The organism is Lysinibacillus sp. PWR01 (genome assembly GCF_043359455.1).
Classification (GTDB): Bacteria; Bacillota; Bacilli; order Bacillales_A; family Planococcaceae; genus Lysinibacillus; species Lysinibacillus fusiformis_F.
The window spans coordinates 1-56,116 of record NZ_JBHERJ010000009.1 but is presented as its reverse complement, the minus strand read 5'-3'; the positions used below and the strand labels follow the sequence as shown (position 1 = coordinate 56,116).

The 56,116-nt window shown below is 39.2% G+C and carries 52 protein-coding genes and 1 pseudogene; 9 read left to right on the top strand and 44 right to left on the bottom strand.

Features of this window, described 5'->3' with window-relative positions; genetic code table 11:
- Positions 1-190: pseudogene (locus ACEVFT_RS01240) on the top strand (hypothetical protein); the annotation flags it as partial.
- A 17-nt stretch (positions 191-207) separates the two neighbouring features.
- Here the strand turns inward: ACEVFT_RS01240 and ACEVFT_RS01235 are convergent.
- The 17 genes from ACEVFT_RS01235 to ACEVFT_RS01155 all read right to left on the bottom strand — a co-directional run bounded on the left by ACEVFT_RS01235 (position 208) and on the right by ACEVFT_RS01155 (position 22,861).
- Positions 208-1,380, bottom strand: a complete 1,173-nt coding sequence (locus ACEVFT_RS01235) for an iron-containing alcohol dehydrogenase (protein ID WP_393947699.1) — start codon at positions 1,378-1,380, stop codon at positions 208-210.
- Positions 1,381-1,397: 17 nt separating this feature from the next.
- The gene (ahlS, locus tag ACEVFT_RS01230; protein ID WP_048392394.1) at positions 1,398-2,243 is read right to left on the bottom strand and encodes an AhlS family quorum-quenching N-acyl homoserine lactonase; all 846 of its coding nucleotides are present in this window, start codon (positions 2,241-2,243) and stop codon (positions 1,398-1,400) included.
- 27 nt (positions 2,244-2,270) lie between these two features.
- Positions 2,271-3,692, bottom strand: coding sequence for an aldehyde dehydrogenase family protein (locus ACEVFT_RS01225; protein ID WP_115673340.1), 1,422 nt, complete (start codon positions 3,690-3,692; stop codon positions 2,271-2,273).
- A gap of 100 nt (positions 3,693-3,792) precedes the next feature.
- Positions 3,793-4,794: a LacI family DNA-binding transcriptional regulator gene (locus ACEVFT_RS01220; RefSeq protein WP_231595618.1), complete on the bottom strand. Its 1,002-nt coding sequence runs from the start codon at positions 4,792-4,794 to the stop codon at positions 3,793-3,795.
- Positions 4,795-4,866: 72 nt separating this feature from the next.
- Entirely contained in the window at positions 4,867-6,087 is a 1,221-nt protein-coding gene (locus ACEVFT_RS01215) for an RtcB family protein (RefSeq protein ID WP_054550473.1), read from the bottom strand.
- A gap of 104 nt (positions 6,088-6,191) precedes the next feature.
- Positions 6,192-8,042 carry a dynamin family protein gene (locus ACEVFT_RS01210; protein ID WP_048392390.1) on the bottom strand — a complete coding sequence of 617 codons (1,851 nt, stop codon included), beginning with the start codon at positions 8,040-8,042 and terminating at the stop codon, positions 6,192-6,194.
- A gap of 256 nt (positions 8,043-8,298) precedes the next feature.
- On the bottom strand, positions 8,299-9,183 hold the full coding sequence (gene rbsK, locus ACEVFT_RS01205; RefSeq protein WP_066037795.1) for a ribokinase: 885 nt from the start codon (positions 9,181-9,183) through the stop codon (positions 8,299-8,301).
- 408 nt (positions 9,184-9,591) lie between these two features.
- Positions 9,592-10,182, bottom strand: a complete 591-nt coding sequence (leuD, locus tag ACEVFT_RS01200) for a 3-isopropylmalate dehydratase small subunit (protein WP_048392388.1) — start codon at positions 10,180-10,182, stop codon at positions 9,592-9,594.
- A 33-nt stretch (positions 10,183-10,215) separates the two neighbouring features.
- Positions 10,216-11,625 (bottom strand): 3-isopropylmalate dehydratase large subunit, encoded by a 1,410-nt coding sequence (leuC, locus tag ACEVFT_RS01195; RefSeq protein ID WP_048392387.1) that lies wholly within the window; start codon positions 11,623-11,625, stop codon positions 10,216-10,218.
- A gap of 17 nt (positions 11,626-11,642) precedes the next feature.
- Complete coding sequence (gene leuB / locus ACEVFT_RS01190; protein WP_004231422.1) at positions 11,643-12,743, bottom strand: 3-isopropylmalate dehydrogenase; 1,101 nt, start codon at positions 12,741-12,743, stop codon at positions 11,643-11,645.
- Between the two features lie 184 nt (positions 12,744-12,927).
- Positions 12,928-14,463 (bottom strand): 2-isopropylmalate synthase, encoded by a 1,536-nt coding sequence (locus ACEVFT_RS01185; RefSeq protein WP_048392386.1) that lies wholly within the window; start codon positions 14,461-14,463, stop codon positions 12,928-12,930.
- Entirely contained in the window at positions 14,450-15,484 is a 1,035-nt protein-coding gene (ilvC, locus tag ACEVFT_RS01180; RefSeq protein ID WP_016991908.1) for a ketol-acid reductoisomerase, read from the bottom strand. The genes ACEVFT_RS01185 and ilvC overlap by 14 nt, the downstream gene beginning before the upstream one ends.
- 86 nt (positions 15,485-15,570) lie before the next feature.
- Entirely contained in the window at positions 15,571-16,086 is a 516-nt protein-coding gene (gene ilvN / locus ACEVFT_RS01175; protein WP_016991907.1) for an acetolactate synthase small subunit, read from the bottom strand.
- The gene (gene ilvB, locus ACEVFT_RS01170; protein ID WP_054550476.1) at positions 16,083-17,849 is read right to left on the bottom strand and encodes a biosynthetic-type acetolactate synthase large subunit; all 1,767 of its coding nucleotides are present in this window, start codon (positions 17,847-17,849) and stop codon (positions 16,083-16,085) included. The genes ilvN and ilvB overlap by 4 nt, the downstream gene beginning before the upstream one ends.
- Before the next feature lie 485 nt (positions 17,850-18,334).
- A complete protein-coding gene (gene ilvD / locus ACEVFT_RS01165; protein WP_004231412.1) occupies positions 18,335-20,005 on the bottom strand; it encodes a dihydroxy-acid dehydratase in 1,671 nt (556 codons plus the stop codon).
- Positions 20,006-20,375: 370 nt separating this feature from the next.
- A complete protein-coding gene (locus tag ACEVFT_RS01160; protein WP_393947694.1) occupies positions 20,376-21,698 on the bottom strand; it encodes a D-arabinono-1,4-lactone oxidase in 1,323 nt (440 codons plus the stop codon).
- Positions 21,686-22,861 carry an amino acid deaminase/aldolase gene (locus ACEVFT_RS01155; RefSeq protein WP_393947692.1) on the bottom strand — a complete coding sequence of 392 codons (1,176 nt, stop codon included), beginning with the start codon at positions 22,859-22,861 and terminating at the stop codon, positions 21,686-21,688. Before ACEVFT_RS01155 ends, ACEVFT_RS01160 begins: the two co-directional genes overlap by 13 nt.
- An 809-nt stretch (positions 22,862-23,670) precedes the next feature.
- Here ACEVFT_RS01155 and ACEVFT_RS01150 point away from each other — a divergent pair.
- Positions 23,671-23,928: a GlsB/YeaQ/YmgE family stress response membrane protein gene (locus ACEVFT_RS01150; RefSeq protein ID WP_004231402.1), complete on the top strand. Its 258-nt coding sequence runs from the start codon at positions 23,671-23,673 to the stop codon at positions 23,926-23,928.
- Between the two features lie 35 nt (positions 23,929-23,963).
- Here ACEVFT_RS01150 and ACEVFT_RS01145 read toward each other — a convergent pair whose 3' ends face one another.
- Positions 23,964-24,662, bottom strand: coding sequence for a lytic transglycosylase domain-containing protein (locus ACEVFT_RS01145; protein WP_016995260.1), 699 nt, complete (start codon positions 24,660-24,662; stop codon positions 23,964-23,966).
- Between the two features lie 204 nt (positions 24,663-24,866).
- Between ACEVFT_RS01145 and mscL the strand changes: the two genes are divergently transcribed.
- The 3 genes from mscL (at position 24,867) to ACEVFT_RS01130 (ending at position 28,606) form a co-directional block, all read left to right on the top strand.
- Complete coding sequence (gene mscL, locus ACEVFT_RS01140; RefSeq protein ID WP_009370295.1) at positions 24,867-25,256, top strand: large conductance mechanosensitive channel protein MscL; 390 nt, start codon at positions 24,867-24,869, stop codon at positions 25,254-25,256.
- Between the two features lie 1,070 nt (positions 25,257-26,326).
- Positions 26,327-27,442 carry a methionine biosynthesis PLP-dependent protein gene (locus tag ACEVFT_RS01135; RefSeq protein ID WP_026023403.1) on the top strand — a complete coding sequence of 372 codons (1,116 nt, stop codon included), beginning with the start codon at positions 26,327-26,329 and terminating at the stop codon, positions 27,440-27,442.
- 3 nt (positions 27,443-27,445) lie between these two features.
- Complete coding sequence (locus tag ACEVFT_RS01130) at positions 27,446-28,606, top strand: aminotransferase class I/II-fold pyridoxal phosphate-dependent enzyme (RefSeq protein ID WP_259419652.1); 1,161 nt, start codon at positions 27,446-27,448, stop codon at positions 28,604-28,606.
- 52 nt (positions 28,607-28,658) lie between these two features.
- Here the strand turns inward: ACEVFT_RS01130 and ACEVFT_RS01125 are convergent, their stop codons facing one another.
- Positions 28,659-29,087: an NUDIX hydrolase gene (locus ACEVFT_RS01125; RefSeq protein WP_393947689.1), complete on the bottom strand. Its 429-nt coding sequence runs from the start codon at positions 29,085-29,087 to the stop codon at positions 28,659-28,661.
- 264 nt (positions 29,088-29,351) lie between these two features.
- On the opposite strand from ACEVFT_RS01125, the gene ACEVFT_RS01120 reads away from it, so the two are divergent.
- Positions 29,352-29,591 carry a GNAT family N-acetyltransferase gene (locus ACEVFT_RS01120; protein ID WP_393947688.1) on the top strand — a complete coding sequence of 80 codons (240 nt, stop codon included), beginning with the start codon at positions 29,352-29,354 and terminating at the stop codon, positions 29,589-29,591.
- Between the two features lie 30 nt (positions 29,592-29,621).
- Here ACEVFT_RS01120 and ACEVFT_RS01115 read toward each other — a convergent pair whose 3' ends face one another.
- From ACEVFT_RS01115 to ACEVFT_RS01035, 17 genes are all read right to left on the bottom strand, one after another.
- A complete protein-coding gene (locus tag ACEVFT_RS01115) occupies positions 29,622-29,960 on the bottom strand; it encodes a cupin domain-containing protein (RefSeq protein WP_393947686.1) in 339 nt (112 codons plus the stop codon).
- Positions 29,961-29,980: 20 nt separating this feature from the next.
- A complete protein-coding gene (locus tag ACEVFT_RS01110) occupies positions 29,981-30,517 on the bottom strand; it encodes a hypothetical protein (RefSeq protein ID WP_393947685.1) in 537 nt (178 codons plus the stop codon).
- Between the two features lie 126 nt (positions 30,518-30,643).
- Positions 30,644-30,796 carry a YpzG family protein gene (locus tag ACEVFT_RS01105; RefSeq protein WP_004231380.1) on the bottom strand — a complete coding sequence of 51 codons (153 nt, stop codon included), beginning with the start codon at positions 30,794-30,796 and terminating at the stop codon, positions 30,644-30,646.
- 103 nt (positions 30,797-30,899) lie between these two features.
- Positions 30,900-32,075 carry an amidohydrolase gene (locus ACEVFT_RS01100; protein WP_205444125.1) on the bottom strand — a complete coding sequence of 392 codons (1,176 nt, stop codon included), beginning with the start codon at positions 32,073-32,075 and terminating at the stop codon, positions 30,900-30,902.
- A gap of 18 nt (positions 32,076-32,093) precedes the next feature.
- Positions 32,094-33,281, bottom strand: a complete 1,188-nt coding sequence (locus ACEVFT_RS01095) for a hypothetical protein (protein WP_393947682.1) — start codon at positions 33,279-33,281, stop codon at positions 32,094-32,096.
- Between the two features lie 198 nt (positions 33,282-33,479).
- Complete coding sequence (locus ACEVFT_RS01090; RefSeq protein WP_393947680.1) at positions 33,480-35,489, bottom strand: AraC family transcriptional regulator; 2,010 nt, start codon at positions 35,487-35,489, stop codon at positions 33,480-33,482.
- 145 nt (positions 35,490-35,634) lie between these two features.
- Positions 35,635-35,949: a DUF3784 domain-containing protein gene (locus ACEVFT_RS01085; protein ID WP_393947678.1), complete on the bottom strand. Its 315-nt coding sequence runs from the start codon at positions 35,947-35,949 to the stop codon at positions 35,635-35,637.
- An 11-nt stretch (positions 35,950-35,960) separates the two neighbouring features.
- On the bottom strand, positions 35,961-37,244 hold the full coding sequence (locus tag ACEVFT_RS01080; RefSeq protein WP_393947677.1) for an alpha/beta hydrolase: 1,284 nt from the start codon (positions 37,242-37,244) through the stop codon (positions 35,961-35,963).
- A 13-nt stretch (positions 37,245-37,257) separates the two neighbouring features.
- Positions 37,258-38,337 (bottom strand): DUF1648 domain-containing protein, encoded by a 1,080-nt coding sequence (locus tag ACEVFT_RS01075; protein WP_393947675.1) that lies wholly within the window; start codon positions 38,335-38,337, stop codon positions 37,258-37,260.
- A gap of 7 nt (positions 38,338-38,344) precedes the next feature.
- Complete coding sequence (locus ACEVFT_RS01070; RefSeq protein ID WP_205444134.1) at positions 38,345-38,722, bottom strand: GntR family transcriptional regulator; 378 nt, start codon at positions 38,720-38,722, stop codon at positions 38,345-38,347.
- Positions 38,723-40,104: 1,382 nt separating this feature from the next.
- Positions 40,105-40,482 (bottom strand): carboxymuconolactone decarboxylase family protein, encoded by a 378-nt coding sequence (locus ACEVFT_RS01065; protein ID WP_393947673.1) that lies wholly within the window; start codon positions 40,480-40,482, stop codon positions 40,105-40,107.
- 203 nt (positions 40,483-40,685) lie between these two features.
- A complete protein-coding gene (gene argH / locus ACEVFT_RS01060; RefSeq protein WP_393947672.1) occupies positions 40,686-42,065 on the bottom strand; it encodes an argininosuccinate lyase in 1,380 nt (459 codons plus the stop codon).
- Between the two features lie 81 nt (positions 42,066-42,146).
- Entirely contained in the window at positions 42,147-43,340 is a 1,194-nt protein-coding gene (locus tag ACEVFT_RS01055) for an argininosuccinate synthase (RefSeq protein ID WP_004231366.1), read from the bottom strand.
- A 289-nt stretch (positions 43,341-43,629) separates the two neighbouring features.
- Positions 43,630-44,436 (bottom strand): CPBP family intramembrane glutamic endopeptidase, encoded by an 807-nt coding sequence (locus tag ACEVFT_RS01050; RefSeq protein ID WP_393947671.1) that lies wholly within the window; start codon positions 44,434-44,436, stop codon positions 43,630-43,632.
- Positions 44,437-44,510: 74 nt separating this feature from the next.
- Complete coding sequence (locus tag ACEVFT_RS01045) at positions 44,511-45,305, bottom strand: MerR family transcriptional regulator (protein ID WP_393947669.1); 795 nt, start codon at positions 45,303-45,305, stop codon at positions 44,511-44,513.
- Between the two features lie 109 nt (positions 45,306-45,414).
- On the bottom strand, positions 45,415-46,170 hold the full coding sequence (locus ACEVFT_RS01040; protein ID WP_205444139.1) for an SDR family NAD(P)-dependent oxidoreductase: 756 nt from the start codon (positions 46,168-46,170) through the stop codon (positions 45,415-45,417).
- Between the two features lie 8 nt (positions 46,171-46,178).
- On the bottom strand, positions 46,179-47,168 hold the full coding sequence (locus ACEVFT_RS01035) for an MBL fold metallo-hydrolase (RefSeq protein WP_393947667.1): 990 nt from the start codon (positions 47,166-47,168) through the stop codon (positions 46,179-46,181).
- A 347-nt stretch (positions 47,169-47,515) separates the two neighbouring features.
- Here ACEVFT_RS01035 and proC point away from each other — a divergent pair, with 347 nt between their 5' ends.
- Together proC and namA are read left to right on the top strand one after the other, a co-directional pair.
- The gene (proC, locus tag ACEVFT_RS01030; protein ID WP_205444141.1) at positions 47,516-48,319 is read left to right on the top strand and encodes a pyrroline-5-carboxylate reductase; all 804 of its coding nucleotides are present in this window, start codon (positions 47,516-47,518) and stop codon (positions 48,317-48,319) included.
- A gap of 48 nt (positions 48,320-48,367) precedes the next feature.
- Positions 48,368-49,378, top strand: coding sequence for an NADPH dehydrogenase NamA (namA, locus tag ACEVFT_RS01025; RefSeq protein WP_393947665.1), 1,011 nt, complete (start codon positions 48,368-48,370; stop codon positions 49,376-49,378).
- 48 nt (positions 49,379-49,426) lie between these two features.
- Here the strand turns inward: namA and ACEVFT_RS01020 are convergent, their stop codons facing one another.
- Together ACEVFT_RS01020 and ACEVFT_RS01015 are read right to left on the bottom strand one after the other, a co-directional pair.
- On the bottom strand, positions 49,427-49,705 hold the full coding sequence (locus ACEVFT_RS01020; RefSeq protein WP_393947664.1) for a DUF1450 domain-containing protein: 279 nt from the start codon (positions 49,703-49,705) through the stop codon (positions 49,427-49,429).
- 380 nt (positions 49,706-50,085) lie between these two features.
- Complete coding sequence (locus tag ACEVFT_RS01015) at positions 50,086-50,301, bottom strand: DUF3955 domain-containing protein (RefSeq protein WP_205444145.1); 216 nt, start codon at positions 50,299-50,301, stop codon at positions 50,086-50,088.
- Positions 50,302-50,525: 224 nt separating this feature from the next.
- Here ACEVFT_RS01015 and ACEVFT_RS01010 point away from each other — a divergent pair, with 224 nt between their 5' ends.
- Positions 50,526-50,969, top strand: a complete 444-nt coding sequence (locus ACEVFT_RS01010; protein WP_393947662.1) for a hypothetical protein — start codon at positions 50,526-50,528, stop codon at positions 50,967-50,969.
- A gap of 101 nt (positions 50,970-51,070) precedes the next feature.
- On the opposite strand, the gene ACEVFT_RS01005 is transcribed toward ACEVFT_RS01010, so the two are convergent.
- The 6 genes from ACEVFT_RS01005 to cdaS all read right to left on the bottom strand — a co-directional run bounded on the left by ACEVFT_RS01005 (position 51,071) and on the right by cdaS (position 56,004).
- Positions 51,071-51,745, bottom strand: coding sequence for a serine/threonine protein kinase (locus tag ACEVFT_RS01005; RefSeq protein ID WP_393947661.1), 675 nt, complete (start codon positions 51,743-51,745; stop codon positions 51,071-51,073).
- A gap of 443 nt (positions 51,746-52,188) precedes the next feature.
- Positions 52,189-52,755 carry an NADPH-dependent FMN reductase gene (locus ACEVFT_RS01000; protein WP_393947659.1) on the bottom strand — a complete coding sequence of 189 codons (567 nt, stop codon included), beginning with the start codon at positions 52,753-52,755 and terminating at the stop codon, positions 52,189-52,191.
- Between the two features lie 13 nt (positions 52,756-52,768).
- On the bottom strand, positions 52,769-53,824 hold the full coding sequence (locus ACEVFT_RS00995) for an LLM class flavin-dependent oxidoreductase (RefSeq protein WP_393947702.1): 1,056 nt from the start codon (positions 53,822-53,824) through the stop codon (positions 52,769-52,771).
- Positions 53,825-53,840: 16 nt separating this feature from the next.
- Positions 53,841-54,782 (bottom strand): ring-cleaving dioxygenase, encoded by a 942-nt coding sequence (locus ACEVFT_RS00990; protein WP_342443751.1) that lies wholly within the window; start codon positions 54,780-54,782, stop codon positions 53,841-53,843.
- A gap of 58 nt (positions 54,783-54,840) precedes the next feature.
- Positions 54,841-55,284: a MarR family winged helix-turn-helix transcriptional regulator gene (locus ACEVFT_RS00985; protein WP_205444153.1), complete on the bottom strand. Its 444-nt coding sequence runs from the start codon at positions 55,282-55,284 to the stop codon at positions 54,841-54,843.
- Positions 55,285-55,383: 99 nt separating this feature from the next.
- Complete coding sequence (cdaS, locus tag ACEVFT_RS00980) at positions 55,384-56,004, bottom strand: sporulation-specific diadenylate cyclase CdaS (RefSeq protein WP_205444155.1); 621 nt, start codon at positions 56,002-56,004, stop codon at positions 55,384-55,386.
- Between the last annotated feature and the right edge of the window lie 112 nt (positions 56,005-56,116).

Below are 56,116 nucleotides of genomic sequence, written 5' to 3'. Positions count from 1 at the left end.
CGTCACAGAGGAGACCCTGGAGCGAACGCTAGTGAGTGAAGCGGCTCCTCGGACGCCCCCTGGAAAGGACGCTGGCGGAACGGAAATCAACCCCTCACCTTGCAAAGTTGCTTTTTCTGCCGTTGACATCATCTTGTTTCAACAACATGAAAAAAATCTGCCATTAAGGCAGATTTTTTTTAGTTATTGAATCTTTTGAAAACCTCATTACGGTTCTCGTACCACACCAGCAAAGGCAGCTTGATAAATTTGATAGATATCTTCACGCTCTAATGGCATCGGACTTCGCGCTAAAATACGCGTTTGTTTTGTAGCATCCTCTGTTAGCTGTTCAAGTGCTGATGCAGGGATATTGAATCCTTGTAATGTTGAGGGAATTTTCACATCTTGAACGAGTTGTTGTAAGGCGTCAACACATTTATAGGAAGCCTCTTCTTGCGATAAATAGGAAGATGATATCCCCATGGCATCTAAAATATCTTTCATTCGTTTTTCACAGCTTTGACGAATATACCCCATGACATATGGTAATAGTACTGCATTGGAATCACCATGAGCTATATGGAACTGACCTCCCAGGGGATAGGCTAAAGCATGGACGCCTGCTACACCGGCATTGAAAAAGGCTAATCCTGCTAAATAGCTGCCATAACTCATATCTGTGCGCGCTTGCTTGTCTTGTCCATTATGGACAGCTGTTCGGATTGACTGGCTAATTAATCGGATAGCTTGTAGTGCAAGTGCATCCGTTACTGCATTCGCATTTACTGATACGTAGGCTTCTATCGCATGAGTTAACGCGTCTACCCCAGTCGCCGCTGTCACCTTCGATGGTAAGGAAATCGTTAAGGCAGGATCTACAATCGCTACATCCGCTAATAAATAATCATGTGTCACAACATCCTTGGTTGTATCCAGTGATAGCACAGAAATATTTGTTACCTCCGAGCCTGTCCCAGAAGTGGTAGGAATTAAGATTTTAGGTAACCCTTTATTATCTAATGTTTTCGTTCCTGTTAGGTTTAAATAATCTGCAACTTTTCCATCATGTTTTGCTAATACGGCGGCAAGCTTTGCTAAATCCAGTGCACTGCCCCCACCTACACCAATCACCAAATCAAATGGATGCTTTCTCGTAAAATCAACCAGTTTTTCGCCAATTGGAAGCGGAGGCTCTGGTGCAATATCCGTATAAATGGTTGTTGTATAGCCTTTCTCAATCAAAGGCTTTTCAACATTGTCCGTTAGACCTATTTCTTTTAATAATGGATCTGTCACGATCAAAATATTGTGAGCGTTAAACTTCTTTACCTCTAGCAGAAGCTGACTCAAACAGCCCCAGCCAGTATAGCTAGCAGGCGTAAAGGTTAATTTATGCATGGCTTCTCTACTCCTATCTATTCATAATAGCCTTCCGTTGATTTTCTAAATGATTTAAATTGAATAGGATCATGGCCAAACCATACCTGTGAATTTGTTTCATTTGCTAGTCTTCGAATCCGTTCCACTGTTGAATTATAGCCTACAGAATCGTAGATAATGCCTGGTGGCTTGACAGGAGGCCCAAAGCTTTCTGCCGTATAAATGGCATCTGAGGCTAAAATAATACCACCTGTGTCAGGCATTTGAATATGCAAACCTAGCATTCCCCAAGCATGACCACTACCAAAATTTAATACTTGTATCCCTTCAGCTAGTTTTACATGATCCTCGCCACGTTTGATTAAGCGCCATTGTAGATTGTTTTTAATCCACATATCAATGTCACCCCAAACATAGGCACCGTCTTTCACGTTTCTAGCATATGTTTGTAATGTGCCATTAAACTCATCTTCCTGTACAATAATTGTGGCATTTGTAAAGAGTTCTAAGCACCCTGCATGGTCGAGATGCAAATGGGAAGCAACAACATATTTGATATCCTCTGGACGAACATTTAATTCTTCTAGACGATGATGTAAATAGCATTCTTCTGGCATATTAATAGGAAATGCTTTTTGCGTAAATTCACCCCATCGCCCTTCTGGACCCATCGAGTTTGGATTGCATGCAGTATCAAATAGAATTTTGCCTTCTGGATGATCAATCAATACTGTATAAACAGGGAATTCAACAAATTCATTTGGCTGGTTTGGATGATCGATGGTTGCGGGATTGTGCATCGCAATCATATAATTTTTATCCATTCGCATCGTACCATTGTCCATCACATACAATTTTGGATGTTGTTTAATCATTTTCATTTTCCCATCTCCATTCGTGATTATTAGTTATTGGTTATTCCAAATTACTAGCTTCATTTCCGTCATTTCTTCTAACGCATATTTAATGCCTTCACGGCCTGTGCCGCTTTCCTTTACACCACCATATGGCATGTGATCTACTCGATAAGTAGGTACATCATTAATGATGACTCCACCAACGTGCAATGCTTTTGTAGCCTGAAAAGCTGTCTGAATAGAAGGAGTGAAGATGCCTGCCTGTAGGCCATAGTGAGAATTATTGATAGCCGCTATCCCTTCATCAATGGTGGATACCGTATTAACGATAACAACAGGTGCAAAAATTTCTTCACAGGATACACGACTCTGTGGCTGAACATTATATAAAACAGTAGGCAATAAAATATGATTGTCAATGTGACCACCTGTAATTACTTGTGCCCCTTCAGCTACTGCCTCTTTAATCCATTGATAAGCACGCTGTTGTTCAGCTTGTGAAATCATCATAGCAAGATCTGTTTGATTATCCATTGGATCACCAATTGTAAGCTGCTCTATTTTTTCCTTCAGCCGAATTAAAAATTCCTCCACCATACTTTCCATGACATAGATACGTTGTAAAGAAATACAGACTTGACCTTGGTTGGAAAAGGCCCCCATCACAATGCGATCCATAATACGCTCTAGCTGTACCCCTTCATCGATAATTACGCCTGCATTGGAACCTAATTCTAAGGTTACTTTCTTCAAGCCTGCACGATTGCGTAGAGAAATCCCTACCGCTGGACTTCCTGTAAACGTTATCATCTTAACATTTGGATGTGCTAAAAATGCATCGCCTACTAATTTACCTTGTCCAGTTACAAGATTAAAGGCACCTGCTGGTAAATTTGTTTGCGCCAATAATTTTGCCAAAAAATGGGCGGATAGCGCTGTTTGTGTGGCAGGTTTCAATACAATCGTATTGCCTGCAGCTAATGCTGGCCCAACTTTGTGTGCTACTAGATTTTGCGGAAAGTTAAATGGTGTAATCGCTGCCACAACACCGATTGGCTCTCTTAATGTATAAGCAAAGCGCCCCTCTCCATTTTTTGATGCATCCATTGGAACCATTTCACCAGTAAGTCGCTTTGCTTCTTCTGCCGCAAATTTATAGGTTTCAACTGTGCGATCAATTTCAGCGTAAGCATACTTTAACGGTTTGGCTGATTCCATTGCAATGATACTTGCTGCTTCATCTCTATTTTCTGCAAAAAGGGTGGATAACTGCTCTAAAATCTCTGCTCGTTGAAAAGCAGTTAATGCAGCCATTTGAGGAGCTGCAGCATGCGCACTTTCAATGGCCTCCTGTACATCTTTTTCAGTGGCCATCGCAAAGTGTGCCAATACCTCTTGTGAATAGGGAGATTGGATCTCCATCCATTCAGCAGTCATCTTCCATTCTCCATTAATCCATAAGCCCTTTTTCAATCGTAATTCACTCCTTTCTTTTTATGGTTACGTATTCATTTCAGAAAATAAAGAAATGAATACGTAACCATTTTGGTGTAAAAAATAAACTGATGGTCTATCAGTTTATTTTACACGTTGTATTTCTTGGGAAAATCTTAACAGACTCTGTTTGTCTAATGCAAGTACTTTTTTTCTCCATTACCTCAAATAATTTTTCGATAGCAATAAAACCTAAGTTCTCTTCTGATGTTAAACCTACAGTTGTTAAGGCAATAGAGTGATGTTTACTAAGCTCTACATTATCAATACCAATGATATTAAAATCTCTCGGAACCTGAAAACCTCTCTCTAAACAAAGATTCAATATTTCAATGGCAATGGCATCCGTAGCAGCACAAATAGCTGTTGGTCTTTTTTCGAGTTGTAAAAGCTCTGCAAACGCACGTTCAATATCCATTTTATTGGTGTTCGTTAAAAAAGTAGGCACTAATTTTGCATCTAGCCCATAATCCTGTAAAGCTTGTTCAAATCCCAGATAGCGTCCATAGAAGGTACTCATTTGATGTGGACCCCCTATCCAACATAAAGAGTCATGCCCTAATGATAGGACATGCTTGGTCGCAAGGTAACCTGCTTGAACATTATCAATTTCTACAAAATGTCTATTCTCTTTATGCTTACGGTTAAACATAATAAATGGAATAGCTAGTTTTTCTAGTTTATAAAATAAATCATCTTGATACAACATAGAAGACAATATAATTGCGTCTGCTTTCGTTTCTAAAACGGCATTGTAGATTGAATTAAGATTATCCTCTGTGCCAAAATAGACATTAACTTTATAGCCACGTGCATTAACATAATTCACGATGGCTGTAGTTGTATCAACAAAAAAAGGGTTGTGTAAGGGCCCCGAAATCAATGTAATAATACCTGTTTTTTTCTGAACAAGCGATCTTGCTATATCATTTGGCACATAGTTTAGTTCCTCTATCGCCTGCATTACTTTTTCAATTGTTTTTGGCTTTACAAGCTCTGGTGTATTCAATACTCTAGATACAGTTGTTTGTGAGACACCAGCATGCTTCGCCACATCTTTTGAAGATACCAAAAAAACCACCCATTTCATCATTGTGAAGCTATATTATATCATCTATAGAATAATGATTATAGTGATGATTCCTTCTCTACCTTAACGCTTTCGCTCATATGGCTTTGCAGCTTCACTCGCTTTAAAGTTATAAACAGGTTTAATAACTTTGACAATATCTACAGTTTCCCTAATCGCAGAAGTAATTTCTGTCATCGGCTTATAGGCCATTGGTGCCTCATCCAATGTTTCTTCATTGACTGATGTTGTCCAAATCCCCTGCATCGTATCTTTAAAATCGGCCATATTCAAAGCTTTTTTCGCTGCGCGTCGTGAAAACATGCGTCCTGCTCCATGGGGGGCTGAATAATTCCATTCCGCATTGCCTTTCCCTATACAAATCAGAGATCCATCCCGCATATTCATTGGAATAACTAGCTTTTCATCTTTATTTGCACGAACAGCCCCTTTGCGAAGCGTCATCGTTTCTGTATCGATATAGTTATGAATCGTATCAAACGTATCTGTAAAATGCCAATCCATCTGTTTAGCAATGGTTTCTGCAATGGTCCAACGATTCATCCGTGCAAATTGCTGTGCAATCTTCATATCATGGATATAATCATGGAAAGCTTCCCCCTCTAAATATGACAAGTCTTTCGGAACGAACGGTGTTTGTTCTTTATAGGCTTGTATCATGGATTGAATCTCTTGTTGTCGTCCTTGCTGTTTCATTGCCTCTATTTTTTCTGTCAAATCTTCTCGACGTAAATTTTCATAAGCTCTTTTTTGATGCCAATTAGCAACCTTTGCCCCTACATAGCGTGACCCCGTATGGATGAGCAAATAGTGCTGATCATCTTCATCTTTGGCAAGTTCAATAAAATGGTTGCCTCCCCCAAGTGTACCTAATGACAAGTTCGTATAGTCGTCTTTCAAGCCGCTTGCTCGAAATTGTTTACCTTCAAACTCTACAAAATGTCGGCTTGGCGATACTTCTTTATGAATATCCTGCCCACTTGGTACATATGTGCGAATGATGGCATCGAGTTGAGCAAAATCAACTGTTGTTACGTCAAGTTGTGCTACAAATACACCACACCCCACATCAATGCCGACAAGATTGGGTACAACACGGTCTTGCAATTGGATGGTCGTGCCAATGACACATCCTTTACCCGCATGATAATCTGGCATAATACGTACTTTAGTGCCTGCCATAAAAGCCTGGTCTGTTAATTCTTGAATCTGATCAACAGCTGTTTGTAATGCTGTTTGCGCAAAGATTTTTGCATTCGTGAAGCGTCCATTTATTTCAATCAAGTGTATCCCTCCTTACTACTTATACGTAAAACTGGAATGATTTGTTTCATATCATAAAGAAAACGTTCTAAAAGCATGCTACTTTTAGAACGTTTGGTGAAAACCTAATCTTCATATTGTACAACTAATTTTTTAGGTATTTCGGGTATATCATTTGATTTTACATCTTCTTCCCTTAAGTCAAGCATTTGCAGGGGATATTTTTCTTGCACCTCAAAAGGTATTGCAATACTTTCCATTTTATTATTCATTTGACTTCTTGCGAGTAAGCCATTGTTTGATAAATCAATGGCTAAAATAGCCTGCACAGTTTCCTCAAGCATGGCAATATCCTTCGATTTCAACGGCATTTGCTCATTCATTAAAAATGGTTGAAGATGCTCTTTTATATAACCCTGTGCTTCGATTAAGCAAGAAAATTCATTTAATTTTTCAGCATAGCGCTTTAACTGACGCTTATCTTTTGCACGCTGTTGATTTAGTTTCTGTACCTTTTGTTCAATACGGCTCATGCGTACTTTCACTAAATCAATCAAAAAAGGCTGTGTATCTCGAATCGCCTGTAGCATTGAAACCTCTGCTTGTTGTACCTTGGCATATTGGGCGACACAAACCTCTTGCTGCTCATTGAGTTTTTGAACACGCTCTTTGAAAAATTCATTTTGCGTATGTTGGCCAAAGAAAGCTTTCATAAGACCTTTACCATGAATTTTTTTATGTTGTGCATCTAAACGCTCATATTCGCGTAAATACTCACTGTGCATGTTGCGGTATTCACGCAACATTTGTTGATAGTGCACAGCAATTTCAGTAAATTCTTCCACCTTGGAATCGTGTAAATAATCATGTTGCGCTATCGTTTGTAATAGCTGATACAGTGTTTGAACCTGTTTAAACGTGTTCGCTACCTGTTCATATTCTTGCTCATATTCTTTGACAATTGCTAAGTCACGTTGATAGCGAGAATATTCATATTGGGTATCGCCTGCATATTTTTCTATATTCTCTACAGCAGATTGAAATGGATCTCGTTGTGGAATTACAGTTAATTCGAAGCGGAATCGTTCAAGCCATTGTAAGAAGCGAATTAGGATGGCATATGTTTTTTTATCACTATTTTCAGCCACACGATGAATGTGAGCAATTAATTGATCATACTGACTTTTTTGCCAAAGCTCATGACTGTCTGTTTGTTTGGCTACTAGTGCATTAATTGCTGAAATCCCTATAAAATCACTCATCAAATGACCAATACGTTGTTGTTCAGAGTCCATAAATGCTGTGGCATGTTCCTCATCATCGATGCCGTTGATGACACATAAAGGTTCAACACCTTTATTCTTTAACGTTTCAATCAAGAGAAGTTCAGCATCCATTGCCATTGAACCAGCGCGTAACACCCAGAAAATTTCATCAACACGGTTCATAAGCGCCTCTGAAAAATAAGCCATTTCTCCTCCGCCTGCTTCTAATGACACAGAATCAATTATTGTCACGGATTTTAATAAATCATTTTTCAAATAGACTTCTAGGTAATCTAAGTGTTCACGTAAAATCTGGGAAGCAAACGTATCGCCAGTTGTTAGTAGCTCTAATTTACTGAGATCAAATACAGCGACAACACCATCTAAAAAATAAGCTTTAATCTCTTCTTGCTCGCCGTAGCGTATAAACGTATTTACACTTGTTGGATGCTGATCATCTACCGATAATATTTCGCGTCCTAGAAGTCCATTCACAAGTGTTGTTTTGCCCACCCGCTCTTTTCCAACTATTAAAATCATCGTCTGGTTATTGGCATCTTGAATGATTCGATTTAAATGTTTTGCTGTATCTTTCACATATGTATTTTGGACGATGATGCCATACAAGTGTCGTAGTTGGTCAACAAATTGCGGCAAAATATTATTCGCTGAGGTTGTATTTTCGATTGGCGTATTGTCAATGTTCGTCATCCTCAAAACCTCTTTTCGTATGTATCTATAAGACCATTATAAATGAAACTATGGCTTTTCTAATACATGGATTGATGAAAAGAGGACAATATACTTATACATTTATACGACAAATAGGAATTCATCCTTACACCTATTTCCTGTCTGCTTCATATATGATTGCTACACAGACTAAAGGGAATAGTCCCAGCTATGAGTTTAGAAGTATTAGGCTTGGAGATTTCTCTCCAAGGTTGCTGAATAGCTGACCTTTGTCCTATCCCTCCAAACCAGCCATACGTGCATAAACAGCTCCAAGTAATGGCATTCCACCTTGGGCACCTAGTTTCTCTACAGATAAGGAAGCAGCGATATTAGCAAAATATACAGCCTCATCCAACGATTGCCCTTCTACTAAAGCATAGGCTAATGCACCATTAAAGGTATCACCTGCGCCCGTTGTATCCACGACTGTTGTCATATAACCTGGAACATGAATTGGATAGGAGCCATCGAAATAACGTGCACCATCACTTCCTAGCGTCACGATTAATTTATTAGGATATTTTTCTAAAACTTGTTCCACTGGCTCGTTAAAAATTTCAGCACATTCTGTCTCGTTAGGTGTTAAATAGGTAATATCGTCCATCCACTGCACATCAAAATTGGCTGCTGGAGCAGGGTTTAACAGTATCGGAACACCCGCTTCTTTACATAAATGAATGGCATGGGCTGTCGTCTCTTTAGGGATTTCAAGCTGTATAATTACCAAGTGACTTTTTTGTATCAACTCTTTTGAAGCTTCAAGATGGGATATGCTTAGGTCATAATTAGCTCCAGGTACGACAACAATTCGATTATCGTTATTGTAAATAAGTATATTAGCAATTCCTGTAGGAGCAGTGGTGCTTTTTACAATGGCGTTTGTCTGAATCTGCTCTTGCTGTAAAGCAGCATGTAATGTCTCACCAAAATGATCATTCCCTAAACAGCCAACCATCGCCACCTCACTGCCAAGACGAGCTGCGGCAACTGCTTGATTAGCCCCTTTTCCTCCTGGAACTGTTTGAAACGAGTTACCTAGAATGGTTTCCCCCTGCTTTGGAAAAGCATTCATTTGTACAACTAAATCCATATTTAAACTTCCTATAACTGTAATCATGGAATTCCACCTTTCATCTTTTGATCAAACAAAAAACAACTGAAATGAGTATTATCATTTCAGTAGCTTAACAATATAAAAATTCGTATAAACTAAAAACCTATCGACTGTTTTAGGGATGCCCTAAATTCTTTCACTTACTGTAAATCGATACGAGCTTCTTTTACTCGTTAAATGAAAACGATCTAGTCACTCAGGCTATCTTCCTGTTATGCGAAGCAATGCTTGAGATGACGCTTTCAAAAACTGGCTGGATTTGTCCTTTAATATACAAATATTTTTATAATGATAACATAGTGCCACCTTCGCATTTGATGTTTCCTTTATTATAAATAATTTCATATAGGAAATGCACTACAAACACAAAAAAACTGAAGACAACATCAAATTTGTCTTCAGTCATATCAATTAATAGGCTACTCGCTTCGCCTCATATGCGGCAATGTGGTCCTCATATTTAAAGGTTAAGGCGATTTCATCCCAGCCATTCAGTAACGTTTCTTTATAGTATGGGTCAATTGTAAAATGATAGACTGTACCATCTTCCCCTGTTACGGTTTGCTCTGCAAGATTTACTTCCATACTATAGGGTTTTGCTAAGCCTTTTGCTAAAATAGCATCACATTCTGATTCTGTTAGCTTAATCGGTAAGATACCGTTTTTGAAGCAGTTATTATGGAAAATATCTGCAAAAGAAGGTGCAATCACAACGTTAAAACCGTAATCTAAAATTGCCCATGGTGCATGTTCACGAGAGGAGCCACAGCCGAAATTATCTTGCGCCACTAGAATTTTAGATTCTTTAAATTCAGGTTTATTTAATACAAAGTCAGCTATTTCATTCCCTTGTGCATCGAAACGCCAATGGTAAAATAAAAACTGTCCAAAACCTGTGCGCTCAATACGTTTTAGAAATTCTTTTGAAATAATTTGATCGGTATCAACATTTTTTCGATCAAGTGGTGTGATGACACTATTTACGATATTAATTGGTTCCATTTTTCAATCATCCCTTCCCGAGTAAAGCAAGACTTACACTGTTTCCTTCACAAATTCACGTACATCGACGAAGTGACCTGCAATCGCAGCGGCTGCTGCCATTGGTGGTGACACTAAATGTGTACGAGCTCCAGCGCCCTGACGTCCTTCAAAGTTGCGGTTTGAGGTAGAGGCACAGCGTTCTCCAGCTGGTACGACGTCATCATTCATCGCAAGACACATCGAGCAACCAGATTCTCGCCATTCAAAGCCTGCATCCATAAATATTTTATCTAAACCTTCTGCCTCTGCTTGTTTTTTCGTTGTATGTGAGCCTGGGACAACGATGGCTGTGACCTTGTCATGCACCTTACGCCCTTTGATGACATCAGCAGCTGCACGCAAATCACTAATGCGTGAGTTTGTACAGGAGCCAATGAAGACATGCTGGATGTCAATGGATGTTAATGGCTGGCCTTCCTCTAAGCCCATATAGGCAAGTGCTTTTTGAAGTGCCGCCTTGTCTGATTCATCCTCATAATCTGCTTGTGTTGGAACATGCCCAGAAACACCAGTACCCATCGATGGGTTTGTTCCCCACGTAATGATTGGTTCAATTTCTTCAGCTTTTATAATACGAACCGTATCGTACGTTGCATCTTCGTCTGAAGCAAGACTTAACCAGTAAGCGGCTGCTTCTTCCAATTTTTCTCCCTGCGGTGCATATTTGCGTCCACGAATATAATCGACTGTTGTTTGGTCAGGTGAGATAAGCCCTGCTTTTGCGCCTGCCTCAATTGACATATTACAAATCGTCATGCGTTCTTCCATAGATAGTTTGTGGATAGCCTCTCCAGTGAATTCCACAATATGTCCTGTACCAACACCTATTCCGAACTTGGCAATGATGGCTAGAATAATATCCTTTGCCGCTACCCCAACTGGTAGCTCCCCTTCAACACGAATCTCCATCGTTTTCGGCTTATTTTGCCATAATGTTTGCGTCGATAATACATGCTCCACCTCTGATGTTCCAATACCAAATGCAATGGCCCCGAAGGCACCGTGTGTCGATGTATGAGAATCACCACAAACAATGGTTTTACCAGGCTGTGTTAATCCAAGCTCTGGCCCAATCACATGGACAATCCCTTGGTCAGGGTGACCCATGCCCGCTAACTCAACGCCAAATTCCTCAGCATTTTTAGCTAATGTTTCGATTTGATTGCGCGCAATGGGATCATGGATAGTTGGTAAATTTTTTGTTGGTACGTTATGATCCATTGTCGCAAAGCTTAAATCAGGACGACGCACTTTACGTCCGTTCATGCGTAACCCTTCAAAAGCTTGCGGAGATGTTACTTCATGAATTAAATGAAGATCAATATATAACAGGTCCGGTTTGCCCTCTTCCTGATAAACAACATGTTTATCCCAAATCTTTTCAATTATATTTTTACCCATTGTCTTCACCTATTTCTTTAAATATATGTTGTCATAATACTTTGTGATACAAAGCTAGTATCAATTTCGTTAATTACCTTATCTGTCCATTCATTAGTCGATAAAATACGACTGCCGTCACGAGCAAGATCTGCTGTAAAGTAGCCATCATCAAATACTGCACTTACCGCGCGTTCAATTTCTGCTGCTTCTTCTTTTAAGCCAAATGAATATTGCAGCATCATCGCTACGGATAAAATGGTTGCAGCAGGATTTGCTACACCTTGCCCTGCAATTTCTGGTGCGGAGCCATGTACTGGTTCATATAAGCCAAAATTATCACCACGAATGGATGCGGATGGTAAAACACCTAGAGAACCAGTAATAACAGATGCTTCATCACTTAAAATATCACCAAACATATTTTCAGTAACGACTACATCATAGTGTCCAGGATTTGTAATAAGTTTCATTGCGACAGAGTCTACTAGGTTATGTTCTACGATTACATCTGGATACTCTTTTTTCTTTGCTTCTACAACTTCACGCCATAAGCGACTTGTTTCAAGCACATTCGCCTTGTCAACAGAGCATAATTTGCCACCACGTAAACGTGCTAGTTCAAAGGCATTTTCAACGATACGCTCTACCTCTGCTTTAGAGTAAACCGTTGTATCAATTGCGCCATTTTCAGTACGCATACGTGGTTCCCCGAAGTATACGCCGCCTGTTAGTTCACGTACAATCATTAAATCAACGTTCTCAGCCACTTCACGCTTTAATGGTGAAGCATCTAGTAAACTCGGGAACGCCTTTACTGGACGTAGATTGGCAAATAAATCGAAGTGTTTCCGAATTCGCAGTAACCCTTTTTCTGGGCGCAATTCAGGAGGGTTTTGATCCCACTTTGGACCACCTACAGCTCCTAATAAAATCGCATCACTATTTTCACACATCTCGATTGTTTCATCAGGTAATGGATTATTGTGCTGGTCAATCGCAGCACCACCAATTGTTGCATATCCTAAATGAAATGTATGATTAAATCGTTTACCAATCACCTGTAATACACGTACAGCAGAAGCAACAACCTCTGGCCCAATTCCATCACCGGGAAGTACTGTAATTTTTCTCTCCATCGTCAAAACACCTTTCTTTGTATAGCGTATTCGCTAATTTAGTAAAGACGCTCACCTACCTTTTATCGAGGTGAGCGTAGTCATTACGTCTAAGCGTAATTTTTGGTTAATTGATACAATACGCCATGACATCATTGCATCCGACTTGTGAATGGTACTTCATACAATTCACTACCTCAGAAACCTATACAGGATGTGCGCGAAGGCTTGCTTGAATTAAATGACGGTTAATAGCATTTAAATAAGCTTTTGCCGATGCTTCTAAAACATCTTGAGAGGAATTACGGCCTGTAGTCGAAACCTCATCATAGCGAATATTAATAACCGCTTCACCCAGTGCATCTCGTCCTTTGCCAACCGATGTCACACGGTAATCAATGACATGTACAGCTCCAGGTACAAGTTGCTCCAGTGTATTAAAAATTGCTTCTACTGAACCAGAGCCAGTAGCTACAACGGTTTTTTCTAGTCCCTCAGGTGTAAGCACAATAGCTGTAGCTGTAGGAATATTTTCAGTACCATATTGCACCTGCACCATTTTCAACTCAAAGAGTGGTACATCTTCTACTTGAACTTGTTGCTCAGTAAGAAGAGTAAGTAAATCTTCCTCTGTAATTTCTTTTTTACGATCAGCCAATTTTTTAAATTCCACAAATGCTTTGTTCAACTTTTCATCAGAAAGATGGAAGCCCATTGTTTCCGCACGATCACGGAAGGCTGCACGACCAGAATGTTTCCCGAGAACTAATGGAATCTCACCTTCGCCGATTAAAGCAGGTGAAATAATTTCATAGGTTTCTGGATTTTTTAAGACACCGTCTTGATGGATGCCCGATTCGTGTGCAAAAGCATTTCTTCCTACAATCGCTTTATTTGGCTGAATCACAACATTTGTCAATTTACTGACTAATTGAGACGTACGTTTAATTTCTTGCAACTGAATGCCCGTTTGCACCTGATAAATATCCTTGCGAATATGAAGTGCTACAGCAATTTCCTCGAGTGCCACATTACCTGCGCGTTCGCCGATACCATTGATTGTTCCTTCGACTTGTGCAGCACCATTTTCTATTGCGGCAATCGTGTTAGCTGTTGCCATCCCTAAATCATCATGACAATGGGCAGAGAATTTCACTTTATCAGCACCTTTGACATTTTCCAGTAGGAACTTAAATAATGCACCATATTCTTGCGGGGATGCATACCCTACAGTGTCTGGAACATTAATCGTTGTTGCACCAGCAGCAACCACTTCGTTCATAATTCGCACTAAAAATTCACGATCAGAGCGGAATGCATCCTCGGCAGACCATTGTACAAGTGGGAAGTACTTTTTAGCGTATTTAACAGCCTCTACCGCTTGCTCCACCACTTGCTCAGGGGATTTTTTTAATTTGTATTCCATATGAATAGGTGATGTGGCTAGAAAAATGTGAATATGTGGCTGTTGTGCTACTTTTATCGCTTCCCATGTAGCATCAATATCCTTTTGGATACAGCGAGCTAGCCCCGTCACAATGGAATTTTTTACTGTACCTGCAATGCGATGGACTGCATCAAAGTCACCGGGTGACGAAGCAGGAAATCCTGCTTCTATAATTGTCACACCAAGGCGCTCTAATTGTTTGGCAATTTCAATCTTCTCGGCTGTGTTTAAGTTGATCCCAGCAGATTGTTCACCATCGCGAAGCGTAGTATCGAAAATATCAATTTTTCGCACTTGTCGCCACTTCTCTCACAACTTTTTCTTTACCTTCGTTGATGAATGGCATCATAGCACGTAGTTTTGCGCCTACTTCTTCGATTTGATGGTTCGCACCAGCTTCTTTGAATTTTGTATATTCTGGACGACCATTTTCATTTTCTTGAATCCAACGACGAGCAAATGTACCATCTTGGATATCTGTTAATACGTCTTTCATACGAGCTTTTACAGACTCATCGATAATGCGTGGTCCTGCAACATAATCTCCCCACTCTGCTGTATCTGAAACTGAGTAGCGCATTGTTGCCATACCGCCCTCAAACATTAGGTCAACAATTAATTTAAGCTCATGTAGTGTTTCAAAGTAGGCTAATTCTGGTTGATAACCAGCTTCTACTAATGTTTCGAATCCTGCTCTTACTAGCTGTGTTGCACCACCACAAAGTACCGCTTGTTCACCGAATAAATCTGTCTCTGTTTCTTCTTTGAATGTTGTTTCAAGAAGCCCACCACGTGCAGCACCGATTCCTTTACCATACGCAAGCGCTAAATCTTTTGCTTGGCCTGTAGCATCTTGGTGAATAGCGAATAGTCCTGGTACCCCAGCACCTTCTTGGAATTGACGACGAACTAGATGTCCTGGTCCTTTTGGTGCTACTAAAAATACGTCAACGTCTGCTGGTGGTGTAATTTGACCGAAATGGATATTGAAGCCGTGTGCAAACATCAATGCTTTACCAGCTTGTAAATGTGGCGCAATTTCCGCTTCATAAACTGCTTTTTGGCGTTCATCTGGTAGTAGAATTTGGATAACATCTGCTTCTTGTGCTGCTTCAGCCACTGTTTTCACGTCAATACCATCTGCTTTTGCCGCATCGAAGGATCCACCTGGACGAACCCCTACTACCACGTCAAAACCTGATTCTTTAAGGTTTAAAGCATGTGCATGACCTTGTGAACCGTAACCGATAATTGCGATTTTCTTTCCTTTTAATACGTCCTCGTTGATATTTTGCTCATAGTACATTGTAGCCATTGTTAATTTCCTCCTAGAATATGTTTTGTTTTTTATAGCTTTAGATACTTGCTCTGTCTATAAAGCTATTCATTTTTATATGCAAACTATTTTAAAATAGAGAGCTGCGGGTTTGAGACTTTTTGTGTTTCACGAACGGAGGCAGTTGCCCCTGTACGTGTAAGTTCTTTAATGCCATATGGTCGAATGAGTTCGATAAAGGCATCAATCTTCTCTGGATGCCCTACTACTTGATACGTCACAACATTTTTGGCTGTATCAATAATTTGGGCGCGGAACGGTTCAACAATTGAATTCATTTCCAAACGTAAATTTGGTGGGGAAATCACCTTTACTAGTGCTAGCTCTCGCAGAACAATCGATTTATCGGTAATGTCATTGACCTTTAACACATCAATTTGCTTGGATAACTGTTTCACTAGCTGCTCAATTTTGCGTTCGTCCTCTATGTTGACTACGAAGGTCATCTTTGAAAAATTCGGTTGCTCCGTATGACCTACTGTAATCGATTCAATATTGAACTGACGCTTCATCAATAAACCTGTCAAACGGTTTAATACACCACTTTGGTTAATCACAGTTACGGTAATTACTCGCTTCAATTTTTTTTCACCCCAATCATTTCATGTAAGCCTGTGCCAGGTGCTACCATTGGGTAAACACATTCAAGCTGTTTCACTCGACAGTCAATTAATACTGGCTCATCAGACAGCAGTGCCTCACGGAAAATAGACTCTGCTTCATCGATTGTGTTAATACGATAACCTTTAATGTTATAAGCATCAGCTAACTTAACAAAATCTGGTTGGATCGGCATAAGTGATGATGAATAGCGCTCTTCATAGAATGTTTGTTGCCATTGACGTACCATGCCAAGACAGCTATTATTCAAAATCACTATTTTTACTGGTAAGTTAAATTCCTGTAGGATGGATAGCTCCTGTGCCGTCATTTGGAATCCTGCATCTCCTACAATCGAAATAACTTTTTTGTCTGGCTTCGCAAATTGGGCGCCAATTGCGGCCGGGAAGCCGAAGCCCATCGTACCAAGTCCACCAGACGTTACCCATGAATGATCATTATTTAAATGATAATATTGTGCTGCCCACATTTGATGCTGCCCAACATCTGTCGTCACAATGGCATTACCTTCAGTTACCTTGTGCACTAATTGCAATGCCTCTTGTGGTAGGATTTCTTGCGTATTTGTATCCTTGCAATACCATAATGGATATTCCATCGCATGATTCCTTAAATAAGCTAACCAATCGGCTGTATCAGGACCTTGGAAATCCTTTTTCAATAGTGCTTTTAAAGCCTCCTTGGCATCAGCAACAATTGGAATATCTGTCGGTACATTTTTGCCAATTTCAGCAGGATCAATATCGATATGGATAATCGTTGCATTTGGTGCAAATGTAGCTAGATTACCTGTTAGACGATCATCAAATCGTGCCCCAATATTGAGTAATAAATCCGATTTTGTGATCGCTGTATTTGCTGTAGCTGTACCATGCATCCCAGCCATCCCAAGGAATAAGTCATGTTCACCATGGATGGAGCCCAATCCTAGCAATGTATTCGTTACTGGAATACGATATTTTTCTGCGAAAGTCGTTAATTCCTCACGTGCATCTGCAAAAAGAACACCTGCACCCGCTAAGATGATTGGGTTTTTTGCCAATGAAATGGCTTGAATCGCCTTTTGGACTTGTAAATAATTTGGTTTATATGTTGGCTGATAGCCTGGTAAATAAATTTCATCAGGTGCTTGCGGTGGATTCTCTACATCAAACAACATTTGGGAAACGTTTTTTGGGAAATCCACGACAACTGGTCCCTTACGACCTGTGCTAGCGATATGGAAAGCTTCCTTCACAATGCGGGGAATATCATTGACATCCTGCACCTGATAGTTGTGCTTTGTAATCGGTGTTGTAATCCCCATAATATCGGCTTCTTGGAAAGCATCTGTTCCGATCACAGATGTCGCAACCTGTCCTGTAAAAACAACCAATGGAATAGAGTCGATCATGGCATCCGCAATACCTGTTACAAGGTTTGTTGCACCAGGTCCACTTGTGGCAATAACAACGCCCGTTTTACCTGAAACACGAGCATAGCCTTCCGCCGCATGAATAGCACCCTGTTCATGTCTTGTTAAAATATGGCGAATTGGGTTTTTATACATCGCATCATAAATTTGTAATACGGCTCCTCCTGGATAGCCAAAGACAATTTCAACCCCTTGATCGTGCAATGCCTGCACTAATACATCTGCACCGTCCTTCGCTTGATAGGTTTGTTCAGCTGTTGCTGTTGTAGCTAATTGTTCTTGTTCATTGATTGAAACATTCGCACTCATCAAATTATGCCTCCTTCATTTCTTTCAAACTCACACATCAGTGTTGTAGATTAGTGAAGTGTCAATAGCTGGATTGACTATTCCTCTCGTCCTTTTCGTTGAGAGGCTGTTCAATTGCATCGTGAAAATAATAAAAAGCCTTTTTCTCCACACGCAAAGAACTACCTTACGTAGGGATGAAAAAGACTTTCCATGGTACCACCCTTTTTTATAGCAAATAATTGCTACCTCGCGAATAAATGACAGCATTTATGCACCAATGCGAAAGACATCGCATCCAATATAGTGCCATAAAACATTTATTCATTAATAACGAGCACTTTCGACTATGCCCGGAGCTATCTAATGGTGTAAACACGTTTAATAGCCCACTCCGAGGGGATGTCGGATCTAGTTGTATCGCCGGCTTCCAGCACGACCGGCTCTCTGGTAGATACAAGGCTCTAGAACCTTTAACCTCATCAACGTTTTTATTTATCTAGTTGTTAAATTTTCATTACGCCTCCAGTGGAAGCGCTCGTCACTAATTTTGAATATCTTGCTAACCAACCACGTTTGATTTTTGGCTCAAAGACTGGTAATTTTGCACGACGTTCAGCTAAAACTTCATCTGAAACTTGTAAATTAATCGTACGATTTGGTAGATCAATTTCGATAATATCTCCGTTTTCTACTAAAGCGATTGGACCGCCTTCAGCAGCTTCTGGTGAAATATGGCCAATTGAAATACCACGAGATGCACCTGAGAAACGACCATCTGTAATTAATGCAACCTTTGTACCAAGGCCTCGACCTTGAATGGCAGATGTTGGTGCAAGCATTTCTGGCATCCCTGGACCACCCTTAGGTCCTTCATAGCGAATGACGACTACATGGCCCTCTTTCACCGTTCCATTATCAATGTTTTCTTGTGCTGCTTCTTGTGAATCAAAGACAATTGCCTCGCCCTTGAATACTTTGATAGAAGGATCAACGGCCCCTACTTTAATAACAGAGCCATCTGGTGCGATGTTACCGAATAAAACTGATAATCCACCTACAGCACTATATGGGTTGTCTTTTGTTCGAATGACTTGATCATTCGTGATGTGATAATCTTTGACAAGCTCACCCATTGTAACGCCTGCTACGGTTGGACGGTCTGGATGAATAGCACCTGGAATAGATGTTAATTCATTAATAATGGCACTTACTCCACCCGCTTTATTAATATCATCCATTGAAATATCTGAAGCAGGCATGATTTTTGCTAAATAAGGCACTCTTTCCGCTACTTTATTAATATCTTCAATGTTGTAATCTATTTCGGCTTCATTGGCAATTGCTAATGTATGAAGAACTGTATTTGTGGAGCCCCCCATTGCCATATCAAGAGCAAAAGCATCATCAATTGCCTCTTTTGTAATAATATCGCGAGGTTTAACGTCTTCCTTGACCATGCGAATTAATTGCTTAGCTGCTTCTTTAATCAGCTTGTGACGCTCTTCAGAAGTGGCAACGATTGTACCATTTCCAGGTAAAGCAACACCAAGCATTTCCATTAAGCAGTTCATGGAATTTGCTGTAAACATGCCTGAGCATGAGCCACACGTCGGACAAGCATTATTCTCAATATCCAACAGCTCTTCCGCAGACATTTTTCCTGATTTGTGTGCTCCTACACCTTCAAACACAGATGTTAAGGAAAGCTGTTTCCCTGCTGCAGAAGTTCCTGCCTCCATTGGACCACCTGAAACAAAGATAGATGGTACATTCGTACGAACTGCTGCCATAAGCATTCCTGGTGTAATTTTGTCACAGTTTGGAATATAAAATACGCCATCAAACCAATGTGCATTAATAACTGTTTCAGCAGAGTCTGCTATAATTTCACGACTTGGTAAGGAATAACGCATACCAATATGCCCCATTGCAATACCATCATCGACACCAATTGTATTAAATTCGAATGGAATACCACCCGCTTCAATAATAGCTTCTTTCACTACATCAGCGAACGTACGTAAATGAACGTGACCTGGTATTATGTCGATATAAGAGTTACAAACCCCAATAAATGGTTTGCCTAGATCTTTTGCTTTTACTTTGCCTGTTGCATATAAAAGACTTCGATGTGGCGCTCGATCTACGCCTACTTTAATCATGTCACTTCTCATTTTAAACGCCCCTCATTGCTATCCATACTATGTTCGTTGCTATAGACAAAATGTTCTGTCTTTTTAATTTTTGTTTATAGAGTAATAGCCTCTTAGACGACTACTGCTGTAACGAACGTGTTAAATTGTTGTTATCATAGTACGAAAAAAAGGTCTCGTCAACACTATTTTTTGAATTGTTTAAACAATTCAAAAAATCTGTCAAAATTGAAATCGTTTACATGCTGATTAAGCATCAGTTTTATCTCGCTTTGATAAAAATTTTGACATTTCGTTCAAATTTTAATTTTTTAATAATAAACAAAAATGGATAAATAAAAAATTCCCATATATTTGAATAAGCTAAGTTATCCAATCCTAGAGATAACGCTTACAATAGAAACAACTTTTTTAAGTATCCTGTAAAAAATATTTGTTCAGGATCGTATTGGTGTCGAATGCTTAAAAACTTTTCAATCTCTGGATACAACGCATAGACCGTTTGCGCTGTTAAATGATGTTGTTTTCCCCAGTGAGGACGACCTTCATATTTTTGCATCAATGTATGCACCCATTTAAAGTAAGGCTCTTCTCCCATTCCCTTATACATATGAAAGGCTATAAAAGCCGACTCACGCCCTTGTGTTGGACTTAAAAAACCTGCTTCGCCTGCAGTTGTTCGACACTCTAAAGGAAAATGAACATTAAAAGTCCCTTTTTTAAAGGTTGCATGGATTTCCTCCAAACAAGCTTCAAACTGTGATAAAGGGATGGCATATTCACTCTCTTGAAACTTCACGCTACGAGGTGAGGGATAAATTTCATAGCTTATCCCTACTTTTTCACTTTCTACCACATTGGCAGCCGCTATCTTGCTCATGGCACTACTTAAACCAGGTTTCCACTTACAAAGCTCTGACATCGCAAAGAAAGCCCCGTTTTCTACTATTTGTAGCTTTAACGTTTCTATTTTTTTATTCCATTCACTTTGATAAACAGGCGCGACCGCATTCATCCGTTTTACTTGAATTGTTTCACTACCAGGGAAATAAAACCACTCCACATGACGATGTTGACGAATATCCTGCGCAAATAACGAGAGACCATTTGTCAATGTTTCTCTTGCCCCCACATAATGCAAACCATATAGTGGTATGACCTTAATCGTTACTTTGACCAGAACACCTAGCATCCCAAGTGATACATGCAGCGCTTCAGATAAATCATCCATACCTCTCCTATGTTCCTGATAAGTACCAGTACCGTCTACAAATCCCCATGCCTGGACAGCTGACGATAGAGAACCAAGTGTAACCCCCGTGCCATGTGTGCCAGTTGACACTGCCCCTGCAATGGTTTGCTCCTGTATATCGCCCATATTGATTAACGCAAAACCGTGTTTCGCTAGCATTGGTCCAATTTCATATAGGTAGGTCCCCGCCCATAATGTTGCCTCCTGCCTTTCCTCATTCACAGCGATTAATCCACGCAGATTATGTAAGGAAATTGCTATATGCTCAGGCATAGCCACAGCGCTAAAAGAATGAGCAGCACCTGTGACACGGATTGTCTTTCCTGATTGACACGCATGCTTCACAATTGCTGAAACTTCATCAATAGAGTGCGGTAAATACATTTCACTCGGATAGGAAATAACATTCCCAGCCCAGTTTGTCCACTTTTCACCATTTCGCCATTTTTCTATAGAAAACATTGTCCATCTCCCCTATATGTTGTGTAATGTCCTGCATACTTGTCCCCACGAATAGCATGCAGGACCTGAAAACGCTCACAAAGCTCTCCTGCCTTCGCATGTCGAAAATAAATGGTATCGCCAATATTGATACTCTTTCCTTTGACCTTAATAGGTGTTTGCACTTCCCCTGCGCCTTCTAGGCTAAGATATGCAAAAGTGGTAGGGTCATAGAATACAGGCAAACGATCCATCCCAATGGCTCCAGAAGCCGTATAGCCTCCCCCATGACAAACAACGATATTTTTTTCAGGCATTCTTGTTACACGTAAGGCAAATCCAGCAGCCTTTTCTAGCTGTAAATGTGTAAATTGATCGAACAATGCTGGTGCATAAAAAGCCGAGCCAACTGTAATTTCCGTTACTTCCTTCTGTTGATTGGTGTACGTCATACTTCCTGATCCTCCACCATTAACAAAGCGTAGATTTGGAAAATAAGCCTTGATATGGGCGATCGCTAATCGACGAAACTGCGTTACTTGCTTTTTGGCTTGTACTTGCATGGCTTCTATGACTCTACCTTTTAAAGCATTTGCAGGACGATTGCCAACCCCTGCTATTTGAGCCTCATAGCCCATCGCTCCTACCACTTCAATTACAGGAGTGTTTTGAATGGTTTGTAAAAAAGGTGTCAACGTTTCAAGAGAAGACAATGACGAACGTTTTGTTCCAAAATACAATACTTTAAAATCATTAGAAACATTAAGATCAATGCAAACCTGTACACGTACGCCAATCTCTTGTCCTAATTTCGCCAATAGTTGGATATGTTCTTGTCTGTCTACCATAAAGGTGACGAGTTTTCCTTCCTTTACAAAATGCAACAATCGACGAATCGTTGCTTCCTCCATTACTGGATAGCCAAGCAATAAGTCATCAAACTGCTGCTCTAATAAAAAAAGGGTCTCTGCTGCAGTAAATGTCATAAACCCCACAACATTCACAAGTTTTTTCTGTATATAACGAAGGACCTCAATAGAACGAATCGATTTTGTTGCAATACGAATTTGTTTTCCCCCACAAGCATCTTGAACCATTTGTATATTTTTATCTAGTGCATCTAAATCTAACCATGCAAATGGTCTTTCCAAATCACAAAATGCTTGATCCAATCTTGACGTCATTTCATCACTCCCTTGTATAAACTATGTATTTGACATTTAGCGGAATAATTCCTTTTTTCAGTTAATTAAGCATAATAAAACAACCGTGAGCCTGTTTTACAATAAGACTACACGGTTGTTTTAATATGGGATAAACATTTCATTCACCTTTCTATTAAATTGGTTACGATGCGAATAAGAAATCAGCTGCAAGATTTAGCATTACTAATAAATGCAAACCAGCAATTAAAAAGCCTTGACGATTTAAACGTTTCATAACAGCTATATTCATATGACCACGCTCCTTTTCTACATTATAATCTCTTTATACAGAATTTTCAAACTATTAAAAAGTGGAAATTTACCCATTTTTCTTTTTCTACACAAAAAATTCTCCCAAAGAAATAAGGAATTGCACATAGAATTGACATTCTGTTTCAATAAAAAATAATGTATTTTTTCACGTTCACGAATGAAAAGGCTATTGTAGTAAATAATTTAGTTAAATGGCTGTTTTTTATTGTTACTGGCGATTGGGCGTTGCATGCATTTCTGGTACGAATTGAATACATGAACATACTATAGAAGTAAGCGATAATCGGTGTATGTACAATATAGAAGTAATTGTAGTTAATGTGGACATTTTCACGGTAGTTTATGCAGGTGGATTAGCTATAAAGTGAGCACAGCAAAGGAGCTGCATTCACTTGTCTACAGCCTTATTTACAACATGTAATAATTACTAAACAAAATCACAGTGTTTAATCTACTCCATTCAGGGTATAACTAAGTAATCGCCATTATATCTTAAATTTAAGGAGATGAAAGTAATGATTAGTTTCATTTGGTATTTAATTATTGGAGGAATTCTTGGATGGCTAGCTGGCGTCATTTTAGGTAAAGATGTACCAGGCGGCATCATCGGGAATATTATTGCAGGGATTGTCGGTTCTTGGATTGGTAGTATGGTTTTAGGGAACTGGGGCTGGAGAGTAAGTGATTTCTACGTGTTCCCAGCACTAATCGGTGCCATCGTGTTGATCTTTATCGTCAGCCTTATTTTAAAAGGTATGCGTAAAGCAACTTAAATATGTAATGAAGAGCCATCCAATGTGATGGCTCTTTATTTTTTTTCATGTAAGAGAACAGCTGCTTGGAGCTCATCGTGAAAATCATCATACAACTGGTAGTAATATAACACATCCTCAACATATTTCTCGCTATGGTTGTATTGGTAAACAGCTTTCTTAATATTCCCTGTCGCAGCACCGTATTTGGATAAGTAATTCGCAGCACTAAATACTGCATCCTCAATATCATAGGGGTCAGCTATTCCATCCCCATTTGCGTCAACGCCATATCCTCCATATTTAGCAATCGTCTCAGGACTCATCAATTCAGTTTTTGTGATGCTTCCTTTTCCCAAACCTGAGCATGTGGGATGCTGCCAGCCAACGAATGTACAGGGCATGAATTGCATATGCCCCTCTGCCCCAGCAGATGATACCATTGATTTTACCGTAGAAAACCGTGTTTCAATACGATGATGCGCAGCAAGTAATGTCCAGGGTACACCATATTTTTCTTCTGCAGCTACATAAACGGGAATGTATTGCTCAGGAATTTTCATATCGAAATGCTGTTGAATCTCCTCAATTGCCTTTTGCTGGACAAGCTTTTCGAATATCGGTAATGTTTGAAGCTCCTTCCAAGCAAAAAATGTGAGAACATACACGGTAATTGCAATTGGAATCAATAATGCTATCATACCCAATTTTGTCGCGGGTGATAACAGAGGTTTGTTATTCTTTTTCTTTGCCATACGTCACACCTAATCTAGTATTCTTTTTCTATATTACCAAATTTTCCGTAATGTGCAGTATATCTTTTCATTTTGAAAGAATGAAGTCTTCCACATCTATGAAAGTACATCATTTCCACCATGAAAGCAGTTGAAAGGTTTGCTAAAAATATAGTAAAATACAGATTGATTCGTTTATTGGATAATAATAGGGAGGAATTTATTTTGTGGAAAGACTTTAAAGAATTTGCGATGAAAGGCAATATTGTCGATCTAGCAGTAGCAGTAGTCATTGGTGGTGCTTTCGGTAAAATTGTTACCTCCTTAGTTGAAAATATCATCATGCCATTAGTCGGTGTTTTAACAGGTGGTATTGATTTAACAAAGAGTTTTGTTTTTGGCTCAGGTGAAGCCCAAATCAATTTTGGTGTATTTCTACAATCCATCATTGATTTTTTAATCATAGCATTTGCCATTTTTATGGCCTTACGAATTATGACAAAGCTCACACGTAAAAAAGAAGAAGCAGTCGTGGAAGAACCAGCACCTGAACTCGATGCCAAAGAAGAGCTTCTCAAAGAAATTCGCGACTTGCTAAAAAAAGAACAAGCCTAACATACGGTGTAAAAGCATCTGTCTCTCATTTGAATGAGGCAGATGTTTTTGTTTTGTATCCTTCACTTCGGGTGTTCTCCTACTATTTAATGCGTATCCTTTACTTTTTCTCCTCTATCCACCACTTTACGCGTTCTATCCGATACTTTGCATGTCCTATCCACTACTTTTTATCTTGTATCCACTAACTTAATGGGTATCCTTTACTTTTTCCTTCCTATCCACCACTTTGAACGTTCTATCCGATACTTTCTATCTTGTATCCACTAACTTAATCTGTATCCTTTACTTTTTACGTTCTATCCGATACTTTGAACGTTTTATCCGCTACTTTCCTTTCTCTATCCATCAATTTAATAAGTATCCTTCACTTCTCTAGATATATCTATATTCTGGAATGCAGTTTTACGTAAATTGAAGCAGTTCCATTCTAGATAGAAACGCTTACTTTGAAGTTTAGAGCGATTCCTTCTGCTGGAAACTACTTTTTTGAAGGCGGACGATCAATCTTTTTTAGAAACCCACCTTTTTGAATCTAACCGATCATCTTTACTTAGAATCCGCTCTTTCTGGAACCTAAAGCGCTCTTCTTTACTTAGAATCCGCTCTTTCTGGAACCTAAAGCGCTCTTCTTTACTTAGAATCCGCTCTTTCTGAAGCCTAAAGCGCTCTTCTTTACTTAGAATCCGCTCTTTCTGGAACCTAAAGCGATCATCTCTACTTAGAATCCGCTCTTTCTGAAACCTAAAGCGTTCATCTTTACTTAGAATCCGCTCTTTCTGAAACCTAAAGCGCTCTTCTTTACTTAGAATCCGCTCAATTTGATGTATAAACTGCTCACTCTGTTAAAATTTCATTCCATTCGAAGTTAACAGCGATAATTTCGCATAAATTCACAATTAATCTCCTACTATTCCTAGGTGATTAACTATAAATAATCTAGCTAATTTTCAGAAATCACCTTGTTCTTCTTTAGTATCCATGTTAAATTGGTAACAATTATTGAGAATACTATTAAATTGAAAGCAAAAGTTGTTGCTTTTAATAATATTGAAGAAAAGAGTGACGTCATGACATTAAACAGAAGTATTGAAACAAAGCTTGTACAACTTGGTAATTTAAGTGACCCAGCAACAGGAGCTGTGAGCCCACCCATTCATTTATCGACTGCTTATAAACATACTGGGATTGGTGAATCTACTGGTTTTGACTATACACGTACAAAAAATCCAACACGTGCTCTTTTAGAAGCAGGAATTGCTGATTTAGAGGGTGGCGATATGGGCTTTGCCTGTAGCTCCGGGATGGCTGCCATTCAATTGGTGTTATCCCTATTTAAACCAGGCGATGAATTAGTCGTGCCAGATGATTTATATGGTGGTACATATAGACTTTTTAATTTCTTCCAAGATACTTATAATATTAAGCCTGTTTATTCAAAATTTGAATCGGTTGAACAGGTGGAAGCATTAATGAATGAAAATACACGTGCAATATTTATTGAAACACCTACAAATCCACTTATGCAGGAGTTTGATTTACAAGTGTATGCGGAGTTAGCACATAAGCATGGGGCATGGCTAATTGTGGATAATACTTTTTATACGCCTTACTTCCAACGCCCTATTGAATTAGGTGCAGATATTGTGCTTCATTCTGCAACGAAGTATATTGGTGGTCATAATGATGTTTTAGCTGGGCTAGTGGTTGCTAAAGGCACAGAATTAGCCGAACGCATTGGCTTTATTCATAATGGTAGTGGAATGGTGCTAGGAGCTATGGATTCATGGTTACTTATTCGTGGTCTAAAAACAATGCATCTACGCTTAAAGCAACATGATGCCAATGCGAAGGCGATTGCTGCTTACTTAGAGGAAGAAGAGTTAGTGACCGATGTCCTTTACACTGGAAAAGGTGGCATGCTGTCATTCCGCTTGCAAAAGCCTGAGTGGATTGACCCATTCCTTCGTAACTTAAAGTTAATTACTTTTGCTGAAAGTCTTGGCGGTGTCGAAAGCTTTATTACGTATCCTGCTACACAAACACATGCAGATATGCCTTATGAAGAGCGTGTGGAGCGTGGCGTTTGTGATCGTTTATTACGCTTCTCTGTTGGCATTGAGGAAGCAGAAGATTTAATTGCAGACTTACGACAAGTGTTTGATATCCTTAGAAAAGAGGCGTAATTGATGAAGCAACGTATTGAAACAAGCCTCATTCACGCAGGTGTTCGTGATGGCTATAGTAATAAAAAAGGGGCTGTTAACGTCCCGATGTATCTGTCCTCTACTTTCCATCAAGAAAGTATAGATGAATTTGGAGAATATGATTATGCTCGTTCAGGCAACCCTACAAGAGATGCGTTAGAAAAAGCTGTAGCAGAGCTTGAGGGAGGCGTTCGTGCCCATGCATTTTCATCTGGTATCGCTGCCGTATCAGCAGCATTAATGCTGTTATCGCAGGGAGATCATATCGTCATGACTGAGGATGTTTATGGTGGAACCTATCGTTTTGTAACAAAGGTGTTGCCGCGCTTTGGGATTTCCCATACATTTGTAGATTTTACGGATCTAGCAGCTGTAGAAGCAGCAATCACGCCAGCTACAAAACTACTTTATATGGAAACACCATCAAATCCAACGTTAGGCATTACAGATATTCGTGGTGTAGTGGCGCTTGCCAAGCAACACCACTGCCTTACATTCTTGGATAATACTTTTATGACACCGTTACACCAACGCCCACTAGAACTTGGTGTAGATGTCGTCATTCATAGTGCAACGAAGTTTTTATCTGGACATTCTGATATTATTGCTGGCTTAACGGTTACTGCCGATGAAAAGCTAGGTCAGGATCTCTACTTTATCCAAAATTCATTCGGTAATATTTTAGGTGTACAGGATTCATTCACACTACTACAAAACATCAAAACAACAGATGTACGTTTTAGTCGTTCTGCTGAATCTGCACAAAAAATTGCTGTGTATTTGGCTAGCAATCCACTAGTTGAACAGGTCTACTATCCAGGGCTTGCTTCACACCCAGGCTACGCTATTCATCAACGTCAAAGCACAAGTCCTGGGGCCGTTTTATCCTTCCGACTACCAAGCTATACAGCTGCAAAGGCATTGGTTGAGGCGATGACAATTCCAGTATTTGCGGTCTCTCTTGGAGGAGTAGAATCTATCCTTTCTTACCCTGCAAAAATGAGTCATGCGGCTATGGAGCCTGAAGAGCGTGCTAAACGAGGCATCACAGATGGTCTTCTACGTTTTTCTGTAGGACTTGAGCATGTTGATGATTTAATTGCTGATTTTGCACAAGCCCTAGAGATTGCTGCCAAGGCTTAATTGAATCAACATAAAAACCGCGTCTAGTTGACGCGGTTTAATTATTATAGGTTCAATTTTTCACCTTTGCTAACAAACGGTATAAATAATCACCATGCCCCTTTGCCAGCAGGGCATCTTGCTCAGCTGAAATCCAATAAAATGAAAAAATTAAATCCCCTTCGTTTAAGCCAGTTGGATGATGCAGCCATGCATCTCTTGTTTCATCGGATGTTAGATGATAGAAATACCGTTTCTGTAAAATACCTGATGGATGATTAAAATAGTCCTGTGCTATTAACGCCTGAACGACAAGTGTGGTTAGACCTGTCTCTTCTAGCATTTCACGTTTCACAGCGTCTAAAGGTGTTTCACCTTCCTCTACCGTACCTTTGGGCACTTGAATACCTGCCCCAACTGAATTCTGTTCAAATACGAGTACCTGTAATCGATCCTCATGCTCTCTCGTAATATAGCCAAATGCTTTTTCAACTACTTGCATGAAAGTGACCCCCTTTGAATGATTGAATGTTACAATAAAGAAAAAAATTGGAATAGCAGGTGAAAAGTGTTGACACTTATTATACGACAGATGCAAGAAAATGACATTACTTTTGTACAAGAAATTGCTAGAATAAGCTGCCATTCCTCGTGACATTCAAGATCGCATTTTACAGCTAGCTTATAGTCGACAATGATTAATCGAACGTCTTATCAATAGTCCGTTTCTCGTTGCAATTTTTGATGAATTGCTAGTTTTTCAAACGTGACCCAAGGTGAAACGCATTATTTACATCCTAATATGCATGGTAAGGGCATTGGTACTGTACTTTTACTGGAAGGTCTACGCATGCTCCCAAATCTATCGGCTTTATTTATTTGTGTTGAGAAAGAAAATAAACTTGGTCTGCATTTTTATCAAGCAAAGGGATTTGTAACAATTGAAGAATTTGATGGGCATTTACTCAAAACTATTAAATTGGTTAAACAACAAGAAAAAGTGTAACGGTTCTTGCAGCTACCGTTACACTTTTAATTATGTAAGATGAATTTGCTCGGCTTGGATAACAAGTGCTGTTAACCCAGTTATACTGCCAGATTCATGCGGTTGGCCATGATGCCATAGCACGCCCTGTCCTGTTTTTATTGTGATTTTTTCACCATCTTCACCACTAATCCATCCTTCGCCATTGATAACAATAAATAGCTGTGGAACGGGAGCTTCATGCATCCCAACTACGCCACCTGGCTCAATATAGATGAAACCGATCGTCGTAGGCACTTCCGTTTTCGTGATTTTTCTATAGAATGTATCGATGGATTGGTATTGATGAATTGGATTTGCTAAATCTTGTGTAAATTGTATGATTTGCATTGCGCGAAAATCCTTTCGTATTAGGCTAGTTCTTCTTCAGCAAATGCTAAAAGTGTCCCATCTTCTTTTTTGAAATAAAAAGCAAATGCATCATAGCCATTTCTTTTAATCGTTTCCCAGTTAGCCGCTTCTCCATTTATAAGCCGTACATTTTCTTGTTCATCTACCTCATAGTCGTCTATTTCTTCGTCATAGTCGATATTATAGAAAAATGATAGTACAACTTCTGTTACAGGCAAAATATATTTCTCCAATGGTCGGTTGTCACGGTGCTCCTCGGTATACTCCTCACAAAATAGCGCATTATAACCATGCAGCGTAGCATCAAACAGCAATATTTCCTCTGCTGTTAAAGGATCTTTAGCAACGATTCTAGTAGCTGAGCCTGTAATAAAAGGCATTTCCTCTCCTTCAATCATTAGCAAATCACCATGATACCAAATTTCAAATTGTTCATTGCCTGCGCTAGATTGAAGGTGAAACTGCGATTCAACGCCATCTACAAATTGTATGTTTCCTGCAAATGGCTGTAAATAAGTTGGAATAGGAATGGTCATCGTGTTCCTCTCCTTTTTCTGTTAAAAATCACTTCCTTACAATATTATACATCTTTCTCATTTTACGCATAAAGAAAAACCCAGAATTTTTTTCTGGGCTTGATGACACTTACTTTTCTAGCATGATTAAAACTGACGGGCCTTTGCTTCACTTCGCAAGAGACGGTTATGGAGAGTAATCTCCGTTTCACCATTTACTTGCGATTTGGATCGCTTAATCCTTGACCAGTTGCGGTGGATTTTTTGAGATTTGGGGTCTAGTTGTTCGAACCTACTCATTTTTCATCCTCCTCATCATTATAGATTTCATAAGTGAAATCTTCTTTATTATGACCAGCCAAGGTGAATTTATACTAATCAAAACAAGCATGTTTACTTCTTATTATTTATTTTCTCTTAACCATGTTAGCGCGTATTGTACATATAATTCGGCTCCAACGCGCAAACCATCTTCATCAATATCAAAATGGCCATTATGGTGTGCCCAGCGTGTATCCTTTTCTGTATTGCCTGAGCCTACGAGGGCAAAGCAGCCAGGTACTTCATCTAAGTAAAAGCTAAAGTCTTCTCCACCCATTGTTGGATCATCAATATGATAAGCTTCTGCGCCAAAATGTTCAGCTGTGAGGCGCTCAACCAAGTTGGCACTTGCCACATCATTGTTGACGGCTTGTGTACCATATTCATAAACAACCTCTGCTGTGCCACCATAAAGTGACGCAACCTGCTCGGCATAATGACGAATTTGCGCTTCGATATGTGAACGAACCTCTTTATCGAAGCAGCGCACAGTCCCTTCTAAAATGGCATCTTCTGCAATTACATTAAAGCGTGTGCCTACTTCCATTTTCCCAATCGTAAGAACAGCAGGTCGAAGTGGGTTGACTGTACGTGACACAACCGTTTGGACATTTAAAGCAAACGTTGAAGCAATCATTACGGCATCAATGGCATCATGTGGTACTGCAGCATGTCCGCCCTGCCCTTTAAAGCGCACTTTGAAAATATCAGCAGAGGCAAAGGCAGGCCCTTTATTGCACTGGATTTTTCCTGTGTCAATCTGTGACCAAATATGAATACCAAAGGCGTTATCTACACCTTTCATTGCTCCTTGCTCAACCATCGCTTTTGCGCCTGTAGCTACTTCTTCAGCTGGTTGGAAAATAAAACGAACTGTTCCTTCGATTTCATCTTGTACCGTATGTAATGTCTTAGCTGCAATCAGCAACATGGCTGTATGCGCATCATGACCACAGGCATGCATCTTACCATCCGTTTTAGAACGATACGGAATATCTTCTGTTATTTCATAAACTGACAATGCATCCATATCCGCACGCAAGGCAACTGTTTTTCCTTCCTTGCCTCCTTTTAACTCAGCGATAATGCCTGTTGGCTCTGTTCGTCTATATGGAATACCAAGGTTATCTAAATACGCTGCTACATAATTCGTTGTTTCATATTCTTCCCAAGAAAGCTCTGGCTCACTATGCAATTTTTGACGAATCGCCACAAGCTCACTATTTAATTCCGCAATAGTTTGTTTCATTTTATTCATGCTCACTCTCTCCTTCTTTTATAGCCAATTGACAAAAATACCTGCTAAAATAACGGATGTTATCGTTACACTGATGAAGCCGCCAACAAGCATCGGAGGCAACATATGGCTTAATAGCATTTCACGTTCTTTTTCATCGGTTGTGGACGATTTCACTACTTCATTTGTTAAAATATAATCCGCTGGGAACCCATAGAGCGCTGTTAAGGATACAGCAAACGCTAAATTCGGGCTGACCTTTAAAACTTTCCCTGCGATGAAAGAGAAAATATACATACCAATTACCGCTAAAATAATTGACACAACTAATGGCACAATAATACGCATCAGCATTTCAGGGGATGCCTGTTTTAAGCCATCAAATATAAAGAGCATTAAACCCATAATAGCAAAACCGAAACCATTTGCTTTTTGCAATGGTTGTCTTTCTAAAAACCCAAATGTGGATGCAAGTACACCAAATACTAAGCACAGCACTAATGCATTGACTGTTACAATAGGTGCTAATGCGGTTGATGTACCATAAGCTAATAATCCAACAAACGCTAAACGGAAAAATTTAAAGTATTCTGTATTGTATTTAGAAGGGATTTTTCTAAATAATTTAGGTTGTTCAGAGGACTGTTCAACCTCTTCCTGTTCCTGTGTCACCGATTGTAAATTCCCTTGGTGGTGTTCTTTTAATAAACGTTTTGCTTCACGCTTCAATACAATGGACGTGATGGGGTATCCTGCAAAACCTTGAATTACGTAAATCACAATGGCAAAGACCGCTAAATCCTCTAAGCCAGCTGCAGAAGCACCTTCTGACATGACTAGGGCAGCCACAACGCCACCTACTAATGGTGGAACCGCAACAATCATCGTTTTTAAATCAAAAATCATGGCACCAATAGTAAATAATATGGCGATGATGCCTACAATACCAGCTAAAGAAATAACGATGGCTTTCCACTGGTTTTTCAATTCCTTAAGGGACAGAAGTGTACCCATATTGGTAATTAATAAATACATTAACATCGTGGCAACGACTGGACCAATCCCGGCAATACTCACAATATCTTTCGGGAAGAACGTCCAATAGCCGATTAAAAATAATACCGCACAGACGAACACAGATGGAATCCACGCCTTCGTTCTTGTTGCTACGATATCTCCGATGTAAAGAATAGCAAGTACTATCGTCAGTGCTAACATTTGCGACATATCAAAGAATTCTCCTAACTTAGTAATTTTTTAATGTCATCTATGATAATACTAATTATTCTTAAAATTCTATTTTTACAGAAAAGAAGAAAAATAATGTATGAACGAGCATATTCGTGACACTAAAATTACGATTATCCAAATATTTAGATTTTAAAGAATTTTCATAAAGCGCTTTCATAAAAAAATAGAACCATATTATAATGGCTCTACTTGGTTTTGCGCGCTATTTTTTTCCAATAAAACGTTAACAATTTTCTCAAGCTGAAGATCTAACGAGTAAGGATCTTCCATCACAAATTCATCCCCAAACTCGCCATACATATAAACATTGCCATTTTTAACAGCAGGTGCTCCCTGCCAAATTGGACTGTTCAAAATTTCCTCTGCATCTTCTTGCGAGTTTACATAGACAAATACATGATCGCCTAAATATTCTGGCAGTACCTCTAAAGATATATTTTCAAACCCCTCTTTCATATTTAATGCCTGTTCTGTCGGAGGTAATTTCAACATTTGATAAATGGTATTACTACCATAATTCCCTCCTTCTGCAGCTAATACAAATAATCCTGTAGGGCTTAATTGCACGACTGACACCGTTTCACCTTCTTTAATGATGCCGTCTATTTGTTTTCGAGCGTCTTCAACCTTGAGTTCATATTCTTCGATCCATTGGTCAGCTTCCTTTTCTTTGCCAAATACTTCAGCAATCCTTTTGAATTTTTCTAATGGTCCAGCTGTCGAAAGCTCTTCCCAATAAGGAATAAAAACAGTCGTGCCTATTTTTTCATATTGTTCAATATTTTTCTCAATCGATCCAATGATTAAATCTGGCTCTAGCATAATGAGTTTTTCAGGGTTCATTGGAAAGCCACCTAAATTTTCAATTTTAGCTAATGTTTCTTGCGGAATCCCTGCTTTTTCAATCCATCCTTCCGCTAACATCCCTTCGCGGACACCAACTGGAATAATTCCTAGTTTTAAAAGCTGTCCCATGTACTGATCGGCCGCTACACGCTGTGGTTGTGCCGGAATTTCTACATCACCTCTTGGTGTAGAAACTATTCTTGTCTTTCCTTCCTGCACAGCTTCTTGTCCACTATTCGCTTGCGTTTCCACTTGCTTTGTCGCGGATGATGAGGCACCATTTGTATTCGCTGTATTTGAGCATGCTGCTAGCAGCAATGATAGACACATAAACAACGTCATCGCCTTTACTTTCATACTTTTGTACTTCGACATTTCATTTACTCCCTTTCGTTGATAATGATTTTCAATTTCATCATCAATATACCACTCGAATTGTTTTGGGAGAATAGCATATCTTCTTTTCCAAAGTGGCAATTCTTCATCTTCCATTTGCCGCTTTTGTCTCCATGTTACTTTAAATTGAGCGGGAGATACGCCCTTATATCGTTTAAAACTTCGGCTCAAGGAATGACCATCGGGGTAGCCGACATGTTCAGCAATTTCCTGCAATGTAGCATCTGTTTGTACGAGTAAAGTCGCTGCTTTGTTTACACGCATTTCACCCAAGTAGTGAATAGGACTCGTATGCATTTTTTCTTTAAAGCGTTTAGATAAATAACCGATGCTACAGCCCAGCTCTTGCGCTATGATATCCAGTGTCAGAGGTTGATGAGCATGTTCCTCCATATAGCGAACTGCCTCCGCTACAATATCTGGCTTTACAGGGTGAATTTCCTGCACATGCATTTGTCGTAATAATTCATAGACATATTGATAAAACACTGATTTTATATGTAAATGTTTCAGCTCTTTGTCATCATTTTGCAGCCAAATCATGTTCATCTGCTCTGCTTTATCAAGTAACGCAAGTGGATGAGCAGGCGCAAAAGCATATTGATAGTGGAAAGGATGATTGTTTTCCAATAAGGCGACTATTTCTTGGCGGTTAGGTAACGGGACAATCGCTTTATAAAAAATCAGGAAGTATTCGAGCTCTTTTTCCGCTACAATCTCTACATAGACCCCTTTCCCTGCATGCAGGACATAAAACGGGTGTACCATATGTCTATTTTTATCCAGCCATATTTGGGCACTACCTCTTTTTGTATAAAGAAAGGCATTGGTTGGTAATCGATAGGGGCCAAAATCTTCACCCTGCTCCATTATCGTCAATCGTACATCCATTATTTTGATGTATGCGTGATTCCATAAAAGTATATGATCACTTAATTTCATCAGGGTCAAACACTCCTTCTAATAAACCATTAACATGTCTATAGTTTAACAGAAATTCTACTAGTTGATAACGATTCTCATACATAAAATATGAGACAAAAAATGGACTTGTCATCGCATTGACTAAGTCCATTTTTTATCTCTGTTATTTTTTGAAACGATTGCCTGTGTTCACATAGATCAATAAAAATATTGTAAGTGCGACAAAAAGTACAAGACCAACATTAAATAACCACTGTGTATGGAGTATTTCGTTTAGAATCCATAAAAGAACACAAAAACAGTAACCATACATCATTTTTCCCATAAATTTTGCCAGTGCTCTTTCATCATATCGTTCTTTCTCTTCCTGTGCCATCGTATTAAAGCCTGCAAGTAGAAAAGCTCCTTTACCTTGCGATAAAACAATGGCGAAGATGAGAAACGGCAGCATGATAATTAAATAGACAATAACACCCAAAGTCCATCATCCTACTTTTCATTTTTAATAAATTGCTGAATTGCTGGTAGTAATTCTTCATGAAGTGGCAGCGAAGGATCTGCATAGGTTGCTAAGTTTTCTCCACGATCTGCTGGTGCCTTTTTCAATACATGGTTCATGCCCTCTAGATAAAGCAATTTAGCCTCTTGTTTGCCTTTCTTCAATGCTTCGGCATCAGCTTCCTTCACTTGTAAATCCGTTGTTCCTTGTAGCAGTAATACACGTCCTTTTACTTTGGCTAGCTCATTAGCAGGTTGATACTTTAGCAAAGAAATCAGGAAAGGCTGTACAGATGGACGGAAAAGTGCTTGTAGCTCTGGTGGAATATTTTTCACTTGCTCCCCTTGCTTTAAAGCTGTCAAAATATTCGTGGATTCATTGAAAAACTTTGGTGCTAATTGACCCTTTAATTGCTCTAAAAGCACTGCATCCAACGGTCTACCTGCACCTGCAATGGAGACAAAGGATTCTACGCCTGTTTGTTGAGCTGCTAGTAAACCAATGAGTGAACCTTCGCTATGTCCAATCACATGGACGCTTGTATAGGCTTTATCAGCCATCAATGTTTGGATGATTTGAACAGCATCATCCACGTATTGATCAAACGTTCCATCCTCTTCCTTTGTTAAGAGCGCTTGATTATCTCCAAGTCCTCGCTTATCATAACGCACCGTCGCAATGCCCTGTTGTGCTAAACCTTCCGCCAACATTTTTAAGCTATTATTTTTTCCAGCTAAAGCGGAATTACCGTCTTTATCAGTTGGCCCCGAGCCTGCTATTATGAGTGCCACTGGGGATGGAGATGGAGAAGCCTTTTGTAAGGCTACCGTTAAATTGCCGTTTTGAACGGGAATCTTTAATGTGTCATAGGTAACGGGCTGCTCTTTATAAACCTTTAGTATTAAAGGATATTTTCCCCCATTTTGTTGAAATGTAGCCACTATTTGTTCATTTTTGATTGTGCCATTAATGGCAATAGCTGAGCCGTTTAAATTAATGGACACTTTTACTTTATCACCTGTATACGTCACACTTTGAAATGGAAAATTAGATAACCCTTGTGCTGGAACAGATAATGTGCCACTATCCTTCTGTAAATCCACGATAATCGGTAGTGGTCCATTTGGTGTTTCAATACTTCCTTCCCATTTTCCAATAAACTGTTCATTCATTGCATTTGTCCCCTTTGTTCCTTGATGTTGAGCAGTGACCTCTTTTTGCCCACAGGCAGCTAAAAATAAAATTGTACAGCAAAACAATAACCATTTTTTCATCTAATCTTCCTTTCTATATGAAGATCACCAATAAAATTGGCAATAAAGTTATACCGATCAAGATGTAGCACCATTTATTCGCAAAATTGACAGTCCAACCAATCCCGAATTTTTTGGGCACTAATAAAGAGGGATCATTTTTGTTGCAATAAAAAACACCCCATTTCCAATATTGATCATCTGTCGCAGCTGTTTCATTTGTATGTACCTCATCAAAACGTTCGTTACTTTTACTAAGCTTCCAAATGAACACTAGTAAACCACCCAGCGTGACGACATTAAAGATAAGAAAAAGGGGGAAAAAGTAAGGAACCGTTTGGTCGTGTAAAATAACGGTTGTATAGTGTAAAACAACAAATAGAATAGTCATACTAAAATTAATGGCTGCCAAGTACCAGCTCCCATATTTACGCTGAGCTAGCTCGCGATGGATGGACGCTTCTTTGGCCTGTGCGCTCAATTGGATTTTGGCACTTTTCATGCCTTGGTTCATGATGAAAAAACTGATTTGTATCGCCAATAATATAAGTGGCATACTGACGACTGACAGCCATGATTTATCAGTCCAACCATCGACCTCCCCCGCTCCATTCCAATGTGTCGCAAAAACCGCTGGGATTGTCTCATAGTTCATGTACGTAAAAGTGATTAATGCCAGTGTGATGATCATGGGTACGCTAAAAAATATAGATGACAAGGTTTCTTCATTTTGGCGGATAGACAAATCTGTCACATATACTGTTTTTATTTGCGCCTCCCACTGCTCCTGCACCTTTAATTTTTTCGCTTTGACATGATAACTCATGTAAAGACCAGATGATAAAAGGAGCATGATATACAACAGGATAAAGGAAATTAAAGACGCCTTCTCCTCTTGCATAGGCGAAAGATAAAGCCCGATTTGGCCTAGTAAAAATAAACCGGCAATCCCTCCGATGATTTGGCTATAATGCTTCTTCCACAGCTGTAATTGTGGATGTTTAACATAAGGTTCAGGTATAGAAACACCAAAGACAATCGATTTTCTTGTTAAATGTGGTGTCAGCGTTTCTAAAATCCCGACAATGATAAAGATGCCTACGATTATAAGCATACTACCCCTACTTCCATTGTTTTAAAATTCGCTGGAACAAACTTGTCATTTGCTCTTTTTCCAAACCCCGTGCAAAAGCTTCTGCCATAATAGGCTTCAAGGCATTTTCGACTTTTTCAACCTCCGTTTCTTCCAGCTCTCTCTTTTGGCCACCAATAATGACCGCTTTCGCTTTCGGCTTTAATTCAATTAAGCCCTTCTCTTCGAGTTCATGATAACTCTTACTGACCGTGCTGACATTGATACCTAAATCCGTAGCCATCGCACGCACAGACGGTAAAGTATCACCGTTTTTCAGCTCCCCTTTCGCAATGCTTTCAATTAATTGATTAGCTAACTGTTTATAAAGCTGCAATTCACTGCTTGGATCTAAATGTATTTGCATAAAACTCCTCCAATCTGTATTACTAATAACCAAACAGAAATCTGTTATGTATAGAGTAATACAGATTTTCTATAATGTCAAATGAAGGAATTTTTTTGTGGGAAGACTTTTTAAGTGTGGTGGTTACTTTTTTGGAGAGGGTTTGTCATCAATAGGGGCGGGAGCCTTCCTTGGATGAGCGCTTTTGACTCCTATTCGAGCGGGTCTCCTCCCTTAGGAGCGCTTCTGACTCTCATTAGAGCGGATTCCTTCCTTAGGTGAACGCTTTTGACAACAATTCGAGCGGGGTCTCCTCCTTTAGGAGCGCTTTTGACACCCATTGGAGCGGATTCCTTCCTTAGGAGTGCTTTGTCCATCAATTCGAGCGGGGTCCTTCCTTAGATGAGCACTTTTGACAACAATTGGAGCGGGGTCCTTCCTTGGGTGAGCGCTTTGTCCATCATTTAGAGCGGATTTCTTCCTTGAATGAGCGCTTTTGACTCCCATTCGAGCGGGGTCCTTCCTTACGTGAGCGCTTTTTACAACAATTTGAGCGGGTTTCTTCCTTAAGTGAGCGCTTTGTCCATCATTTCGAGCGGGGTCTCCTCCCTTAGGAGCGCTTTTGACTCCTAATTGAGCGGATTCCTTCCTTAAGTGAGCGCTTTGTCCATCATTTCGAGCGGATTTCTTCCTTGAATGAGCGCTTTTGACTCCCATTCGAGCGGGGTCCTTCCTTACGTGAGCGCTTTGTCCATCAATTCGAGCGGGGTCTCCTCCCTTAGGAGCGCTTTGTCCATCATTTAGAGCGGGTTCCTTCCTTGAATGAGTACTTTTGACAACAATTAGAGCGGATTCCTTCCTTAGGTGAGCGCTTTTGACAACAATTCGAGCGGGGTCTCCTCCCTTAGGAGCGCTTTTGACTCTCATTAGAGCGGATTCTCTTCCCTAAGGAGCGCTTTGAGTCTCAACTTGAGCGGGGTCTCCTCCCTTAGGAGCGCTTCTGACTCTCATTAGAGCGGATTCTCTTCCCTTAGGAGCGCTTTCAGTCTCAACTTGAGCGGGTTCTATGTTAGCATGAGCACTTTTGACCTCAAATAGAAAACCTAGAATCGAAAAAGGACCCAGAATAATTCTGGATCCATGGACACTTATTGCTTCTATTTGATTTTTAACTGGCTGGTTGACACTTCATCTTAAACTACAGCAAAACAGATTATTTCTGCTCCACCTTTAGGCTTAAGATTTAAGAAGCTTCAACCTTGAACAGTTGTGGCGGACTTTCCTGAGATTCTTGGTCTTTGGGTGTTTGACTATTACTACTCATTCTGCATCCTCCCCATCAGATTAGATTAATAAGTGGTTCCTCTCTTATTATGAGCCATCCCTTGTTTTTTATACATGCTTTAACTTTTTTCTGCAAAGACTTGTTGTGCTATCGTAAGAGCATTTTGCACTCTTGGAAAACCGATGTAGGGTACTAATTGTATAAGTGCCTCAACCACTTCTGTCTGTGTTAAGCCTGCATGTAATCCTCGCTGAATATGCGTTTTGGTTTGTGGTGCAGCACCTTGTGTAACAACTGCTGTTATCACAACGAGTGCTCGACTTTTTGCATCTAGCCCAGATCTTGAATAGACATCACCATAAGCAAACTCAATAATCATTTTGCGTAAATCGGGTGCTACATCGGCTAATGCATCGGATTCGATCATCCGTGTTGCTTCTTCCTCTGTCACATATTGTTTAATTGTTTCGAGCCCCTTTGTAAAACGTTCATTCATTTCTTTATCCCTCCCACCAATTACTTATACAAAAACCCCAATTCCGCGTCTCCAGAATTGGGGATTGTCCTTCACATATGTAAGGTTCTCTTTTTCACGTCACCCTCTGGTTCAGTTGAAAAAGGATAAAGGTTTTCATAGTGCCTCACAGGACAACTTTAATGAATATCTATGCAAAAGTCTCAAGGACATGCACGCAAAAATTAAATAACTACAAGACAGGCTTTAGCTTTCTCAATTTGGATTTTTACTTGTTCAAAGCCAGTACCACCTAAGGAATGACGGCGGCGAACAGCCGCTTCTGGCGCTAGTACATCATAAATATCCGCTTCAATTAACGCACTTTCTTGTTGCATTTCTTCCAATGGTAAATCTAATAAATAAATGCCCTTTTGAATACATGTAAAGACAAGCTTACCTGTCACCTCATGTGCTTCACGGAATGGCATCCCCTTTGTCGCAAGGTAATCTGCCAGCTCTGTTGCATTTGAAAAATCAGAGTGAACAGCCTGATGTAAACGTTCCGTGTTGACAGTCATTGTACGAGCCATGCCTTCAAAGATTTTAAGTGAACCAAGAATCGTATGAACGGTATCGAACATACCCTCTTTGTCCTCCTGCATATCTTTGTTATACGTTAATGGTGTGCCCTTTAACACCGTTAATAAGCCCATTAGATTCCCATAAACACGCCCTGTTTTACCACGAATAAGCTCTGCCATATCCGGGTTTTTCTTTTGTGGCATAATCGAAGAACCTGTTGAAAAGGCATCATCCAATTCGATAAATTTAAATTCATCTGTAGACCAGATAATAATTTCCTCAGCAAAGCGTGATAGATGTGCCATAAGTAAGGAAGAATGACTTAAAAACTCCACTATAAAATCACGATCACTCACAGCATCCATGGAGTTTGCATAAACCTCGCTAAACCCTAATAACTCTGCTGATTTTAAACGGTCAATCGGGAAAGTTGTCCCTGCCATTGCCCCAGCACCTAAAGGCAAAATATCAATCCGTTTTATGGATTCTGTAAAACGTTGTTTATCACGCTCTAGCATCCAAAAATAGGCCATTAAATGATGGGCAAAGGAAATTGGCTGTGCACGTTGTAAATGCGTATAACCTGGTGCAATCGTTTCAATATGCTCTTGTGCTTTGTCTAATAGCGTTTGTTGGAACGTCACAATTAAATCAATTGCTTCCTGCACACGCTTTTTCAAAAAGAGATGCATATCCGTTGCTACTTGGTCATTTCGGCTACGTCCTGTATGTAGTTTGCCACCGACAGGACCAATTAAATCAATTAACATCTTTTCTAAATTTAAGTGTATATCTTCATTGGCAACGCTAAATTCAAGCTCACCTGCGATTGCCTTTTCTTTTAATTGGGCAAGACCACCTAGTATGGCCTCTACGTCAGCTGCTGGTAAAATTCCTGTTGCACCAAGCATTGTGACATGTGCAACACTACCTTCAAGGTCCTCTAGCACAAGTTGCTGGTCAAAGCCAATGGATGCGCCAAACTCGTCTACCCATGCTTCTGCTGATTTTTGGAAACGTCCACCCCAAAGTTTTGTCATGTCAGCTCACCTTTTCCTCGATTACTTATTAAAAGGTGTAGTATAAGCACAAATGCCTCACCACACCTTGCTTGTTCAACATTACTTTTTATTCACAGATGAGTTCACTACAGTTGGTAGACCCCATAACTCGATAAAGCCTACAGCGGAAGCGTGATTGAATTGATCTTCCTTCGAGTATGTTGCTAGCTTTTCACTGTATAATGAATTTGGTGATTTGCGTCCTTCTACAATCGCATGTCCTTTAAATAGTTTCACACGTACTGTACCATTCACATATTGTTGTGTTTGTGCAAGGAATGCTTCAAGAGCATCACGTAATGGTGAGAACCATAGACCGTCGTAAATTAATTCAGAAAGTTTTTTCTCAATTACTGGCTTGAAGTGTGCTAATTCTTTTACAAGCGTTAAATCTTCAAGCTCTTTATGCGCTGTTAACAGCACTTTTGCACCTGGAATTTCATAAACCTCACGAGATTTAATACCAACTAGACGATTTTCTACGTGGTCGATACGTCCTACACCATGAGCACCTGCTACTGCATTTAATTCTTGAATTAAATCAGCAAGCTTCATTTCTTTTCCGTTTAATGCTACTGGTTTACCAGCTACAAACTCGATTTCCACATATTCGGCTTCATTCGGTGCATTTTCAACAGAAACTGTTAAGCCATAAGCTTCTTCTGGTGGCGACACCCATGGATCTTCCATGATGCCTGCCTCATTTGCACGGCCCCATAAGTTTTGGTCGATTGAGAATGGTGAATCCAATGTTGCAGGAATCGGTACATTATGCTTCATTGCATATTCGATTTCCTCATCGCGGCTCCAGCCCCACTCACGTACTGGTGCTAATACCTCTAAATCTGGATTTAATGCTTTAATGGATACTTCAAAACGAACTTGGTCATTCCCTTTACCTGTGCAACCATGCGCAACAGCATCTGCGCCTACTTGATTAGCAATCTCTACTAGTTTTTTCGAGATGAGTGGACGGGAAAGTGCTGATACTAATGGATACTTTTGCTCATACCAAGTATGTGCTTGTAAAGAAATTAATGCATATCCTTCAGCAAATTCATCTTTCGCATCCACCATATAAGATTCAATCGCTCCTACCTGAAGAGCTTTATTTTTTACGAATTCAAGATCTTTCCCTTCGCCAACGTCAAGACATACTGCAATGACGTCCCACCCTTGTTCTTTTAACCATGGAATTGCTACCGAAGTATCAAGTCCGCCTGAATAAGCTAATACCACTTTTTTATTTGCCATTAAAAATGCGCCTCCATTGCTCTATCGATATGTATGTTTATACATTCATTTAAAAGTTTATACACGAATAGTATCATGTTATAAAAATAAATACAAGTGTATTTTTATAAATTAATAGACTTTTATTTTTATTGTCAAAAGTAAGTCGTTCCTGACAAAAGGTCACGAAGGAATCCATGGATATTAACTCGAAAAAACGTTTTTTTACTATATATAGAAATGTATACTATATAAGTTTAGCAATGAACGACAAAAAAGAATCCATTATACAAACTGGATTCTTTTCTAGCTACTTTTCTGATTGAATCCCATACAAGACTTTATTAGGATTAATCAAAATAAGTAGAACGGCCGCCGCCGAATATAAAATAGCATTATACATAATTAAATCAATTAGGTTTCCATTTATGGAGCCGATAAAAAAATTAAAGAGCTGATGAATAATAATAGGAATAATTAAATTCTGATTGATGTTATAAAATACTGTCATGATAATGGTCGTTGCTATAATGGATAGCATAAAGAATAAACTGTATTTGACTAAATCCATCCCAATAAACCCTGTTGTAAGCCATATAGGTAAATGCCACATTCCCCACCAAAAGCCTATGATAATAGAGGCAATTAAAGGGGAATACTTCTTTTGAAGCTCAAGCAGCGCAAAGCCCCTCCATCCTAATTCTTCTCCTAGTGGTCCTGACAAAAGCGTTTTAACAAAATAAAAACTCAGCATGCCCCATGAAGACAGCGTAAAAATAGAGGTTGCTTCATAATTATTCATGATAAGAAACAAAATAATGATAAAGATAACCGTTTGTATCATCACTATTGAAACAATCACCGACAATGACAATTTACTTTTAAATTTTTGTTTGACAAAGTGGATAAAACGCTGCCCAGGATAGATTCTTGGAAAAAGTAGAGCAAAGGCAAAGGTGGATGACCAAGCCGATAGACAGCGTACGATATCAAATAGCCAAGCCGGATAGCCTAATAGCTTGACGGCTCCAACAACACAAAAAAGTGGCCAAAAAATGATATTGGTTAAAACAATAAAGCTTGCTACTGGTTTTTTTAATTTCTTTTTTCTACGCAAGTAGATCCCCCATTTCATCTGAATATCTTCAGCATAAACCTGGGGGTTGCTCACAGGTCAAACCCATTTTGCCATTATTTTATCGGTACATACATTTCTAAAAAAATACGTTCAAGCCCCTCTTCATAAGTGGTAAGCAATAAGTTGATATAAACAAGCCCTAAAAGCTCATAGCCATTTCCCTTAGCTACTTTTCTTATACTAGCCTCTACTTTGTCGTCTGTATTTTTGCCCCCTGTAGACCAGCGCCCATCTTCTATAACCGTATAAAGACATTTAGGGTGCGATAAAATTTCACCTTCTGTTGGTTGTTCGCTATTTTCCACTTTCCTGACAATCATAAATTTATTTTCTAACATTCCGCTATCATTGAATCGAATAACTCTTCTTAAAGATGTAAGAATTACCGCTTTCTTTATACTGTCTGCATTTTCTTTTAACGAGTCATATTCATCATAGGCTGTATAATGATCTATTACGCCCATTATTTCCAATGGTTTCATTTCCTTTATAGTATACGTTCCTAAAAATTGACTAATTTTTTGACAATCCTCTTTTACAAGCTGGAGCTTTTTTAATTGTAGCTTTTTATAAGCTATCTCCTCTAACACTTCCTGTTCTTTTTCTACTAACAATGATTGGATGCCATCTATACTCTTGCCTTTTCTTAATTCCTGAATCTTTTTAATTTCAACATCAATTTCTCTATAAAAATTGACGGTTGTGACATCGTATATATCAAAATGATTGTATGTTCTATACCCATTCTGACTATTTTGCTGGGGCTTTACTAATCCCTTTTCTTCGTAAAATTTTAAGGTATCTCTAGAAACTCCTAGAAATTTTGCAACTTGACCAATTGTATACATTTAAGTCTCCTTTTCAGCTCTTCCTCTTCACTACTATAGCTACAATTATATGTAAATATGAAAAAACCGTAGACATGCATGTGAAGCATGTTTACAGTTTCAAATGTTGTTATTTCTTATGGAAAAATGATTTGCCCAACCATTCTATGGTCGCAGGGGCTAATGCATATAATTTACTGGATAATCCCATAATTCGTGGTAGATTCATCTCACGAACTGGACGATCAATTGTTTTCACCGTCGCTTGTGCCACTTCTTCTGCTGATAATAAAAATCGACCTAAGGACTCTCGGTAGCCACTTGCATCATTGGCTTTATCTAAAAATGGTGTATCAATTGGACCTGGATGGATGGCTGTCACGTTGACATTATACGGAGCCAATTCCATACGCAGTCCATTGGTAAAGCCAACAATCGCGTGTTTCGTAGCAGCATAGACACTTGCTTTTGGTGTGGCTACCTTCCCAGCCTGTGAACCAATGAATATTAAATGGCCCTGTTTGCGTTCCATCATCTTAGCGGCTAATCGTTTCGTAAGATAGATTGGTACACTAACATTTAATTCGATCATTTGCGCAATCTCCTCATCCTGTAAAGCAGGGGCTACAGCGAATTTTCCTACACCTGCTGAAAGAATCGCTACATCAAGCGGTGGTAGCTGGGCGCAAACATCATCAAGTGTATGGAGATTGGTTAAATCCGCTTGGATCACTTGAGCACCTAAACGCTCTAGGACCTTTAGTGCAACGGCATTGCGACCCGTTGCATAAACGGTATGCCCTTGAGCTACTAATAATTCCGTTATTTTTAGGCCAACCCCACTTGTCGCACCTGTCACAAAGATCGTTTTGTTAGGATGATTCATGTATAAACCTACTTCCTTTGAAATAAATAGATACCTGCTTCTGTCTTCGTCGACGTAATATACTCATTGGCCTCTAAATAATCTAAATGACCAAGTGTTTTGGATAAAGTTAAACCAAGCTGATGCTGGAAGATGGCCGGATACAGGCGTTTTGTTACTTGGACAACGGTTAATTGATCATCGCCTAACAATTCAAGAACCTTCATCGATTGCTGGTGCTGACGCTCTAATCGTTTATCAATTAACACAGGAATATCCTCTAGCTCTGCTCCATGCCCTGTATACATCCTTTTGACCGGTAATTGGCGTAGAATTTCAAGGGATGCATTGTATTGCAGTAAAGATTTTGTACGTCCTACTGTACGATCCAATGGTGGCTCTATTAATGGATTGGGCGTTATTTTTTCGAGTAATAAATCTCCACCAATCACATGATGAGTTTTTTCGTCCCAAAAAATGAAGTGGCTTTGTGCGTGACCTAATGTTTCGATTGCCTTTAATCCTGGATGCCCAGGCACTTCATCTCCATCCGCCAAGATTTGTGTTAATGGTCGTTCACCCACAAGCTCCAGTTCACGACGAACATGGACACTTTTTGAAATATATTCTTGTGGTACACCATGCTCCAACAAACGCTCACTGTAAAATTGCTCGTGATAACGTAAAAAATCTTCATCATGACGAAGCCATTTGTCATTATAGGCATGCCCTAAAATTTCTGCATGTGGAAAGGCATCGACCCATCCTGCATGATCTGGATGGTGGTGGGTTAACACAACCTGTTCAATATCTTGCATGTCAAAGCCGGCTGCTCGAATTCCCCATTTCAAAGCATCATAGGCTTCCATTGTTTTTGGTCCAACATCAAAAATGCTAAGTGCATCGCCTTTTACAATAAATGCATTGACATCTCCTACTGCATAGGGTGTTGGTATTTCTATTTTGACTATAGACAAAGTTGTCTCCCCCTTTTCACGCACTTGTGAATACTGATTCATTCTATTTTACAAGTTTTTTCTGTTTTCGTCATCCTCCTGTTGACAGGTTGCCTTTTCCTCACTATAATTTTGAATAATCTAATTATTTATGTGCGTTGAGGAAGACGAGTACGTAACTGGTGAAGGTGTTAGAGAGTGTTACATTTGCTGAGAGTAACATCACCCGCTCCCATTACCGAACCTACTTCTGAGCAGTTATGCAAACATAACCGTTTCCCTTGCGATAAGAGGGCTAAGAGTTGTGCCAACAATTGGCAAACAAAGGTGGTACCGCGGAAACGAGAGCGTTTTCGTCCTTCTAAATAAGGACGAGAGCGCTTTTTTATTTTGAACTGGAGGTTTTGTTCATGAAAAAAATATTATTTATCGGTGCAGGCTCAATGGCGGAAGCATTGATGCAAGGCTGGATTAAACAAAAGGTGTTCACACCTCAGGAAATATACGTCACCAATCGCTCTGACAAAGAACGTTTACATTTCTTACATGAAACATATGGTGTCCATTGCGTGTTTGATCATGCAATTTATCAACAGGCAGACCTTATCATTTTAGCGATGAAGCCGAAAGATGCCATTGCTGCCATGTGTGATCTAAAGCCTAAACTTACAGCGCACACTGCTGTATTGTCCATTTTAGCAGGCATTGCGATTGATACGATTACAGAATTTTTAGGGAGTCGCCCTGTAGCAAGAGTCATGCCGAACACTTCTGCTACAATCGGCATGTCAGCAAGTGGCATTGCATTCAATCACGAGGTATCTGCAGAGCAGCGTATCCTTTTCCTCCAATTATTAGAAGCAGTTGGCTCCGTTATTGAAGTCGATGAGGATCAGCTACATGCTGTCACAGCCCTTTCAGGTAGCGGCCCTGCTTATATCTATTATTTAATGGAAGCTTTTGAACGAGTAGGAACAAAGGTAGGTTTATCGAAAGATACGGTGCGCTTACTGATGACTCAAACACTAGCAGGAACAGCGGAGATGCTCAAGCAATCAGTAGATGAACCAGATGTCTTACGCAAGAAGGTGACAAGTCCAGGTGGTACAACGGAGGCTGGAATTCAAGCGTTAGAGCAATATCAATTTAATGAAGCCATTGAAGCATGTATTAAAGAAGCAGAGGCACGATCTCGTTCACTTGCAAATGGGTAACATTATGTGCAAAATAGAGTGTATCACTAGGAATTAGGAGGCTTTATTTTGAGTAAATTATTCGAACCCTATACATTACAATCTATCTCCTTAAAAAACCGTGTTGTTATGGCCCCTATGTGCATGTACTCAGCACAAGACGATGGTATGGTGACACCCTTTCATTTCGTCCATTATGCGACACGTGCAGCTGGTCAAGTAGGCTTAATCATTTTAGAAGCTACGGGTGTTGTGCCAGAAGGTCGTATCTCAAATAAGGATTTAGGGATTTGGGATGATGCACATATTGAAGGATTAAGTCAATTAGTTGAAGGAATGAAAGCTTACGGTGCTAAAACAGGCATCCAGCTTGCACATGCTGGTCGTAAAGCAACAGTGGATGGCGAAATTTTTGCCCCATCAGCTATTGCCTTTAGTTCAGACTATAAAACGCCAACAGAAATGACAGAAGAGGACATTCATTATGTCATCGAGGCATTTCAACAAGCAGCGGTTCGTGCCGCTAAGGCTGGCTTTGATGTACTCGAAATTCATGGCGCACATGGCTATTTAATTAGCGAGTTTTTATCACCTGCTACGAATAAACGTCAAGATCAATACGGTGGTTCACAGGAAAATCGTTATCGTATTCTGCGTCAAGTCATCGATGCGGTTCGCAGTGTATGGAATGGACCATTATTGGTACGTGTCTCTGCGGAAGATTACGCGGAAGATGGCACAACAATGGATGATTTTATTGTTTTTAGCCGCTGGATGAAATCTCAAGGTGTTGATTTAGTCGATGTGTCAACAGGCGGTGTTGTACCAGCAGCTATCAATGTCTTTCCAGGCTATCAAGTAACACATGCAGAAGAGATTAAGCATGGGGCTGATATTCCTACGGGCGCAGTTGGTCTTATTACAACAGCCATTCAAGCCGAAGAGATTCTTCAAAATAATCGTGCAGATTTAATATTTTTAGCGCGTGTTTTATTACGAGACCCTTATTGGGCACTACAGGCAGCCAAAGAACTAGGAGAAGACGTGCAACCTCCCGTACAATACGTGCGTGGCTGGTAAATCAATTTCATCAAAAAACAGCTTGTTATCCAGCAAGCTGTTTTTCAATTAGAAAAGTGGATTTTGTTTTAATTCTTCATCAATAGCCTGCACCAATGACGCTGCATCTTCAGCTGTTACTACTTCTCCATTGACTATGGCAAAAATACCTTGCTCACAGATTTCACAGTGGGATGTACAACCAGATTCCTCTATCTCAATACCATCACGTTCTACTAATACATCATACGCATCTGCTGCCCCAAGAGATAAATTAGTGATACAAAACTCCACTCTATTTTTTAGTTGCTGTGGTTCCTTCTTTTTTTTAAAAAGAGAAAATACCATATTTATTGACCCCCTACTCTCTAAAAACGATCATACCACAATTCCATAAACTTAATGAAAACTGTATCGTTAAGCAAAATAATTTTCATAAAATACTATTAATCTTTCTGCTCAATAAACATAAGTTTTTCCTATGAAATTAATGTACAACCATTAAACGAAAATGACTGCCTTGAAAAAAGGCAGTCACAAACTTATCATTCAAAACCTTCAAGTGCTATTCTGCGATCAACTAAAATAGCTATTTATGTTGTTCAATTAAATCATCAGTCTAATCCATAAATCGTGTAAACATAAACTTCCACACAAATGTAGCGCTTTTATTATGTCAATATTAAAAGCAACCAAGTCTCTTATGTATGACCTGGTTGTTTTATCTATTATTTAACGTATTGTGTCTTTTTAATAACCGAATTTAACGCCACCCCTACAACACATATAAATCCAATAAATAACAATAAAAATCCTATTGGAATAAGAAAGAATGGTTCTTCTAATGTACCATCAGGTGCTACATTACTCCCTTTCACCATAAAGATTAAAAAACTAAGTACGCCTAATATGATTGGCATTAATGCAAAAATATATTTTTTCATAACTTATTTCCTCTCTCCTAAATATTTTTATGTTTAATTCCTCCACTGCATCTTTCTACAACTTGTTGTAACAATCATAAATCCAAAATATATTCTAAGTCAATTATTTTTTATTGATAAACAATAAATTTTTATTCTAATTCAACCAATCCTAAATTGACATTTTGAAATTCTAACTATAAAATGACCATTATCTCTAGTGATAATTTGGAAGGGTGATTTGTATGAACTATGAAGATTTAATGCAATGGAAAGGTTATTTGTTTTTAGATAATATAGTAGAGCCAGGGACAAACTCTTTGAGAGTTTCTATTTCTAGAGCTTCCGTTAGCTCCGAAAGCGAGGATATAAGTTTTGAGGAAAATACAATAAATGATGTCTATCCTATTGAAATTGATAAGACATTACCGGTCATACATATAGAATTCGATTCATATGTAGCCTATACTGTTTTTGACGAATCATTTCATTTTGTAAATCAAGAAGATGATTTCTTGGGTAACTCAGTACGTCTTTTTACAAAATCAACTTATTTAGATTTCATAAGTAAAGGAACTATAGCTCTCGATATCTATTCCTACAAGGAGCTATTCCATTATCAGATTGTTTGTTTAGACCATATTATTGATATTGTCTCATTCGATGAACCCACTATTATAAGCGAATAAGTAGTTTTTAAAACAGTCAATGAAATTATGTTGTCTGTTTTCTTTATTTCTATTAAACTGACCAAAATGAAATCATCTCGTAAAAGGTAGCTCCCGTAAGTTCAATTATTTTTCAACAAAAATTTTAAAATATTTTTTGTAAATTCTTCATATGAAGTATTCTTTCCACGCAGGTTATACCACTTTCGTATTGTTTCTACTAACCAAAACGGCACAGAATTCCCATCTATTAAATGATAATATTGCTCATATCCTTTTTTTAAATGCTCCCATCGATAATCATTACCTTGTAGTGTGTACTCAGAGACATCAATTATTTTTGCCCTTCCATTTTGGAGCAAAATATTTTTCAAATGTATATCACGAGGGTTAAGGCCCTTTTTCCGAACATATTCTCTTGCATCCTCCACTTCATTTATAACCTGTTTTGGAATGTGAATACCTTGTAGAATGCAATCAAAGAGCGTTTTTCCTTCTTCGTAACTTAAAACAAGGTATTCGCCATGTGTAGCAAAGCATGTTGAAAAGAAAGGTGAATCTCCTAATATTTGATAAACATTTGCTTCAACTTTTACTTTGTGCACTTTGTCTTTGGCATATAGTTTAAATGCATACGCTGGGGCGGAAAGAGATTGAAAAACAGCCGCATCTGTCCCAACACCTATACACTTCAAATCATCAGCTTCACCACTTATGGTTACCGACTCATTATTTGAATTTGAAAAAACGTTTATTTTAGAAAGAGAACCTATAGCTTTGTCCCAGTCGTTTTCCATTTCCATCTCTCCCATCATTTGCATTGAAGAAAACTACACTATCTAATTACTTTAGTAGGGATTCTATATCGCCCTTAATAATATTCAGTTTCTTTAACTAACCCCGTTAAAGAGTAGAGGGTACTATCTCCATACTTTTTTCACCACATTCTAAATGTCACACTTATATCTCAAGTTTCCTACATGTTCTCTTTAATTTTAAAACGTTGGGAACTAATAGAAGTTCCTATATACATTTCTCCTTGTGGAAGTATACGGCTTCGTTAGCTACAGAAGAACCAGTTCTATCCTCTATTTACCCTTAACCACCCTTATTAAAAACTCAAAGTGATTTGGTAGTAACGTTTTATTTTTTATCATGATTGTCACGAACTTATAGCTAGCCTTGACGCAAAAAGAAACGCTGTGTCAGACTACTTACACAGCGTTTCATCTATTAATCTTTAAAAATCATATTCTGCATCCTTTTTGGCACGAATTTCTGCAAAAGCATCTGTAACCATCACTGTATCCTCCGCTAACCGTTCTAAACGAAAAAGGACATCATCATTAACAATTTCTTTACGTAAAAAATCCTTTTCTTCTATAAATACATAGGTCGGAACGATGTGCGCTTTCATATAAGCAAGGATCGGCTTTAGTTGCTGTTCCACCATTAAATAATGCTTGGATGTACCCGCTGTAACAATGACACTGACGACTTTATCGCGGAAGGCATTGACAGGTAAAAGGTCAAAAATATTTTTTAATGTAGCTGGAATAGATGCTTGGAATGTTGGTGTCCCAATCACAATTGCATCTGCTTCCATGATAGTTTCAGTGACATATTTTGTATCGCCCTCATAGTCAAAGTAATTACGACCATCACTAAATACTAACTGATAGTTAGCAAGATCTAGTAATGTTACTTCATGCTCTGGGTATTTTTCTTGTAACATCTCGACTATTTTTTGTGTAGCAGTTCTTGTTTTTGACCCGACAATAGAACCCGCAAGTGCGACAATTTTCATGATGCACCACTCCTTATTTTGCTGTGTGTTTTTTTATCGCTGGCATAATATCATTGCCAATGATTTCTATGTTTTTCATCACTTTTTCGAATGGTACGCCACCAAAATCGATTTGTGCCATAAAGCGTTGCATGCCATATAGTTCGTACTGATAAAGTAGTTTTTCAATAATTTGCTCTTTACTGCCCACCATTAAAGCATCACGTGTATCAGGCGCTTGTGCAAATTGTTGCTTTGGATAGCCCCCGCCACGAATCGCTTGGAAACCACCGTTTAAATGTGGGTACATGCCTTGCAATGCCTCTTTTGTTGTGTCTGCTACATAAAACAAGCTTGTTGTGGCAATAGGTAATTCATTTGGGTCAAAGCCTTTGCGCTCTGCCGCTTCTCGATAGGCATCAACAGATGGTTTAAAGTTGATAGCAGGTCCACCTAATGTTGTAAGCATCATCGGAATGCCCATATAGCCTGCTTTAATAGCGCTGGCAGGTGGTCCACCAACCGCACGCCATATTGGCAACAAGCCGTTTTTTGGCTGCGGTAAAATTTGTGCATGATGGAGGGGGGCTCTGAATTGCCCTTCCCACGTCACAAGCTCCTCGTCATTGATTTTCATAAGAAGCTCTAATTTTTCCTCAAAGATTTCTTCATAATCTTGTAAATCAACACCTAGTAAGTGATAGGCACCTACACGTGAACCACGTCCCGCTACAATTTCTGCACGACCATCTGATAATAAATCAATTGTGGCAAAATCCTCATATACTCGTACAGGGTCTGAAACACTTAATACGGTTGCTGAGCTAGACAATTTAATGGTCGAAGTGGCTTGGGCAATAGCACCTAACACGACCGTATGTGCCTGTGTTGTAAAATAAGACTGATGACTTTCACCTATGCCAAATACATCAATTCCCGCTTGCTCTGCTAATTGACTTGCCTCGACTAGCTCTTTTAGTCGTTGCTGCGCAGAAATACGCTCACCTGTTAAGGGATTAGGGATATGATCACCTAAAGAGTACAGCCCAAATTCGAGCCCTTGTGTTTGATCTATACGATATTTTTCCATCATGTGTTATCTCTCCTTATTCTAGTGGTTCTAAAATGGCTTCAATTTCTGAACGTCTCTCTTCTAAAAATGGCGGGAGGTCTAGCTCTTTGCCAAGTTCTTCGACTGCTGAATCCACAGTAAATCCTGGGCCGTCTGTCGCCATTTCGAATAAAATACCGTTGCGATCTCTAAAATAAAGGCTTTGGAAATAATAACGATCAACAACACCTGTACTATCCAATCCTAGTTCCTTAATTTTGCTATCCCATTGCTGTAATTCCTCGACAGTTGCAACGCGTAACGCAAGATGGTGAATACTGCCTTTACCAGGTTTCTCGCTTGGCCCTTCTAATTCTTTGACAACAATCTCTCCAAGCACTTCCCCTTCTATCGATTGTAGGACCGTTTCTTTGTCCTTTTCTGCAACAACGGTATAGTGAAATAAATCTTGTAATAAATTGACCGTTCTTTGTAAATAACGCACCGTGATTTCAACAGTACCCATACCTAAAATATGGTGTTCCTTCGGTATATCATTTCCATCCCATGGTTGCCATTGCGCAGGCGTTTCTTGTCCTTGATGGTTTAACAATACCATCCGTAAACCTTCATGATCTTCAAAAAATAAGGCATCTTTCCCTGCATATGTCGTAATGTCACTATGTTTTACCTCCAGCTGTTGAAAACGTTCTTTCCAATAAAGTAAACTTTCGTAGCTAGGTACAAGTAAGCCAATGCGAGTAATAGCATTCGTCCCTCGTACTGTACGTCCTGCAACAGGCATTTCAAAAAATGTTAATTCTGTACCCGCTGCTCCTGTTAAGTCTCCATAAAATAAGTGATACATAGAAGGTGCGTCTTGATTCACCGTTTTTTTTACACGTCGTAACCCTAAAATAGTTGTGTAGAAATGATTATTCTGTTTACCATTTTTCGTAAGCATAGAGATATGATGGTGTCCGCTTAATTTGTTCATCATAATTGTTCCTCCTCATCATTTTCACTTGACTAAGCAAGTGATTTCACAAAAAAAATTACACGGGCGGCAATTTTTTTTCTCGGCTATGTTTTTCAAGCTTTGTCATCGCAATATATAAAGATTTTATTTCCTCAGCTGTTAATACTTCTTCAAAAAATGAGGACTGGAAGTGAAGTTGACTAGGTGTTGCTGCATCAATCATTTGCTCCCCTTTGGATGTCAATGAGATGGTTTTCGTCTTCCAATTTTGTTTACGCTCGATTAGCCCCTCTTTTTCCAGTCGTGCTAGCATGCGAGACATGCCACCTTGCGTTACAGTTACTTTTTCTGCTAATTGACACTGTGTAAGCGGGGCATATGTTTTGATTTGGATTAACACATCAAATTGAGCTGTCGTTAAATCAAAACGTTTTAAAAATTCATTCGATAACTGATTACTTTGCGTTGTAAAACGCATCATACGAATCCACGTTAAGGTACCTAATGTATGATTTCTCATCACTTCATCCTCTCTTCAGCTATCACTTTACCACGCAAGTGATACTTCCGCAAGAGAATTATCTCGAATTCAAGATATTTTATAACATAGGGAGACTCCCTATATAATGCCAGGTGTTGTCACAGGATATAAATTGCCTTTAAGAGCAAAAGAAATTCTCCCTGTTTCTTCGGATACAACCATTACCAGCGCATCACTAACCTCACTCAATCCCAGCGCTGCACGATGTCTTGTTCCTAATTTCTTTTCCCCTGTATAACGCTCTGACAATGGCAGTACATTTGCTGCTGACTCAATTTGATTTTGATTGACAAGTACAGCACCATCATGAAGCGGATTACCAGGGAAGAAAATAGATTCTAATAAAGAATGGGTTAAATCTGCCCCAATATGAATACCAGGCTGAATCAGATTCTCTAAAGTATCTTGACGTTGGATGACAATTAAACCACCATGTCTTCTTAAAGACATATTTTGTACACTATGTGATAGCTCTGGATACTTTTCAGTAAACGGGGAAAGATAACAATTTAAATAGAACGTTGCAGCTTTCATTTCAATTGTCATAAACTTCTCTTTAATTTTCTCAAAATTACCGAGGAGACAATTTGCATCTGTATCCATTTCCTGCACACTCTGCTGTAAGGACAGGATCACTTGGAGAAGCTCATCTTTTAATGTTTCTTTCATTGGTGAAAAATCACAATTTATTGGATCCATATGATACCACACCTCTTCATTTCATCACTGTTTACGCTAGTTTTTCTCTCTATATGTTTTTTATTCTCTTTTAAGCAAAACGACTTCCTACTATGTTGAATAGGAAGTCGTT

Coding starts and splice junctions, on each gene's coding strand:
- ACEVFT_RS01235 (WP_393947699.1), bottom strand. CDS start 1,380: ATGCATAAATTAACCTTTACGCCTGCTAGCTATACTGGCTGGGGCTGT.
- ahlS (WP_048392394.1), bottom strand. CDS start 2,243: ATGAAAATGATTAAACAACATCCAAAATTGTATGTGATGGACAATGGT.
- ACEVFT_RS01210 (WP_048392390.1), bottom strand. CDS start 8,042: ATGACGAACATTGACAATACGCCAATCGAAAATACAACCTCAGCGAAT.
- rbsK (WP_066037795.1), bottom strand. CDS start 9,183: ATGATTACAGTTATAGGAAGTTTAAATATGGATTTAGTTGTACAAATG.
- leuD (WP_048392388.1), bottom strand. CDS start 10,182: ATGGAACCAATTAATATCGTAAATAGTGTCATCACACCACTTGATCGA.
- leuC (WP_048392387.1), bottom strand. CDS start 11,625: ATGGGTAAAAATATAATTGAAAAGATTTGGGATAAACATGTTGTTTAT.
- leuB (WP_004231422.1), bottom strand. CDS start 12,743: ATGGAGAGAAAAATTACAGTACTTCCCGGTGATGGAATTGGGCCAGAG.
- ilvC (WP_016991908.1), bottom strand. CDS start 15,484: ATGGCTACAATGTACTATGAGCAAAATATCAACGAGGACGTATTAAAA.
- ilvB (WP_054550476.1), bottom strand. CDS start 17,849: ATGAGTGCGAATGTTTCAATCAATGAACAAGAACAATTAGCTACAACA.
- ilvD (WP_004231412.1), bottom strand. CDS start 20,005: ATGAGAAGTGACATGATTAAAGTAGGCGTAGATCGAGCGCCACATCGA.
- ACEVFT_RS01160 (WP_393947694.1), bottom strand. CDS start 21,698: ATGTTTTCTATAGAAAAATGGCGAAATGGTGAAAAGTGGACAAACTGG.
- ACEVFT_RS01155 (WP_393947692.1), bottom strand. CDS start 22,861: ATGACGTCAAGATTGGATCAAGCATTTTGTGATTTGGAAAGACCATTT.
- ACEVFT_RS01150 (WP_004231402.1), top strand. CDS start 23,671: ATGATTAGTTTCATTTGGTATTTAATTATTGGAGGAATTCTTGGATGG.
- ACEVFT_RS01145 (WP_016995260.1), bottom strand. CDS start 24,662: ATGGCAAAGAAAAAGAATAACAAACCTCTGTTATCACCCGCGACAAAA.
- ACEVFT_RS01135 (WP_026023403.1), top strand. CDS start 26,327: ATGACATTAAACAGAAGTATTGAAACAAAGCTTGTACAACTTGGTAAT.
- ACEVFT_RS01130 (WP_259419652.1), top strand. CDS start 27,446: ATGAAGCAACGTATTGAAACAAGCCTCATTCACGCAGGTGTTCGTGAT.
- ACEVFT_RS01125 (WP_393947689.1), bottom strand. CDS start 29,087: ATGCAAGTAGTTGAAAAAGCATTTGGCTATATTACGAGAGAGCATGAG.
- ACEVFT_RS01115 (WP_393947686.1), bottom strand. CDS start 29,960: ATGCAAATCATACAATTTACACAAGATTTAGCAAATCCAATTCATCAA.
- ACEVFT_RS01110 (WP_393947685.1), bottom strand. CDS start 30,517: ATGACCATTCCTATTCCAACTTATTTACAGCCATTTGCAGGAAACATA.
- ACEVFT_RS01105 (WP_004231380.1), bottom strand. CDS start 30,796: ATGAGTAGGTTCGAACAACTAGACCCCAAATCTCAAAAAATCCACCGC.
- ACEVFT_RS01100 (WP_205444125.1), bottom strand. CDS start 32,075: ATGAATAAAATGAAACAAACTATTGCGGAATTAAATAGTGAGCTTGTG.
- ACEVFT_RS01095 (WP_393947682.1), bottom strand. CDS start 33,281: ATGTCGCAAATGTTAGCACTGACGATAGTACTTGCTATTCTTTACATC.
- ACEVFT_RS01090 (WP_393947680.1), bottom strand. CDS start 35,489: ATGAAATTAAGTGATCATATACTTTTATGGAATCACGCATACATCAAA.
- ACEVFT_RS01080 (WP_393947677.1), bottom strand. CDS start 37,244: ATGAAAAAATGGTTATTGTTTTGCTGTACAATTTTATTTTTAGCTGCC.
- ACEVFT_RS01075 (WP_393947675.1), bottom strand. CDS start 38,337: ATGCTTATAATCGTAGGCATCTTTATCATTGTCGGGATTTTAGAAACG.
- ACEVFT_RS01070 (WP_205444134.1), bottom strand. CDS start 38,722: ATGCAAATACATTTAGATCCAAGCAGTGAATTGCAGCTTTATAAACAG.
- ACEVFT_RS01065 (WP_393947673.1), bottom strand. CDS start 40,482: ATGAATGAACGTTTTACAAAGGGGCTCGAAACAATTAAACAATATGTG.
- argH (WP_393947672.1), bottom strand. CDS start 42,065: ATGACAAAACTTTGGGGTGGACGTTTCCAAAAATCAGCAGAAGCATGG.
- ACEVFT_RS01055 (WP_004231366.1), bottom strand. CDS start 43,340: ATGGCAAATAAAAAAGTGGTATTAGCTTATTCAGGCGGACTTGATACT.
- ACEVFT_RS01045 (WP_393947669.1), bottom strand. CDS start 45,305: ATGTATACAATTGGTCAAGTTGCAAAATTTCTAGGAGTTTCTAGAGAT.
- ACEVFT_RS01040 (WP_205444139.1), bottom strand. CDS start 46,170: ATGAATCATCCTAACAAAACGATCTTTGTGACAGGTGCGACAAGTGGG.
- ACEVFT_RS01035 (WP_393947667.1), bottom strand. CDS start 47,168: ATGAATCAGTATTCACAAGTGCGTGAAAAGGGGGAGACAACTTTGTCT.
- proC (WP_205444141.1), top strand. CDS start 47,516: ATGAAAAAAATATTATTTATCGGTGCAGGCTCAATGGCGGAAGCATTG.
- ACEVFT_RS01020 (WP_393947664.1), bottom strand. CDS start 49,705: ATGGTATTTTCTCTTTTTAAAAAAAAGAAGGAACCACAGCAACTAAAA.
- ACEVFT_RS01015 (WP_205444145.1), bottom strand. CDS start 50,301: ATGAAAAAATATATTTTTGCATTAATGCCAATCATATTAGGCGTACTT.
- ACEVFT_RS01010 (WP_393947662.1), top strand. CDS start 50,526: ATGAACTATGAAGATTTAATGCAATGGAAAGGTTATTTGTTTTTAGAT.
- ACEVFT_RS01005 (WP_393947661.1), bottom strand. CDS start 51,745: ATGGAAAACGACTGGGACAAAGCTATAGGTTCTCTTTCTAAAATAAAC.
- ACEVFT_RS01000 (WP_393947659.1), bottom strand. CDS start 52,755: ATGAAAATTGTCGCACTTGCGGGTTCTATTGTCGGGTCAAAAACAAGA.
- ACEVFT_RS00995 (WP_393947702.1), bottom strand. CDS start 53,824: ATGGAAAAATATCGTATAGATCAAACACAAGGGCTCGAATTTGGGCTG.
- ACEVFT_RS00990 (WP_342443751.1), bottom strand. CDS start 54,782: ATGAACAAATTAAGCGGACACCATCATATCTCTATGCTTACGAAAAAT.
- ACEVFT_RS00985 (WP_205444153.1), bottom strand. CDS start 55,284: ATGAGAAATCATACATTAGGTACCTTAACGTGGATTCGTATGATGCGT.
- cdaS (WP_205444155.1), bottom strand. CDS start 56,004: ATGGATCCAATAAATTGTGATTTTTCACCAATGAAAGAAACATTAAAA.